This window comes from Rhodoferax sp. RT5P35 (assembly GCF_056521385.1).
Genome location: NZ_JBWMAX010000004.1, coordinates 339,453 through 395,619, shown reverse-complemented (window position 1 = coordinate 395,619; position 56,167 = coordinate 339,453). Strand labels below are relative to the sequence as shown.

The window sequence follows — 56,167 nt, the reverse complement described above, 5'->3', positions numbered from 1 at the left end:
TGGAAGATATGGCCGTGATGGCGAAAATTTTTGCCACCAACAACACCGGTATGGCAGCAACTTTCCACCCTTTCCTACAGGCCATGGTGCAGCGGGGGAGTGGGGCTTTGGTGGGAATTGGCAGCGTGGCAGGTATCCGCGGTCTCCCTGGCCATGGGGCTTACTGTGGGAGCAAGGCTGCGGTGATTGCTTATTGTGAAAGTTTGCGCGGTGAGCTGCGACCCAGCGGGGTCAAGGTGGTGACAATTTGCCCTGGTTATATCAATACGCCCTTGACACAAAAAAACGGCTATAGCCTGCCGTTTTTAATGCAACCAGAAGCCTTTGCCAATAAGGCTTTTGCGGCCATAGAGGCGGGTGTCAGCTACCGGGTCATTCCGTGGCAGATGGGTATCGTGGCCAAGTTAATGCGCTTATTGCCCAATGCCCTGTTTGACAAGTTATTGGTGGGCCGGGCCCGCAAACCCCGGCAGTCTGTCAATTCTGAAACCCATTGAATACAGCGCGTAGAAACAAAAAAGGCTCCTAAGAGCCTTTTTGAGTGTGATGAAATCCCGGTTAACGCATTAGTAACCGCCACGGCCACCGCCGCCGCCATTACCACCGCCACCGCCTCGGGGGCCGGAACCGTAGGGGCTACGAAAACCACCGTCGCCGCCGCCGCCACCACTGCGACCACCGCCGCCGCCGTAACCGCCACCACCACCTTCGCCACGGCCACCACCACCGCCGTAACCGCCGCCGCCACTGCGACCACCGCCGCCGCCGTAACCGCCGCCACCTTCGCCACCGCCGCTACGGCCACCACCACCACCATAACCGCCGCCGCCACCACCACCGCCGTATCCACCACCGCCGTATCCACCACCGCCGCCAGTGCGGGGGGGACGCGCCTCCATGGGGCGGGCTTCGTTGACAACGCAACTACGGCCGCCTAGGGGCTGGCCATTCATGCCGTTGATAGCCGCTTGTGCTTCGGCATCGCTACCCATTTCGACAAAACCAAAGCCTTTGGAGCGGCCGGTGTCGCGCTCCATCATGACTTTGGCGCTGGTGACGCTACCGAACTGGCCAAAAGATTGTTCCAGATCGCTGTCGCGCACGGAGTAAGGCAGATTGCCGACGTACAGTTTGTTGCCCATCAAGGGACTCCTCAAAAACACATTAATAAAGCGATGGAATCCCGAAAACGCAATCTGAAAACTTAGGACGCGAAACCGATCGACACCGCAAACGCGTATGGAAAAGTAAACCACACTTTTATATTATGCGGCGACTTCGGTGGAATTCAAATAAAAAATGCGCCTGTCCATGAGCCTGTAAATTCCGGACAACAAAAAAGGGCCATGATGACCCTTTTTTATTTTGTGGCAGAGGCGCAAGCCCCAAGCGAACAAATTTTAGTAGCTGTTGCGGCCACCGCCGTAGCCGCCGCCACCATTGCCGCCGCCGCCGTAGCCGCCGCCATTGCCACCACCGTAGCCACCGCCGCCGCCACCGGAGCGGGGAGGACGTGCTTCCATCGGACGTGCTTCGTTGACAACCAGATTACGGCCGCCCATAGCTTGACCGTTCATGCCCTTGATAGCAGCTTGTGCTTCTGCATCGCTGCCCATTTCGACAAAGCCGAAACCCTTGGAGCGGCCGGTGTCACGTTCCATCATGACCTTGGCGCTGGAGATGGAGCCGAACTGGCTGAAAGCCTGTTGCATGTCTTCATCGCGGAAAGAATAAGGCAGGTTGCCTACGTAAAGTTTGTTGCCCATGAAAGGACTCCTCTAAAAAACGCAAAACGCGATGGAGTCCGATAACCGCAATCAACAAACCATTGAAGACTAAAGCAGACGCGAAACTGACCAATCACCGCAAACTCGTACTGCCACTTAATGACAGAACCTCGTGATTATGCCTGCATCTGGCCAAGAAGCCACAAAAACTTGCGATCTTGTTGCTTTACAGCCCGTTCTCTTCACTATCTTTAGCGCCGTAGTGGCGCCATTGCCGCATGGCGTGGCGCATGGTGAGCAGCTGGCGTTCAAACCGGGGGCAGGCTTTGCAGGCCATCAAATGCAGGCGCAGCGCCACCGCGTCGGACAGCGCAATACGGCGGTCTTCGCGGGCCACCATGAGGGCGGCAGCTTGTTTACAGGTCCGTCGTAGCGGGATCACACGGTCTCCTTCGATGTGCCAAACCAGTTGAGTTCCAGGCATTCGCGCAGCCGCAGTCGGGCGCGGTGCAATTGGACATAGAGGTTGGTCGGCGTTAAACCCAGTTCCTTACAAATATCGTCGCTGGACAGCTCCAGCCATTCGCGCATCAAAAACACCCGGCCCAGCATGGCGGGCAGTTTTTCGGTGCAGACCTCCATGACCTGGAAAAACTGGCGTGAGCTCAAATCCTGCTCGGGGTTGCCCCACTCGGCGGTGGTCTGCGCGAAATGGCCGTCGGTCTTGAACACCAGGTTGTCCAGCTCGTCGGCCCATTCGCTATCAGTGTCCAGACACACTTCGCGGGCGTTGTGCCGAAACACATCCAGCACCTTGTGTTTGAGGATGCCCACCAGCCAGGTCTTGAGCTGCGAACGGCTGCCAAACGACTGCGGCTTGCTCAAAGCGGCCAGCAAGGTCTCGGACACCGCATCTTCGGCCCAGGCATCGTTGCGCAATTGCAGGCGGGCAAAGCGCAGCAAATAGCTGCGGTGTGTCGCCAGTTCGTTTTGGAAATCCATGGGGCCGAAGTATCACCGATAGGTTTTTCAGCGGTGCAGCACAACGCACAGGCCTGCTTTGCGTTACCTGCCGATGGCGGTTGATGCCGGTCCGGCGTAGTGCCGTTTAGGGGCCGAGCACCAAGGCGGGTGTTTTCACTCCACCCCGGATGTTGCCCTCGCAAACCGCACCGCCACCCGTATGCCCGGCGTCGCCGCATCTGCGCGGGCATCTTCCAGCGTTACTTCTGCGCTGTGCTGGCGCGCGATTTCCTGGACGATGGACAGGCCCAGGCCGGAGCCGTCGGCTTCAGTGCCCAGGGCGCGGTAGAAGGGCTGGAACACCAGCGGGCGCTCAGCCTCGGGGATGCCGGGGCCGGTGTCTTCGACCTGCAGCAGCACACTGGCCGTGGCGCGGCCAATCGGGCTGATGGGGCCGATGGGAGTGGCCGTATCGGCCAACACGCGGGCGGTAATGATGCCGCCCGAGGGGGTGTAGTTGATGGCGTTGTCCACCAGGTTGCGCACCAGCTCCTTGATGAGTGTAGGGTTGCCGTTGAGCTGCACGTCGGGGCTGCCGGGCTCGGCACCGTCATAACCCAGGTCGATGCGTTTTTCCAGCGCGCGGGGCACGGAGTCGCGCACCACGTCCATGGTCAGGCGGGCCAGGTCGCAGAGCTGCAGGCTCAGGCTGACGCTGCCGTTTTCGGCCCTAGCCAAGGCCAGCAGTTGGTTGACGGTGTGGGTGGCGCGCACGCTAGAGCGGCCAATTTGCTGCAACGAGCGTTTGAGTTCGGCCGTGCTGGTGCCTTCGCGCTGGGCCAGGTCGGCCTGCATGCGCAGCCCCGCCAGCGGGGTTTTGAGCTGGTGGGCGGCATCGGCCAGAAAGCGTTTTTGGGTGGCGATGGAGTCTTTGAGACGGTTGAGCAGGTCGTTGACGGACGAGACCAGCGGCGCAACCTCCAGCGGCACGGTTTTTTCGTCCAACGGGCTCAGGTCGTCCGAGGTGCGGGCGCGGATGCGCTCTTCCAGGCTCTTCAGTGGCTGGATGCCGCGCGCCAGTGCCAGCCATACCAGCAGCACCGCCAGCGGCAGAATGACGAACTGCGGCAGCATCACGCCCTTGATAATTTCGGTCGCCAGTACCGAGCGCTTTTCGCGCGTTTCTGCTACTTGCACCAGGGCCAGCGGGCTGCCGGGCAGGTCCAGCGTGACCCACAGGTAGGCCACGCGCACGTCGAGGCCGCGCATTTCGTCGTCGCGCAGGTGCACCGGGCCTTCAGCGGGCTTTTCGGTAGTGGGCGGCGCAGGGAAGTCGTGCTCACCGCTGAGGTACTCGCCACGCCCGCCCAACACCTGGTAGTAAACCTGGTCGGAGTCGTCGGCGCGCATGAATTCGCGGGCGGGTAGGGGCAGATTGAACTGCGCCTGGTGCGGCTGCGACACCACCAGCAATTGCGACAGGGCCTGTACGTTGTATTCCAGCGCCCGGTCAAACGGCTTGCCCGCAATGCCCTGCGCCACCAGCCAGGTCAAAGCCAGGCTGATCGGCCATAGCAGCAGCAGGGGCGTGAGCATCCAGTCCAGGATTTCGCCGAACAGGGACCGTTGCTCGCGCTGGAAGATTTTCACTGGGTGGAGGTGGAGGTGGCGGTGGGGGTGGAGGTGGAGGTGTGGAATTTGCCCGCAGCTGCCATTGGCACCAGAGAAAAGGGCCGTTCAATGAGCAGAAAAAGCACTGCAGCCCCCAACATGGTCAGCAAAAACAAGGGCACCAGCATGCCCCAGAACAAGATTGGCCCGTACATGCTGTGGGGCAGGCGCGGGGCCAAAAGCAAGAAATAGATTTGCAGCACCAGCCCGTGTACCAGATAGTAGGAGTAGCTCATATTGCCCAACCAGCGCAACGGTGTCCATGAAAATGCACGCGGTAGCCTGGCCTGCGGCACCACGAAACACAGCCAGCAAAGGGTAAAGAAGGAGGCGAACAGCACGGTGATTTTGTAGACGTAGCCTACCGAGCCCACGGTGGGCAGCAGGGTGTTAAGCAGCCCGACCAGCAGGGCCACAAGGGCTACACGGCTGGTGATGTAAGGCATGCGCAGGCCGCTGCGCACAGCTTCTTGCAACAAGATGCCCGCAATAAACATGGTTAGCCGGACCGGCCCCGTGAAGAGGGCGCAGTACACGGCGATTCCGATGGCGATGGCGGCAAAAAACACCACCCGCCAGGATGCTGACCGGCTACGCAGCCGGAAAACCCAGATGAGCAAGGGCAACGCCAGGTAGTAAAAAATTTCATAACTCAACGACCAAGCTACCGTGATTAAAGGCTGGATCGGAAACAGGCCAGGCAGCAACAGAAAGTTCGCCAACCAATACACCACAGCGTGCACGGGGGCACTCGGTATCTTGCTGCCACTCGGCAGTGCCAGAGACATCACGGTGTAGACCAGCAATACGACCCCAAAAGTGGGATAGATGCGTTGAACACGGCGGCCCATAAAGCGTAAAAACGGCTGCGGCCGCGCCATCAAGGACGCGTAAATCAAATACCCGCTGAGCACAAAAAACAAATCCACGCCCACATTGCCGATGGTGTGCAGCCCGTCGGTGAACCGGATTAGCTCACTATTGGTTTCAATCCAGGGTTGCGCCAAGCTCACATAGTGGACGATAAAAACCAGGAACACGGCAAAGCCGCGCAAGCCCTCCATGGGCCACACGTTGTGCCCGGAGCCGCCCCGCGACAATTCAAATCTTTGCTCCAGCCAATGCACAGGACGCCTTTTTACCGTTGAGGGGTGTGGGTGGCAATAGTCTGCCGTGGTGGTATTCGCCACCGCCGATCTTAGAACGTTCTTAGCGGGATATATGCGTTGGCTGAAGCTGACTCAGGCGTTAGCGCGCCGCTTGAACCAGCGCATCAGCCCGCCCACCAAAGGCAGCTTTTCGTACAGCTCCTCGGCCGCGTCCCAGTAGTCGCGGTGCAGGGTGATGCGGCCCTCTGCGTCCAGCTGCAGGTGGCTACCGCCGTGGATAGTCTGGTCGGTGCCAGTGGCGAAGTTTTTGAAACGAAAGTGGAAGTCCCAGGTCAAAAAACACTGGTTGCCACTGGCGATGCGCTCCACCACTTTGAAGCGCGGGGCTTCCAGGGCGGTGAACATGTGCGCGTAGATGCCCTGGATGGCGGCCACGCCCTGCACGTCCTTGAACGGGTCTTTGAAGCGGGCGTTGGGCGCATAGAAGTCGCCGCAACGGGCTACCGACTGCGGGGTCAGCGTTTCGAAAAATTCGACGATGCCGTCGATGGGTTGGTTCATAGCCCGGTCATCCGGCGGATGGCGGGAAAGTAAGCCCAGTAGGGCAGCAGGCGCAACGTTTTCATCCAGCGGGTAAAGCGCTTGGGGAAATGGATTTCAAACTGGCCCCGCGCCCAGCCGCGCAATATCTCGTGGGCTGCCTGCTCGGGGGTGATGAGGGCGGGCATCTGGAACTCGTTTTGGGCGGTCAGCGGGGTTTGCACGAAGCCGGGACAAATCAGGCTCACGCCGATGCCGCGCTCAACCAGGTCCAGGTACAGGGTTTCGGCGAGGTTGATGAGCGCGGCCTTGGTGGGGCCGTAGGCCAGGCTTTGCGGCAGGCCGCTGTACCCGGCCACGCTGGCCACCAGGCTGATGTGACCATGGCCCTGGCGCAGCAGGGTAGGCAGCACGGCATCCAGCATGTGCAGTGCGCCCACGTAGTTGACCTGCAGGTGCTGCTGCATCTCGGCCAGGCTGTAGGCCGTGGCGCGCTGGGGGCGGTAGTAGCCCGCGCAGTACACCACCGCGTCGATGCGGTCCAGAGAGTCTGCGGCGGCGCGCACGGCGGCCGGGTCGGCAGCGTCCAGCGGCAAGGCCTGCGCGCCGGGGTGTTCGGCCACAAAGGCATCGAGCGCGGCGGCCTGGCGGGCCGACACCACCACCTGCGCGCCCTGGCCGTGCAGCAGCCCGGCGGTGGCTCGGCCAATGCCGCTGGACGCGCCGATCAGCCACACGGTTTTGCCGCGCCAGTCGGTGAGGGGGGGATTCAGTGCCATGGTGGGTACTATGTTTTTTATAGCTGCTAGCGAAGATGCTATATGCGCTAGAAGCCGATTTGGCTTAGCGTTTGGTGAAAGACAAGGTGACCTCGCCCAGTTTGATGCCCAGCTTGCTCATGGTGGCTTTGTTGAGCATGACCTTGTCGGTCATGAGGTACATCCAGTCGTCAAACTGCACGTTGTAGACCGAGCCATCCACCGGCAGGGCCAGGGTGTATTGCCAGTGGAAGGCGTTGCCGCTTTCCGCGCCCAGGGCGGCACCCACCACGTCGTCTGCGCGGCCGGTGTAGCGGCCATCGGCCTCGCGGTGCAGGCGCCAAACGCGCTTTTGTAGCGTGCCATCCGAGTAGGTAAATGACTCGTCAAGCACGCCATCGTCGCCGGTCCAGCTGCAGACCATCAGCACGGTGAAGCGCTTGACCACCTTGCCCGAGCGGTCGGTGAACACGCCGTAGGCATCCAGCGTGCCGTTGAAGTAGGTGCGCAGGTCCAGCTTGGGGGTTTGGCCTGCGTAATCGGCGACTTGGGGGCCCGCGCAACCGGCCAGAGCGGCGCTGGTGGCCAAAAGTAAGAGACGGCGTTTCATAGGGAGTCCTTGGAGCGAATGATGAGCAAATAAAGCGCCGCCGCCGCTGCCAGCTTCAGGGCGCAGGGCAGCAGGCAGTAGGTGGCGGTGAGGGCGTTGAGTGCGGCGGCATCCTGCGCGCCGGGGGTGTAGCCAAAGTGGGCCAGCAGCGGCAGGGCCAGCCCGGCGGCCAGGGCCAGGTTCAGCTTGGTGGCGAAGTTCCACCAGCCGAAGTACAGGCCGGCGAAGCCTTGTCCATCAGTACCTTGTTTTTGCACGATGCCCGCCAGCAGCGCGCTGGGCAGGGCCAGGTCGGTGCCCAGGGCGATGCCAGAGGCGGCGCAGACGATGAGAAACGCCGTGCTGTCGCCCGCACCCAGCAGGGACGCACCCACAAACGCCGCCACCGCCACGCCCATGCCCACGCCCCAGGTGCGCGCCAGCCCCAGCCGGGGCACCAGGCGCAGCCACAGCGGAATCGACAGGGCGGCGCACACAAAGTAGGTAGCCAGGAACAGCGGCTGCAATGCCTGCGGGGCCAGCAACCGGTCTTGCACAAAGAACAGCACCAAGGTGGCGGGCACGGCGCTGGCGATGCCGTTGAGCACGAACACGCCCAGCAGGCGGCGAAACGGGGGGTTGCGCAGCGGCAGCCACAACGCAGCGTGGGTCTTGGACGGGCCTTGCGGGGCGGGCGCGATGGCGCGGGTCCAGGCCAGCCAGCCCAGGGCCAGGGCCAGCGCCAGCAGTACCACCGTGGTGGGCAGGCCCAACAGCACCGGGGCCACACTGGCCGTCACCACGCCCACCAGGCCCAGACCTTCGCGCCAGGCGACGATGCGGCTGCGCTCGGCCTCGTTACCGCCCAGCAGCCCGGCCCAGGACTGGTGCAGCACGCCCAGGGTGCTGTAGGCGGTGTAGGTGACGACCAGCAGTGCCGCGGCCCACAGCAGTACGTGGTCTTGGGTGGCGGGAAAGAACAGGCCCCAGAAGCCCAGCGCCATCACCACCGCCGCCCCTGACGCTACGCCAAGCACGGCGCGGCTGGAGCGTGCAAACAACGCATCGCCCCAACGGCCCAGCAGCGGGTCGATGATGCCGTCGAACAGGCGCGCGCCTAGCAAGATCTGCCCCAGTACCGCCAGCGGCACGCCCAGCGTGGTGGCGTAGTGGTTGGGCAGCACAACGTACAACGGCAGCGCCACAAAGGCCAGCGGCAGGCCCATCAGGCCGTACAAAAAGCCATTGCGGGGGCTGAATGCCGCGGCAGAGGTCATGGGTTGCCCGCCAGCAGCGCCTTGCGCATTGCGGGCTCGGAGGTTTGGGGCGACAGCCAGATGCCGAAGAACAGGCGTGCAAAGTCGCCGTCGCTGACCTCGCCGGTGGGCTGGCCATTGGTGAAGAAGCGGGCGGTACGGGTCTGCGGAAGGTAGATGCCCAGGATGCGGTCGGTTTTCTTCACGTCGGGAATGGCCGATTCCAGCTTCTGCTGCCAGGCCTTGGCCTGTGCGTCGGAAATAGTCGCACTGCGGCGCATCTCGTCCAGCGAGCGGCGGGCAATGTCGGCGCGCGTGAAGTCGCGCAGGTAAGTCAGCTCCAGCGCCAACGCGGTATCGGCATAGCGCGCGGCCTGGAAGCCGGGGGCCACCCACAGCTGCGCGTCGTAGATGTCAAAGCCCCAGACCTTCAGCCGGGTGCTGCCCGCCAGGCTGGCCTGTGGCACGGTAGAGGCCACGTCGGTAGGTACGTCCGCCGCCCACACATTTAAGCAAAATAGGCCGCTAGCGCAGATAGCACCTGCGCAAGTAGCTATTTTTTTAATAGCGTGTACTGGACGAGGTTGATGTTGCCCTTGTCGAAGGCGGCTTCGCAGTAGGCCAGGTAGAACTCCCATAAGCGCATGAACCTTTCGTCGAAACCGAGTTGCAGCACCTCTGTGCGGGCAGCCAAAAACTTGTCGCGCCAGCGGCGCAGGGTTTCGGCGTAGTCGGGGCCGAAGGCGAATTCGTCCACCACCTCCAGCCCGGCCGCCAAGGCTTCGCGCCGGAATTCACGCGGGCAGGGCAGGCAACCGCCGGGGAAGATGTACTGCTGGATGAAGTCGGTGCTGCTGATGTAGCGCTCGAACAGGCTGTCGTCGATGACGATGCTCTGCACGCAGGCGCGGCCACCGGACTTGAGCAGGCGGGCCACCGTCTGGAAGTAGGTGGGCCAGTATTCGCGGCCCACGGCTTCAACCATCTCGACGGAGCAGATCGCGTCGAAAGGCGCATCGGCAATGTCGCGATAGTCTTGCAGGCGCAGGTCTGCGCGGCTGTCCACGCCCAGGCGCTGCACGCGCTGGTTGGCAAAGGCCAGTTGTTCTGTGCTCAGGGTCACACCGGTGACGTGGGCGTTGAATTCGACGGTGCCCATTTCGGCCAGTGCACCCCAGCCGCAGCCAATCTCCAGCACCCGGTCGCCGGGCTGTACCTGGGCCATGGCCAGGGCGCGGCGAACCTTAGCGTTTTGCGCCTCGCGCAGCGGTTTGTCCAGATCGCCTTCGAACCAGGCGGACGAGTAGTTCATGCTGTCGTCCAGCCACAGGCTGTAGAAAGCGTTGCCCAGGTCGTAGTGGGCGTGGATGTTCTTCTGGCTATTGGCCTTGGTGTTGCGGTTCAGCAGGTGCTTCATGCGGTACCACAGGCGGCCCACCCAGTTGCCGTAGATCACGTCTTCGATTTCTTGCCGGTTGCATATGAAGACGGTGAGCAGATCGGTCAGGTTGGGCGTGGTCCAGTCGCCGTCGATATAGGTTTCGGCCACGCCGATGTCGCCGGATTTGAGGGCTGCCGAACACACATTCCAGTTCTTCAGCGTCATGGCCGCCGTGGGAGCGTCGCCGTGCTGCTGGTGGTTGCCAAACACGTGCATGCTGCCGTCGGGCAACTGCATGGTGATGCTGCCGTGGCGCAGGCGTTGCAGCAGCTTCAGGGCGGTACGGGCGGCGGCCGGGGCATCGCTGGGCACGGAAAAGCGGGGGGCGGTGGTGGTGTTCATGGCTTCTTTTAATCGTCAGAACTATCGCGTCACAAAATCTTTGGGCGGCAGGGGTTTGCTGAAAAAACGCACGCGTTTGCGCCACAGGCGGAAGGCCTGCCAGTGGATGCGCGCCACCACGCCCAGCGTCATGGCCGGGTAACGCCAGAGTGCGTGGCGGATGCTGGCGGGGGTAATGGGCTGCAAAGTGCCGCTGACGCTGGTCTCGATCAACGCGCCTTGGCTGTCGTCATAGTCCACGCGGGCCACGGTTTTGTCGCCACTGCGCATGAAGCGGAAGCGGTAGCCGCCCTCCACCGGGCAAAACGGCGATACGTGGAACACCTTGGCCGCCGTCAGCTCGACGCCATAGCGGGGCTGGTCCAGCACGTAGCAGTGGCGTTCGCCAAAGGTGTTGTTGACCTCGACCACGATGGCCCGCAGGCTGCCGTTCGGGCGGTGGCAGTACCAGAAGCTGACGGGTTTGAAGGTGTGGCCGAAGACGCGCGGATAGCAGTGCAACCAGATTTCGCCGTCGGCATCGGTGATGCCTTCGCGTTGCAGCAGGGCCTCCATCCAGGCCAGCGCGCTGCCTTGGCCATCGCCGTGGTCGCAGTCGTAAAAGCTCAAAGGGGCGCGGCGGTTGATGGCCAGCGGTGTACTGCCCAGGTTGCGCATCGGCAGCATCAAAAAATACGTGGGGTAGGCGAACGCATGCCGCACCGGGCGCAGCCGGGTGTGGCGGACTTGGCCAAAGCCGATCTGTGCCTGGTGGGGGGCTTGGTTCATGGCCCGGCTTTCAACAGCTCGGCCACCGCCAGCCCGGCTTTCAGGCCGTCTTCGTGGAAGCCATAGCCCATCCACGCGCCACAGAAATAGGTGTTTTGCTGGCCTTGCAACGCGGGCATGCGCTGCTGCGCGGCGATGGCGGCGAGATCGAGAACCGGGTGTGCGTAGTCAAAAGTGCCCATGACATGGGTACGCGCAATTTCGCGGGTTGGATTCAGCGACACCACGACCGGCTGCGCCCAGGGCAGGGGCTGCAGTTTGTTGAGCCAGTAATGCAAGCACACGCGGGCCGATTCGGTGGCGGTGGCTGGGGCACGCTCGTAGTTCCAGGCGGCCCAGGCTGTAGGGTTGCGCGGCAGCACCGAGGCATCGGTGTGCAGCACGGCACGGTTGGCGTGGTAGTGGATAGCGCCCAGCGTAGCCTGCTCAGCTTGGGTGGGCGCGGCCAGCAGGGCCAGGGCCTGGTCGGAATGGGTGGCCAGCACCACTTTGTCGAAGCGCTCGGTGCGGGCAAAGCCGTGGTGCTGGCTGGTAATGAACACGCCCTCTGCCTTGCGCTCGATGCGCATCACCGGGCTGTTCAGGCGCTTGTCGGCAATATTGGCGGTGATCTTGTCCACGTAATGCCGCGCGCCGCCAGTTACCGTCCACCACTGCGGGCGATTCAGCACCTGCAGCAGGCCGTGGTTGTGGCAAAAGCGCACCATGGTGGCCACCGGGAACAACAGCATCTGTGCCGTGGGGCAGCTCCAGATGCAGCCCATCATGGGCAAAAAATACCAGTCGCGAAAGGCGGTGCCAAAGCGGTGCTGGTCCAGAAATTCGCCCAAGGGCTGGGCCAGGGCGGCATCGTTTCCCTCCAGCGCGAGCTGGGTGGTGATCTTGTTGAAGCGCAGCAGGTCGCGCAGCATGCCCCAAAAGCGCGGGCTCCACAGGTTGCTGCGCTGGGCAAACACGCTGGCCAGGGTGCTGCCGCTCCATTCCACATAGCGTTCGCCTGCCACATTCGAAGGGATCTGGGCCGAGAACGACATATCCGTTTTGGATGTGGCTACGTTCAACTCGGCCAACAGGGCGATGAGCTGCGGGTAGGTGCGTTCGTTGAAGACCAGGAAACCGGTGTCCACACCGTGGGTGACCAAGCCGTCGGGGGTGGGCAAGGTCAGATCAACAGTATGGGTATGGCCACCAAAGTAGCTGCCCGCCTCGAACAGCGTGGTGTGGGCTTGGCCCTGCAGGCTGTGCGCCACGGCCAGCCCGGAGATACCGGAGCCGACGATGGCCAGCTTCATGCGGTTTGGCATTGCGCTGAAAGGAAAGTGGCTGCGAAGCACCCCAAGGCGAACGAGGGAGTGAGGGAGGAGGAGAACCGCCCCGGGATTGCGTTCCGACACACAGAGTGCGGACGGCTTCGCTGCCAGAAAAAGGTGTGCGTCCCATCGGCCGCAATGCCGGTACAGACAGGCCCTGACCGCCATAAGTTCCTAGCCCGCGCCGCAAGACGCGGGTAAAGGAATGTGAAGCACGGGGTGGATGGAAAACACATGTAGCGATAATATACCAATCAGTCGCTTTGCGACTAACAAGTTTTATTTTATGTGGCCTACAGCCTGGATGCCATGTCTCTGACATAAAGCAATGCATGGACCGCCTAAAATGGAGTGTCACGACTTACATAGCGCTGGACACAAAGGGCCTGAATCCAGTCCGCCCGGTGCTGCGTATAGTCTTAGGTGTTATGAAGGATTGCAATGCTCTACCCTGAACTTTTCAAACAATTAGAAGCCGTGCGCTGGAACATGGACAAAGACGTTCCATGGGACGCGTTTGACCTGGCCTTGCTCTCTGACGAGCAGGCGCAAACCATCAAGATGAATGCCATCACCGAGTGGGCGGCCCTGCCCGCCACCGAGATGTTTTTGCGCGACAACCAGGACGACAGCGACTTCTCCGCCTTCATGTCGATCTGGTTTTTTGAAGAGCAAAAGCATTCGCTGGTGCTGATGGAGTACCTGCGCCGCTTCCGCCCCGAGCTGGTGCCCACCGAGCAAGAGCTGCACGATGTGCGTTTCGAGTTTGACCGGGCCCCGCCGCTGGAGACTCTGATGCTGCATTTCTGCGGCGAAATCCGCCTGAACCACTGGTACCGCCGCGCCAGCGAATGGCATTCCGAGCCGGTGATCAAGAACATTTACACCAAGCTCAGCCAGGACGAAGCACGCCATGGCGGTGCCTACTTGCGCTACATGAAACGCGCCATCGCCAACGTGGGCAATGAAGCCCGTACCGCCTTCACCAAGGTCGGCGTGCTGATGGCCAGCGCCCGCCGCACGGCCCAGGCGTTGCACCCCACCAACCTGCACGTGAACGAGAGCCTGTTTCCGCGCGACACCATCCAGAGCCGCCTGCCCGACCCAGCGTGGCTGGAGCACTGGCTGGATACGCAGATCAAGTTCGATGCGGTGTGGGAGGGCAAGGTGGTCGATCGCATCCTGCACAACCTCAGTCTGCTGATGGACCGCAGCTTCAAGACCGTGCAAGAGCTGAACCGCTACCGCAAGGAAGTCAGCAGGGAGCTGGCCGCCGAAGTGGAACCCGCAGTCCCCGCCGCCACCTAGACTAAATCAGCGCCAGCAGGCGTTCTAGCTGCACCTGAACCTTGACTTCGCGGTGCGGCACGTGGGCGATGATTTTGGTGGTGGGCATATTGGTTTCGCGCACGATCATCTCGCCCATGGGCATGCCGTCGCGGTTGATGATCACCGCCACGCGCGGGGCCGTGGTGTTGGCACTGCGGCGAATCACCATCGCCACCTCGCCATTTGCCAGCCGCACATACACCCCCGGTGAATACACGCCCACGGCCTTGATCAGGGCCGCACCGGCTTGGTCCACATGCTGTTTTTCGTCGAAATAGCAGGCCTGCATGGCGGCGTTGGGCGGCATGGACAAACGGCCTGTCCGCGGGGACAGCCGGGCGATGAAGGTGTCTGCCCGCTGCAGCAACCGGGCCAACCGCATGGCCACGGTTTTGTCCGCTAGCGGGCCTGGTGCACGGTCGTGGTGGTGGCGCACCGCCAGCAGCCAGTCTTCGTTGTCCACCCCCATGGCCACCAGCATGCTGAAGGCCCGCTGTGCGTGCTGTTCCACCTGGTCGATTTGCTTGGTGGTCAGGGCATGGTTTTGTACCGCCAATTCGTCCTGTAGTGCGGTCATGGCGATGTTCATGGTCAGCGCGGCCTTGCCCAGCGTGGCATCCTGGTCCGACGGCCAGTTCAGCACCTCGCGCGCAGCCAGGCTGCACACCACATAGACCAGCATGGCGTGGGTGGCGCTGTACATCTGCACTTCGGTGGCCGACAAATGCATCAGCGCGCACAGCGTGGCATCGGGGTGGTGCTGCACCAAGGTGTGCAGCTCGGCATAGAGCTTTTCCAGCCGCGGCAGGAACTGCTCCCCCTGCGGGTCGCGTAGCAGGCCGTTGGCGCGGATTTGCAGGGCCGTCCAGTCGGGAATGCGAGCCGCTTCGGTGGCGGTTCCCTTAACCAGGTCGGATACCCCCAGCTGCATTTCGGCAATGTCGCCCAGTGAAGTCTCCGTGCGCACCATGTCGTACAGCTTACCGACGTAGGCGCGGTGGTTGTCGGCCGCATCCACGTCCACACACAGGGTCATGCCGCGCGAGGTCCAGTAAGTGATCTCTTCGCGCTCGGTGATGATGTAGCCTTTGTGCGCCAGCAGCACGCCCTGTTCGTTGCGCAAAGCAAACGGCAGCGGTTGCCCGAGGCGCAGCGTGGAGGTGTTGACGGCTATGAGGTTCATGGTGGGCAAGAGTATCAGTTCCATCATCGGCAAAGCAACACGGTTCTTGAGGGCTGCTAGCATTTGCGCATGACCGACACCTTCGCTCCTCCCGCCTTTCTGGCCAAAATCTGCAGCCGCGCCGACGCACCGGCCCGGCTGGTCCATTTGCCTCGCCCCTGGGTGTTTACCAACGGCGTGTTCGACATCCTGCACCGCGGCCACGCCAGCTATTTGGCGCAAGCCCGGTCGCTGGGCGGCAGCCTCATCGTGGCGCTGAACAGCGATGCCTCGGCCCGCCGCCTGGGCAAGGGCCCAGACCGCCCGCTGAACGCCGAGGCCGACCGCGCCGTGCTGATGGCCGCGCTGGAGTCGGTGAGCCTGGTCACCTGGTTTGACGAGAACACGCCGCTGGAGCTCATCACCGAACTGCGCCCCGACATCCTGGTCAAGGGTGGCGACTACGACATGCAAAAACTGGCCGAGACGGCGGTGGTGCAGGCTTACGGCGGCACGGCGCGGGCGATTCCGTTTCTGGACGGCTATTCCACCACCGCGTTGGTCCGCAAAATCAAGCAGCCTAGCGGTGTTTGAGTCGCTGCGCAAAGACAGGTTTCTGCACATCCTGCTGCTGGGTCTGGTGGGCCTGAGCTTTGCCACCCACACGCCGCTGGCCGCCTACCCCGGCCTGGTGGACTGGCCCACCATCGCCGCCCTCACCGGCCTGCTGGCACTGACCAAGGCTGTAGAGGCCAGTGGTGCACTGCACCGCCTGGGCCACTGGCTGGTGGGCTACATGACCAGCGAGCGCGCGGCCGCCCTCTGCCTGGTGGGCGCCGCCGCTGTGTTGTCCACCGTGCTGACCAACGACGTGGCGCTGTTCGTCGTCGTGCCGCTCACCTTAGGCATCTGCCGCATCACCCCGCTGCCGACCACCCGGCTGGTGGTGTTCGAGGCGCTGGCGGTGAATGCGGGTTCGGCCCTCACGCCCATTGGCAATCCGCAAAACCTGTTCCTGTGGCAGCTGTCGGGCAGTTCGTTTGGCGGCTTTGTGCTGCACATGCTGCCGCTGGTGGCGGTGCTGATGGTGTTGCTGCTGGCTGTGACGGCCCTGGCCTTCTCCGCCCGCGCCTTGCAGGCGACCGACCCCGATACGGAATACCCGCTGGACCGCCGGCTGCTGGGTGCGTCGCTGCTGCTGTACCCCGTGTTTCTGTTGCTGACCGACCTGCACTACGCGCCCTGGGCCTTGGTGGCCGTGCTGCTGTGCCTGGGGGTGCTGCATTGGCGCGTGCTGGCGCAGATCGACTGGGGACTGCTGCTGGTGTTTGTGCTGATGTTCATCGACCTGCGCCTGCTGGTCGGGCTGGATGCGGTGCAGCACGCGCTGGCAGGTTGGGCACTGGCCCAGCCGCTGCACCTGTTCTGGGCTGGCATTGCCAGTTCGCAAATTATCAGCAACGTACCCGCTGCGATTGCACTGGCCGAGTTTTCCAAAGACTGGAAAGTGCTGGCCTACGCCGTCAACATCGGCGGCTTCGGCCTGATGGTCGGCTCACTGGCCAACCTGATCGCCCTGCGCATGGCCCCCGACACACGTGCCTGGATCAGCTTCCACGTGTGGTCGCTGCCGTTTTTGGTGGCCGGGGCGGTGCTGGGGTGGCTGCTGCTGTTTGCTATGTAATAAGTAGCTACTGGCGTAGATGCTGTATGCGCCAGAGCCATTATTTTAATAAATTTTGCATTAGAACGGGTAGTGCCGTGGGGTGGTTTGCACGGTGATCCAGCGCAGGTCCGTAAACGCCTCGATGCCCGCACGGCCGCCAAAGCTGCCGATGCCGCTGCCTTTGACACCGCCAAACGGCATTTGCGGTTCGTCGTGCACCGTGGGGCCGTTGATGTGGCAAATGCCGGACTGGATGCGTCCGGCCACCTGCAGCGCGCGGGCGATGTCGCGGCCAAACACCGCGCTCGACAGGCCGTAGGCGTTGTCATTCGCGCAGGCCACGGCTTCGTCCACACCATTCACCCGCACGATGCCTTTGACCGGGCCGAAGGATTCATCGCTGTAGATGCGCATGGCGGGCGTAACGTGGTCCAGCAGGGTGGCGGGCATCAGCGTGCTGTCGGCCTTGCCGCCGCACAGCAGGGTGGCACCTTGGGCTAGTGCGTCGTCGATCAACGCGTTGCAGCGGTGCACCGTGGCCATGTCTACCACCGAGCCCAGCACCACGGGGCCCTGGCGGGGGTCGCCCAGGGGCAGGCTGGCGGCCTTGGCGGCGAGCTGGCCGACAAAGGCATCGGCCACGCTGGCATCCACGATGATGCGTTCGGTGGACATGCAGATCTGGCCGGAATTGGCAAAGGCCCCGAAGGCGGCGGCGTTCACGGCGGCCTCCAGATCGGCATCGTCCAGCACCAGCAGCGGGGCCTTGCCGCCCAGCTCCAGCACCACCGGCTTGAGGTATTTGGCGCAGGTGGCGGCCATGATCTTGCCCACATGGGTGGAGCCTGTGAAGTTAACGCGGCGCACTGCCGGGTGCGCCACCATGGCCTCGACCACGGCGGCGGCATCGGCGGGGGCGTTGGTGATGAAGTTGACCACGCCCGGCGGTAGCCCGGCCTCTTGCAGGGCTTCGATGATCAGGCCGTGGGTGGCAGGGCACAGCTCCGAGCCTTTGAGCACCACGGTGTTGCCACAGGCCAGCGGCACGGCGATGGCGCGCACGCCCAAAATCACCGGCGCATTCCACGGGGCCATGCCCAGCACCACGCCCGCCGCTTGGCGCACCCCCATGGACAGGTTGCCGGGCACGTCGGATGGAATCACCTCGCCGCTGATTTGCGTGGTCAACGATGCGGCCTCCAGCAGCGTGCCTGCGGCCAGGTGCACGTTGAACCCGGCCCACATCGCTGAAGCCCCGGTTTCTGCGGCCATGGCGGCGATGAAGGCGGGGGCTTTGGCTTCCAGCGCGTGGGCGGCCTTGGTTAGCAGGGCGCGGCGCTGGCCCGGACCGGTGGCCGACCAGGCGGGGAAGGCGGCTGCCGCGGCTTCTACGGCGGCAATGGCATCCTGCACCGTGGCGGCTGGGGCGGTGGTGGCCACCGTGCCGTCCAGCGGGTTGCGCCGCTCGAAGGTGGCGCCATTGGAGGCGCAAACGGCCTGGCCGTGGATGAGAAGGGAAATGCTGGGCATGAAGTGTCTCCTGGTTTTTTTGCTATGCATAGAGTAGCTGCTCACGCTTGTCCTATCGGCGTAAGGGGGCTATTTCGTCTAAATGCTCCATGGCAGTGGCAGCCGCTGTGCCAGACAACCCACCCTAATTCTGAATTAGATTTTCTTATAACCAATAGCTTAATAAATTAGACCAACTTATATTGCAGTTTGTTACGGCTTTTGAGTCAGGGAGTGGCGCATGAAAGTATTGATCTTGGGCAGCGGGGTGATTGGCACCTGCACGGCGTATTACCTGGCCAAGGCGGGCCACCAGGTGACGGTCATCGACCGCCAGCCCGGCCCCGCGCTGGAAACCAGCTTTGGCAATGCGGGCGAGGTGTCGCCCGGCTACTCGTCGCCCTGGGCCGGGCCGGGCGTGCCGTTGAAGGCCATCCAGTGGATGCTGATGCAGCACAGCCCGCTGGTCATCCGCCCGCTGCTCGACCCCGCCATGTGGCGCTGGGGCGCGCAGATGCTGCGCAACTGCACCGAGACGCGCTACCAGACCAACAAGGGCCGCATGGTGCGGCTGGCCGAATACAGCCGCGACTGCATGGTGCAACTGCGCGCCGACACGGGCATTGCCTATGACGACCGCAGCCAGGGCACGCTACAGCTCTTTCGTACCCAGAAGCAGCTGGACGGCACCGCCAAAGACATCGACATCCTGAAGCAGTACAAAGTGCCATTCCAGTTGCTGGACCGCGAGGCCTACCTGCAGTACGAGCCCGCGCTGGCGCTGGTGAAAGAGAAGTTTGTGGGTGCGCTGCGCCTGCCGGGCGATGAAACCGGCGACTGCTTCAAGTTCACCAACGCACTGGCCAAAATGGCCGAGGCGCTGGGTGTGGAGTTTCGCTACGGCGTGCAGATTGAGCGCATTGCCGCCGACGGCAAACAAATCACCGGTGTGCACACCAGTGCGGGCCTGCTCACCGCTGACACCTATCTGGTCGCGCTGGGCAGCTATTCGCCCATCCTGCTCAAACCGCTGGGCTTCAACCTGCCGGTGTACCCGGTCAAGGGCTACTCGATCACAGTGCCCATCACCAACGCCGCCTGCGCACCCGAATCCACCGTGATGGACGAAACCCACAAGGTGGCCGTCACCCGCCTGGGCGACCGCATCCGCGTGGGCGGCACGGCCGAGCTGGCGGGCTACAGCCTGGAGTTGCACGAGGAACGCCGCAACACTTTGAACCACGTGGTCACCGACCTGTTCCCCCAGGGCGGCGACACCTCCAAAGCTACGTTCTGGACCGGCCTGCGCCCCATGACCCCCGACGGCACGCCCGTGCTGGGCGGCACGCCGTACCCCAACCTGCACCTGTCCACCGGCCACGGCACGCTGGGCTGGACCATGGCCGCCGGGACCGGGCGGGTGATGGCCGATGTGCTGTCCAAACGCACGCCGGAGATCAGTATGGAGGGCCTGACTTTGGCCCGTTATGGCAACGGATTTAGCGGATTGAAGAACACCGGTTAGATAGTCACACCCCCAGGCTGCAGTGCTACGCATCTTTCGCCACCCCCCTTGCAGGGGGCAACACCAGCAGCCTGGCAGAGCCAGTTCTGCGGTGTTTCTGGTGGGCGTAGGTTCAGGTTGAAGCTAGGTAGTGAGTATTCACAAACCGGGTAAATTCGAGGGTATGAGCACCTTTGATCCCGACGCCCTTGAATGCCTGGCCGCCATCGTCGAAGAGGGCGGTTTCGAGCGGGCCGCGCAGCGGCTCAACATCACCCAGTCGGCGGTGTCGCAGCGGCTGCGCTCGCTAGAGGCGCAGGCGGGCACGGTGCTGGTGGTACGCAGCCGCCCGCTCAAGCCCACGGCGGCGGGGCATTTGCTGATCAAACACACCAAGCAGTTGCGCCTGCTGCGCGCCGACCTGGAGCGCGACATGCAGGAGCTGGCCCCCAGCGCCATGGGCGGCGCGCGCGACGAAGAGCGGGTGTCGATTGCCATCAACGCCGACAGCATCGCCACCTGGGCCATGGGCGCGCTGCAGGCCGTGGTAGCCCAGGGCCTGCCGTTGGAAATCATCACCGACGACCAGGACTTTACCCAGGAATGGCTGCGCGAGGGCCAGGTGATGGGCTGCGTGACCACTCTGCGCCAGGCCCTGCGCGGCTGCAAGGTGGTGCCGCTGGGCGCTATGCGTTATGTAGCAGTGGCCCAGGCCGCCTATGCCCGCCAGCACCTGCCCAACGGCCTGACGGCGCACAACTTTCGCAGCGTGCCGTTTGTGGCCTTCAACCGCAAGGACGACATGCAGCGCGAATTCGTCAGCCAGGCGTTTGGCCTGAAGCGGGTGTCGTTGCGCCAGTTGTTTGTGCCCAGCTCCGAAGGCCAGGTGCGCGCGGTGCTGGCCGGGTGGGGCGTGAGCGTGGTGCCCGAGCTGCTGGCCCGCAGCCTGATCGATAGCGGTGCCTTGGTGCATCTGGCCCCCAGCCAGGGATTGCACATCCAGCTGTTCTGGCATTGCTGGAATCTGCAGTCCGAGGTGCTGGATGCCTTGAGCACCGCCCTGACCCAGACGGCGGCAGACACGCTGGTGCAGCCGCTGAGCTAGGCTACAACAGGCACCACACCGGTCACCAGAAAGACAGGGTTTTGGCCAGGATCTTCTGGATCCAGGTGCGCGATGCCGCTTCCGACATATCGCCCTTGCCCACCAGCTCCAGCCGGGCATCCACCACGTCCCCCGAGGCCACCAGATTGCCCGCGGTGATGTCGTTCGGATTCACCACACCCGAGAAGCGCAGCGTGTTGACACCGTTGTTGAAAGCAATGCTGCGTTCGCCGGCCACCACCAGGTAGCCATTCGACATCACATTGATCACCGAGGCCGCCAGGCGGCCGGAGAATTTGTTGGTGTTGCTGGCCGTGCCCGTGCCTTTGAAAGAATCGCTGCCGGATGCGGTGGCATCGATATTGGCGATACCGCGCAGGATGCCGCCCAGCGAGTTGGAGTTCGAGCCCGGTCCCTTGTTGGCCAGCTTGGTTTCACGGCTGGTGTCGGTTGTGAGGTCGCTGCTGGCACTGATGGTTTCTGAAATATCGATCTTCAGCGCATCGCCGATCTTGCGCGGTTTGCGGCGGTCAGAGAACAGCGAAGCGCTTGTCATGTTCTGCCGAAAAATCGCCCCGGTGACTCCGGGCTCAATGTCCGTAGGTACGGGCAGGGGATTGGCCCGTACCGGTGGCGGCACAATGCTGTCCGAACCGGCGCAGCCGACCAGTCCGCACATGGCTGAGACCGAAAATGCCAGATAAGAAATATATCGGCGTGCAATGCGATGTTTCATGGAAAACCTTTGGTAGAGAACAAGATGCGAGCCGGTTTAACTTTCAAATCCGGTTACCAGGGCATTCACCACCGGTGCTATTTTGCTGCGGGTGGATGACCATTTACCCATTCCATAGGTTGGGTCCAACTCATAACTGCTGCGCGATAAAACTTTGCCGTTGGAGTCACGCAAAGTCAGGGTGGCAGTGGTTAAATAGGTTTTATAGTCATTGGTATAGGGTGCAATAGCCCATTCAATATATGCCGCGTAATTCAGCCATATATCGCAGGCATTTTTACCTGTGCCTAACTCGTATATTCGACTTTCAATTTGGTGCAGATGCAACTCGGATTGCAAGGCGGGCAGTATTTCCACCGCCTGCGATTCCGGGTTGAATTCGATGCAGACTTTATTGAACCTGGGATGGATGTGGTAGACCGTATTTTTGGCCGAGCTCGGTCCCACGGCAATCAAGCCGCTGGCGGCAACGCCGGTGGCTTTGACCAATTCGTAGAGGGGTACCGGCGAAAAAATAGAACATCCGGTTTGCAGCGCAGAACCAGCTACCGTGCACAGCATGAGGCAGATTGATTTGTACACCTTGTTTTCCTCGGACTTATGCTGTGTCACCGGCACTAAACCAGAGCGATAACGGCCTGCACACCCGCGGTAAGCCCTTTGTCTGCATAGCCCGCGACGGTGCTGGCGGCGGTGCCGATACCGCTGGCCACTGTGCCCACGCCGCTGGCGACCTTGTTGTAGCCCGCTTTCACTTCGCTGGCCGCGTCACTGGCTAACGACACCGTGCTGTTGGTGGCTTCCTTGATCGTGTTTTCCACGCTATTGACGGCTTTGCTGACCGTGCTGCCGGCTTGTAATGCGACATCGGCAGCGGTGGCGACAGTTGCGGCAATTGCACAAAAATCCTGGGCCGTTTTATCGCTAGTGCTGGGTGCCGCTTTTTTGGCCAACGCAAGAGTTTGTTGGGCTGCAGTGGATGGACTAATAACTTTCATAAAAATCCTTAACTTTGGTTAAATGGGCAATTAAATTCTGCCTGTTTGGATTTTGTTTCTATTTTGAATAAGCGGTTGAAATACCCACCTGTTTACACGGAGGTACATTAATGTACTATGTTGTTACAAACTGTATATATATCAAAACATAAACGCGCATTTTGGTTTTATTAACCAATATTTATGCCGTATGATTAATAGCCAGTGATTATGGTTATGGGTATTATTTTTATATATTGCGAGACCTGAAGCGTGGTGCGTCAATGTGCATACGGCTCTTGTGTTTTGTGACTTTGCGGTATCTAAATAGCCTTGGTATCTTTTTGAAGACGTGCCGGGCTAAAATTACGCCATGAAACCTACTGTGATGCCCAAGATTTCCTTCAAGCAGCAGATGCTGGCCGCGCGCGAAGAAGCCATCGTGCAAACCGTCAACCGCTTGCTGGCCGAAAAAGGCTTTGAAGCCATGACAGTGGACGAGGTGGCCCAGGGCGTGGGCATTGCCAAGGCCAGCCTGTACAAGCACTTTCCCAGCAAGGAAGACCTGGCCGCCGCCGCCATGGTGCGCGTGCTGCACCGCACCCAGGCCCATCTGGACAGCCTGCCCGCAGACGCCCCACCGCTGGATAATCTCAAGGCCATGGTGCGCTGGGCGATGGAGGTGCAATTGGCGGGCGAAATGCCCTCGCTGCCCAGCCAAAACTCCACCTTGCGGGCCAATCTGATGGGCAATGGGGCTTATCTGGATGCGCTGGTGGGCGTGAGCGACCAGCTGGGCGGCTGGATCCAGGCCGCGCAAAAGCTTGGCCAGATCAACCCGCAGATCCCGGCGATTGCCGTGCTCTACACCCTGTTTGCCCGCGCCTGCGACCCGGTGCTGGGCTTTTTGCAAGCCAGCGGCCAGTACAGCGATGCCCAGGTGGTGGAGTGGGTGCTGGGTACCTGTTTTGAGGGCCTAAATGCCCGATAGCGCAAGTAGAATCTACACCAGTAGCTATTAATAATTTAGCTTAAAAGGTCTGCAGCCAGACCGCGGTGTCGGCCGGCACCCGGCCTTGCGCGTCCAACGTGCCGCTCTTGAGCAGCATTTTCGCCCCCGCAGGCAAGGCCAGCGGTTCGGCCGACACATTCACCATGCACACAAAGCCCGAGCCGCGGGTGAATACCAGCGCGCCCTCGGGCGACGGCAGCCACTGCAGGCCGTAGCCGCCCAGGCCGATGTCGCTGCGGCGCAGCTGCAGGGCCTGGCGGTACAGGTTCAGCGTCGAGCCCTCGACGCCGCTTTGTGCCGACACGCTCAACGCCGCCCAGTGGGCGGGCTGGGGTAGCCAGGGTGGCGCACTGGTGGGCGGGCTAAAGCCGAAATGCGGTTGCGCACCCTCCCACGGAATCGGCACGCGGCAGCCGTCGCGGCCCCGGCTTGTGCGGCCTGTCTGCTCGAACATCGGGTCTTGCAGTACGGCATCGGGCAGGTCTTCCACTTCGGGCAGACCGAGTTCTTCACCCTGGTAGATGTAGGCCCCACCGGGCAGCGCCAGCATCAACAGCGCGGCGGCGCGGGCGCGCTGCAGGCCCAGGGCAAAGTCAGCAGGCTGGGCTAGCAGGTCGTCCAGCCAGCGCAGCGGGGCGGCGGTTTGGGGCCGGGCGTAGCGCGACACTTCGCGGGCCACGTCGTGGTTGCTCAGCACCCAGGTGGGTGGCGCGCCGACTTCCGCATGGGCCGCCAGCGTGCCGGTGATGCTGGCGCGCAACTGCTCGGCGCGCCACGGGGCCACCAGGTAGTCGAAATTGAAGGCGGTGTGCAGCTCGTCGTTACGTACGTAGCGCGCCAGCCGGTCGCCGGGATGCACCCAGGCCTCGGCCACAAAAATGCGCGGGTCGGCATAGCTGTCGGCCACCTTGCGCCAGGCCTGGTAGATGGCGTGTACGCCGGGCAGGTCCCAGTGCGGGTGGTTGGCATCTTCGTGGGCGGGCAGGGTCCGTTGCCCTACGTCCGGCAGGCCGGGGGCTTTCACCATGCCATGCGCCACGTCGATGCGGAAGCCGTCCACACCGCGGTCAAACCAGAAGCGCAGCGTCGTTTCAAACTCGGCCAGCACGTCCGGGTTGTCCCAGTTGAAGTCGGGCTGCTCGGGGGCAAAGATGCGCAGATACCAGTCGCCGGGCTGGCCGTTGGGGTTCGTTGTGCGGGTCCAGGCCGGGCCGCCGAATTCGCTGACCCAGTCGTTGGGCGGGGTGTCGCCATGCACACCTTTGCCGGGGCGGAAGATGAAACGGTCGCGCTCGGGCGAGCCGGGGGCGGCTTGCAGGGCCTGCTGGAACCACACATGCTGGTCGGAGCAGTGGTTGGGCACGATGTCGAGCAGCACTTTCAGCCCTAGCGCGTGGGCTTCCTGCAGCAGCGCCTCGGCCTCGGCCAGGGTGCCAAACAGCGGCTCGATGTCGCGGTAGTCAGCCACGTCGTAGCCCGCGTCCTTCATGGGCGAGGGGTACCAGGGGTTGATCCACACCGCGTCGATGCCCAGGTCCGCCAGGTAGGGGAGGCGCGCACGTATCCCCGCGATATCGCCAATCCCGTCGCCATTGCCATCGGCAAAGCTGCGCGGATAGACCTGGTAGACCACGGCGCTGCGCCACCAGGGGGAAGGGGTGTGGGGGGCTGTCATGGGCGGGCTCCTGGTGTGCGAAAGGCGATGCGCTGTTTTAAATTTTGCCACCCGGTGACGGGTACAGGACGGTTACAACGCGCTGTATTTGATCCAGCGCAAATACCCACGGATTTATCCTAATTTGATAGCTACTTGCGTAGGCAGAATATGCGCTAGAGGGCGATTTGGCTTAAATTTTGAGTTTCGGCCAAGGTAATGCATTGGCTGGCCAGAAACCCCGCCTGCTCGTTCTTGCGTGCATAGCCCAGCGGGTTGGCCACCACGCGGCAGCCCTGGTGGGTGTAGTCGCTGGGGGCGTGCAGGTGGCCGTGCAGCCAGAGCTGGGCGTGGGGGAGCAGCTCGTCCAGCGCGTTGCAGAACCCGGCGGTGCCGGGGGTGCGGCCATAGCGTGGGTCGGCGCTGTGCAGGCTGGGGGCGAAGTGGGTGACCACCACCGTGTTGCCATCGAACGGCACAGCCAGGGCGCTGCGCAGCCACTCTTGGCACACCAGGGCCTGCGCGCGGATGCCATCGGCCAGCATGGGCAGGCCCTGGCGGGTGGCGCTGTTCTTCTTCAAATAGTAGTTGGCGGCGCGAAAGGCCTTGTCGCGCGCCTTGAGCTGCTGGCCCAGGGTGGCAGCACTGTCGTTGGCTGGCGGGCCGAGCGCATCGAAGTCGCTCCATAGCGTGGTGCCGATGAAGCGCGTGCCGCACAGCTGCACCACCTCGCGCTCCAACCAGATGAGGCCCAGGCGCTCGCAGGTGGCGCGCAGGCGGGTATCGGCCTCTTCGAAATCCTGCCCGTCGTATTCGTGGTTGCCGGGCACAAACAGCACCGGCGTGGGCCAGCCTGCACCGCCTGCGGAGGGCGGCAGGGGCGAGAAGCGGGCCAGGCCAAAGTCGGTATCGCCCGCAGAGGCCAGCTGCGAACCCGCCTGGTAGGAGCCGATATCGCCCGCCAGCACCAGCACGTCAGCCCCTGGCGCGGGGGTGGGTACGAAGTGCGGGTGCACTTCCAGGTGCAGGTCAGAGAGGAGTTGGATTCGCATGGCGTGCACAGTTTAGAACGTGTCCAAGGTCTTTTTGGCGGCCTTAAAAAGACCTTGAACACGTTCTTCGGATCGAAAACGCCCCATTTTGGGCAGCAATGCACGAACTTATGCATGACCGGCATAGGCCAGGGCTTGAAGAACTAGGGAAAACCCTTATGCTAACCCTATTGCAACTTTTCACCGTTCACACGGTGGTGCCACCATGTTTACCTTGCTTGCCCAATACATCTTGTTCCCTAAAGCCAAATCCAGCGCTGTGGTGGTTGAAAACGCCAGTGTCGCCCACGGTTTGATGGAAACCGCCGATGCCCAGGCCGGTCGCGATCCGCACCATGCCGCCGAACTGCGGACTGCAGCCTTGGCGGCGCTCAGCGCCATCCGCTAACTGCCCGCTAGCTATCAGACGCGTAGGCCTTTGCGGCCACGCGCGCCACGGCCTGCCGCAGCCACAGGTGGGCCGGGCTGGATTCCATGCGGCGGTGCCATAGGGCATCGACATGCACCGCAGGCACTTCAAAGGGCAGCGGGCGCTGCGCCAGCACATCGGTGCTGCCGATGGCATGCGCAAAGTGCTGCGGCAAAACGGTCAGCAGATCGGTCTGGGCGGCGATATGGCCCGCCGTAAAAAACTGGTTCACGGTCAAGGCCACCTGGCGTTTGCGCTGGATCAGGGCCAGCGCCTCGTCGATAAACCCAAACGAACGCCCCGAAAAGCTGACCAGCATGTGCCGCGCCGCACAAAACTGGTCCAGCGTCAGCGTGCCTGCCGCCAGCGGATGGTCGCGCCGCATGGCGCAGACGTAGTGGCCGTCATACAGGCGCAGGTGCGCATACGGGTTGCCCTTGCCCACCTGGGCGCGGGCGGCCAGATCGGCCAGCACGGCCGGAAAAAATCCCACTGCCAGATCCAGCGTCTCGTCTTCCAGCAGCTTGCGCGGGTCGCGCGAGGCCAGCGGCAGCACGTGCAGCGACACGTGGTGCGCTTCGGCTTCCAGGATGCGCATCAGGCCGGGCAACAGCTCGGCGGCGGTGGCATCGGCCATGGCCAGTACAAAGCTGTCGTCGGCCTCGGCCGGGGCAAAGGTGCTGGGGGCCAACGAGCCCTGCAACTGCCGCAGTGATTCGCGCACCGTGGGCCACAGGGACAGCGCGCGGGGCGTGGGTTCCATGCTGGAGCCATTGCGGCGCACCAGCTCGTCGCCCAGGCTGTCGCGCAGGCGGCGCAAGGCGTTGCTGACGGCGGGCTGGGTGAGGGATAGATTCTGCGCAGCCCGGGTCAGGCTGCGTTCGGCCATGATTTCGTCAAACACGCGCAGCAGATTCAGGTCGAAAGTGCGAAAGTTGGGTGGGTTCATGGCGGTGTGGGCCAGTTTTTGCGGATGTAAAACCCGCATTGTTGCAAAAAACATACGTAGAGACCGTCCTCTAAACCCGAAATCTGCGCCAAATCAGAGCCATCCCGCATCTTTTGTAAACCAAAACTGTCCACACATTTTGCCAACTAGTTCCGCTATGTTTTAAATAGCTAACTGCGTAGATTTCAATTGCGCTAGAAGCCGATTCTTCACTTATTTATCGGCAAAAAAGAGATTTTTCGAAGGGTGCACGGTCGTGCTATTCCTGGGCTTTAGGTAAACCATCTATCACGGTAGTGAATGTAGATCATCACAAAGATAAATTTAGAAAATACTAGTGTTAACCCTAAGATTCGTTTGCGTTCAAGGCGATCCAGTCCAAAACGCTTTGTTACCAAGGAACACACCATGACCCGCTTTACCAACCCCAGCTTCTCTACCGAGCATTCCGGCTTAGCACGCGCTGACTCGGTTGCCACTACAGCACGTGGTTTCCAGCCAAATTTCGACTCCCCCCGTGGTCTGGCCGCCGTGCTGCTCGCCGCCGTGGTGTCTGCCCTGGTGGTGGCCGCCGACCAATTGGTGGACAGCTGGGCCGAAGGCCATTTGCTGATGGCCTGGGTGGTCGTCTGGGCCGTGGGCTTTGCCGCGATGGCCTTGTTTGCCGGCAGCGCCCGCAGCCTGGCTGGCCGTGTGGTCAACGCACTTGATGCCTGGTCGCTGCGCGAAGCCCGCGCCCGTGCCGACAAGCGCCTGTGGGCCACGGCCCTGAGCGACCCCCGCATCATGGCTGATCTGCAAGTCGCCATGGGCCGCGCCGATCAGGCCGACATTGCCGCTGCCGCCGTGGCTGAAAAGCCAAAGTCCAACCGTCTGGGCCGCGCCATGCTGCGGGCTTTTGACCTGCTGGATGCGCAGGCTTACAGCGCTGCCAGCTACCGAGTCAGCTCGCACATCTAAATCTGGCGCCATCGGCTAAAAGCCCCGCCCATCGTCAAGATGGGCGGGGCTTTTTCGTGCGTCCGACAAAGCCCATCCGTCGCGGACCCAAGGCATCGGGTCTATTAGAAGATGTGATGTGGCAAGACCAGTGGCGGCCGATAGCTCCTATGGGTGGCACAACAGCGCAATACTGTCTAGCCGTGTACTGGGCATCACGTACTTTGATCTACAGGGTGCTACCCAACATTCAGCCCATCCCTGAGACCGCGAAGACGTTCTAAAAGCATGGATTTCGGGAAAACCCCTAACCAACAATAGTCCAAAAGTTGTATGATAACCATATCAATTAAAGAAAAAGTGTTGACCCTAACATGACGGAAATAACTGTGAATCGCACCAAACTTGGCCCGCAAGCCGCGTTCGGCTGGACGCCTATATGGAGCCTGCTCCGCACCAAGGAGGCCAGTGTTCTGCTGGCACTGTTGATCGTCAGTACGGGCATCGCATTGGCGACGCCCTATTTTTTGACGACAGACAACTTGATGGGTGTCTTCCGGTCATTCTCGACAACCGCCATCATGTCGATCGGCATGGTGATGGTGATCGTTACTGGAGGAATCGATCTGTCCGTTGGCTCGGTCATGGGTCTGGCGGGCCTGGTGACCGCATTGGCTTTCGAGCACGGCCTACCCACCGTGGTAAGTGTGGGTTGTGGACTGGGGGTGGGTTTTTTGTTTGGTCTGACAAATGGCCTGCTTGTCACGGTAGGCCGATTGCCCCCGTTTATCGCAACGCTGGGTACTTTGAGCATTGGTCGCGGCCTGATGTACATAGTCACCAAAGGGGTACCGGTTACGCCCAACACCCCAGAAGCGTTCAATGCCATAGGCCAGGGCTACATGGGTTATGTACCGGCGCCAGTGGTGATCATGGTGGTGCTGGCCGTGGCTTTCTCGCTGATGATGGCCTACACGACATTTGGCCGCCATGTGTATGCCACGGGGGGGAATGAACATGCTGCCTGGATCAGTGGTGTGAACACCGCCAAGGTGAAGTTGGTGGTGTTTACCTTGTCGGGTGTGATTTCAGCTCTGGCGGGTGTGATTGCGTTCTCCAGATTCTCTTCTGCGGAGCCTGCTTCGGGCTTCGGTATCGAGCTCGACGTGATTGCAGCCGCTGCAATTGGTGGGGCGAGCCTGGCGGGTGGTGTGGGCAGCGTGCAGGGTGCCATTCTGGGCGCAGCACTCACCGGAATTATCGCCAATGGCGTGGTGCTCATGAATATCAACACCTATGCACAGCAAGCCATTACGGGTGCTGTCATTTTGATTGCGGTCAGCATAGATGTTTGGCGCAATGCCAAAAAGGATCGGTAGCGTTAAAAAGTATGGGTGCTTTTTGACCCCGTTGGCGCAAGTCCATTTGCGTCGGAATTTGAAAGTTATCCACCTCAAGTAAAGAAAGAGACATCATGAAAAAATTCTTCCCTTTGGTTAAGTTTTCCCTTTTGGCTATTCCGTTTGCGCTGTCGATTCAAATGGGTGCTTTGGCCAAAGATATGAAAGATATTCGTATCGCTGTGATTCCCAAGGTTGCGGTTCCGTTTTTTGACGATTGCAATAACGGAGCCAAAGAAGCTGCTGCAAAGCTAGGGGTGAATTACCAGTGGGTTGTGCCACAAAACACGCAAGGATCTACACAGGTCCGCATACTGGAAGACCTGATCTCGAAGAAAGTGGATGGCATTGCCATCTCTGTGAACGAGCCTAAGTCGGTTGAAGCGGTCATCAAAAAAGCTATTGCCAGCGGCATCAAGGTGCTGACTTTTGACTCCGACTCCAGCAATAGCGGTCGGTCGATGTATATCGGCACTATTAATTCTGCAGCCGGTGAAACCATGGGTGAAGCTATGGCCAAAGAGTTGAATGAGGAAGGCGAGGTGGCTATTTTGACCGGGCAGCTTGGCGCAGCAAATTTGAACGAGCGCATCAGCGGTATCAAAATGGCGTTGGCCAAGCACCCCAAGATCAAGCTGGTGGCCACCGAAGGTACAGAAGATGATCTTGCGCGTGCGGTATCCACGACTGAATCCATTTTCCGCGCCAACCCCAATTTGAAGGGCATTTTTGGGGTGAGCCAAGTGGGGGGGCCTGCTGTGTCCAAGGTCATGGCAACCAAGGAGTTCAGCAGCAAGAAATCTTCTGTGAAGGTTCTGGCGTTTGACGATCTTCCGGACACGGTCAAGGGCGTGAAAGAAGGTTATATCCAGGGCATCATGGTTCAGCGCCCAGTGACTATGGGGCGGCTTGCGGTCGAGCATCTGGTAGACCAGATCAATGGCAAGGAAACCAATCCTAGCAACGTGGACACAGGTGTGAACGTGGTGACTAGCCAGAACCTGGGTTCTTACACCAAGTAAGTCGCATCAACAAGTGGGATCCGCTTGCGTGCGCAAGGGGTCCTGCTTTTACTGGAGCTGTATGTGATGCCTTATCTTGAAGTCAAGAAAATTTCAAAAACATTTGCCGGCGTAAAGGCTTTGAACCAGGTCAGCCTGGGTGTTGCACGTGGCGAGGTGCTTGCGATTGCGGGAGAAAATGGCGCGGGCAAAAGCACTTTGATGAAAATTCTGACGGGTGTATACCACCCCGATACGGGTGGCGAGATATGGATTGACGGCAAGCATATTCCGCACCTAGCGGGTACGGCCGATGCCCGTGCCCACGGCGTGTGCATCATCTACCAGGAGCTATCGGTTGTTGACAACCTGACCATTACCGAAAACATATTTCTGAGCAAAGAGCTGTCGAATTGGATGGGGGTGCTCAACACCCGCGCAATGCGAGCCGAAGCCGCCTTGTTGTTGCGCCAACTCAATATCAATCTGGATCCATCGACGCGTGTATCGGATCTGAGCATTGGACAAAAGCAGATGGTTGAAATTGCCAAGGCTCTTTCGAACAACTCCAAGATTGTCATCATGGATGAACCGACTGCATCACTCAGTCACCATGAGGCCAGCGTACTAAAAAATACCATCACCAAATTGCGAGCGGATGGGATTGGCATTATTTATATCACCCACCGATTGGAAGAAATATTCGATATCGCAGACCGCGTAACGGTTTTGAGGGATGGCCAATGTATCGACACCCAGCCGGTGAAAGACGTGAACCGTGCACAGCTGGTAAAGATGATGGTTGCCAGAGAGTCTGCAGAGCTATATGGGGAGTACAAGTGCCATGCCACCACAAAGGTCGTGCTAGAGGCCAAGAACCTGAGCATGCAGACTAAATCGCACCGCAGAACTGCGGTACGCAACTGTAGTTTCAAGTTGCATGAGGGTGAGATCCTGGGTTTCTTCGGACTCATAGGCGCGGGGCGCACCGAGCTGATGGAAATGCTCTTTGGTTTGCGCGCCTACACCGGCAGCATAGAAATGGATGGCAAGGCGGTCACCATCAAGAATCCCCGCGAGGCCATCCATAGGGGCTTAGGTTTTGTAACGGAGGACCGCAAGTCAGCAGGCTTGGTTCTGGGCATGAAAGTACGTGAAAACTTCAGCCTGACCCATCTCGGCCAATACGCAAAAATGGGTGTGGTGAACCGTTCATCCGAGACCATTGCCTGCGATACCTTCATCCAAAAACTCGGTATCAAAGCCCGCTCGCCAGAGACCACCGTTAAGGACCTGAGCGGAGGCAATCAGCAAAAGATCGTTATTTCAAAATGGGTGGCGCGTTCGCCCAGGGTCTTGATTGTGGACGAGCCCACGCGCGGTATCGATATCGCAGCGAAAGCGGATGTGCATCGCTTGTTGCAAGAGCTGGCCCAGCGGGGTATTTCCATCATTGTGGTTTCATCCGATTTGCCGGAGGTTTTGGCCATCAGTGACCGCATTGTGGTGGTCCGCGAAGGAGTGATCGCAACAGAACTAAGTCGATCAGAAGCAAACCAAAACGCCATCATGGATGCCGCGTCTGCTTGATATATTTTTAACCAGGAGTAATACGTGAGAACAGTCGTAGTAATTCATACCGGACCGGCCACAGTGCAACCGATCAAGCAGCAGTTTCAAGAGATATTGCCGGACGTGCGTGTGGTCAACATCATGGACGATAGCCTGCTCAATGACGTGATGGCTGCTGGCCATTTGACAGAGGCCGTATCGGGACGCATTTTGTCGTACATGCAACAAGGTGAAAAAATGGGTGCGGTAGCCTTGCTCAACGCCTGCTCTTCTGTCGGTGAAGCTGCAAGTGCAGCCCGCCCTGTCATTGGTGTACCCATTATCAAAATTGACGACACGATGGCCGAAAAAGCTGTTAATTTGGGCCGCACGATCGGTGTTGTGGCGACTGTTCAAACCACCCTGGCGCCCACTGTTCGTTTAATACACACAAAAGCTCTCGCGGTCGGTAAAAAGATCGAAATCACAGAAGCCTTAGCCGAAGGCGCATTTCAGTCGCTGTTGGACGGCAAGCCAGAGCAGCACGATGAGATTGTGAAACGTACCATTGAATCTTTGGCTGACAAAGTCGATGTGATTGTGCTTGCACAAGTTTCCATGGCGCGTTTGGTTCCCCAACTGGCTGCGATGAAGGTGCCTGTACTGTCTTCACCGCAAAGTGGCGTGCAAGCTGTGTCTGATGCATTGCTGAATCGGTAATCCAAGTAAATATCCTCCATTTTTTAAACCAAGTAATTTCATAGGAAAACCATGAAAAAAAATATTATCGTCACCGGCGGCAGCGGTATGGCTGGTAAATGGGTCGTCAAGGATCTATTGGAAAAAGGGCACCAGGTCATGAATCTGGATCGGACCGTATTGCAAGGTTCTGAAGCACGCACACTGGTTACCGATTTGACGGACTCTGGGCAGGTTTTCAATGCACTTTGCAGTACCACGGTGCGCCATGAATTCAGCGAAACCATTCGACCTGCACCTATTGATGCCATTATCCATTTTGCGGCTATTCCCCGTATCATGACACATCCGGATAACGAAGTTTTCCGTATCAATGTAATGAGTACTTACAACGTACTGGACGCAGCATCCAAATATGGAATCAAGAAAATTATTATTGCATCGAGCGAAACAACTTATGGGCTGGTATTTGCAAACGAATATCGTATGCCAGAGTATTTTCCTTTGGATGAAGAGTATCCGTGCAATCCGATGGACAGCTATGCCATGTCTAAAATAATCAATGAGAATACTGCTAAAGCATTTCACGCGCGAACAGGTTCCGATATTTACTGCCTGCGGATTGGCAACGTGATTGATCCAATCGATTACTCCAAATTTCCGGAATACTTCAAGGATCCAGGCTTTCGGCGCCGTATTGCGTGGAGCTACATCGATGCGCGCGATCTGGCGACTGCAGCACGCCTGGGCGTAGAAAAAGATGGCCTGGGATTCCAGATCATGAATGTGGCTGCGGATGACGTTTCGTCCGACCTGCCGACGGCTGAATTGCTGAAGCGCTTTTATCCCAATGTACCTTTAAAGAAACCATTGGGTGAATTCGAAACTTTGTTGAGCAATGAAAAAATTAAGCGATTGTTGGGATTCCAACAACAGTACAAATGGAAAGACCACCTCAAGTGATGGAATCTGGCTTTCGCTCAGATGGTCCAAAAGACCTCGCGTGTTTGCAATCTTAGTGAATGAAGAACGGATTGAAATATACGGCTTTTAAAATCTTTCACAGTGGGCAGCAGGCGCGATACCCTACACCGTATTTTTGCAGTGCCTAGGATTCGGCCTGAGTAGGAATAGTCCTTTAGGCCATGGGCAATGGGTTAAAGTTCTAAGTTTGAATTAAAGCCAAGAATGATTTCTCCGTTCAAGTCTGTCACACCTGGCACATCTCTGTCAGACCAAGTTGCAGAAGCCATCGCATTGGAGATCCGATCTGGTCGCCTGCCTGTTGAGAAAAAGCTTCCGACCGAGGCAGCGTTGTGCGTGCAGTTTTCTGTTAGTCGCACCGTGGTCCGCGAGGCTGTTTCGCGCTTGAAGTCATTGGGATTGGTGGACTCAAGGCAGGGAAGTGGAATCTTTGTCAAAAGTGTGGGGTTCGCGCCTCTTAACTTTGATGCCAAGTACGCTGCTTCCAAGCAGGCTGTTATACAAATGGTCGAGGTTCGCAGGGCGCTAGAAGCGGAAGTTGCTGGATTGGCGGCCAGCCTGCGTACACAGGTGGATATCAAGCAAATAAGACAGGCCATCACCGCTTTGCAAAAGGCGGTGCAATCGGGGGGTGACGGGGTTGATGAAGATGTGAGGTTCCACCGCGCAATTGCAGATGCTGCACGCAATCCGTTTCTTATTGGAACATTGGAATATCTTGGGCAGTTCATGCGTGGCGTGACGCGAGTAACGCGCGCCAACGAAGCCAGGCGCACCGATTTCGCGCGCCAAGTTCAGGAGGAGCATGGCATGATCTTTAGAGCTATTGAGGCGGGTGATGCTGCTGCGGCGCGCAAGGCTGCAGCCTCGCATATGGACAACGCGATCAAGCGGATCGAACTAGCTGATCCTGCGTTTTGGCAGCAGTCTGGCGTGCAGCTGGCTCAGCCTTTGGTCTCTGGGCTTAAGTAGCCCTTTTATGGCTGGATAGTTAGCAATTTTTTAGCTGTAGTTGTATGATGATATTATCAATTCAGGGGTTTTAAATGTATCCACCTATACCAATAATCAGGAGTTTTCCATGACCATGAATGTGGGCGTGATTGGCTTAGGTGCCATGGGGTCAGGAATGGCCAAGTCCTTGCGTCGCAAAGGCTTTAATTTGCATGTGTTTGATGTTCGCTCCAGTGTTGCCGAGGCTTTTGTGCAAGAGGGCGGTAAGCAATGTGCGACACCGGCCGAGCTGGCGGCCAACTGCGATGTGGTGGTGTCGGTCGTGGTGAATGCTGTGCAGACCGAACAGGTGCTATTTGGTGATCAAGGATGTTTTAACGCCATGCGATCAGGCAGTGTCTTTGTGATGTGTTCCACCGTAGATCCAGGATGGTCGCAGCGTATGGAAGAGCGGTTGGCTGAAAGAGACTTGCATTACCTTGATGCCCCCATATCGGGCGGTGCTGCAAAAGCCGAGTCAGGCCAGATGACCATGATGACTTCGGCCAAGCCCCAGGCTTATGTGTTGGCGCAGCCGGTACTGGATGCCATGGCCTCAAACGTCTACCAACTGGGTGATCGTGCGGGCGCAGGCAGCAAGGTCAAAATAATCAACCAGTTGTTGGCCGGTGTGCATATTGCGGCGGCTGCCGAGGCTATGGCGCTTGGCCTGCGAGAAGGCGTGGACCCCAAAAAGCTCTATGAGGTAATTACCCACAGCGCAGGCAATAGCTGGATGTTTGAAAACCGTATGGCGCATGTGCTTGCTGCGGACTACACGCCGTTATCGGCAGTGGATATTTTTGTCAAGGATTTGGGGTTAGTGCTGGATTTGGCGCGCTCCAGCAAGTTCCCTCTGCCGCTCTCAAGCACGGCACACCAAATGTTCATGCAGGCATCCACTGGTGGATTTTCCGCAGAGGACGATAGTGCAGTCATCAAGATATTTCCAGGCATTGAATTGCCATCGGTCAAATGAAGAAGCCTGTACTTGGTTGTATTGCCGATGACTTTACCGGTGCAACCGACCTCGCCAACAATCTCGTACGCTCCGGCATGCAAGTGGTACAGGCTATCGGTGTACCAGATGGTCCGTTGAATACGGGTGCCGACGCGGTGGTCGTTGCTCTCAAGTCAAGGACAATTCCCAAGGTCGAAGCAATTCGGCAGTCATTGGATGCGCTACGGTGGCTTCAAAAGCAGGGTGTGCAACAGATTTATTTCAAATACTGCTCTACGTTTGACAGCACAGCCGAGGGCAATATTGGTCCTGTCACCGAAGCACTAATGGACGCACTGGCTGGCACACCGCATAGCGACTTCACTATCGCCACACCTGCGTTTCCAGATAACCAGCGCTCAGTGTTTAACGGCCACCTTTTCGTTGGCAAGGTACTGCTCAACGAAAGTGGTATGCAAAACCACCCGTTGACACCCATGACCGATCCCAATTTGGTACGCGTACTGCAGTCGCAATGCCAGCGCAAGGTGGGCTTGATTGACTACAAGACCGTGGCGCAAGGTGCAATGGCCATACGTGCCAAGGTGTCCGAGTTACGCAGTGAAGGCTTTGGTTTGGCCGTGGTGGATGCCCTGACCAATGAAGACCTTTTGCGCATCGCTCCAGCGCTGAAGGATATGCCACTGATTACAGCCGGGTCGGGTATAGCTATCGGTCTGGCGGCCAACTTCGGTCTGTCCCCTTCGTCTGCCTCTAGCCATTTACCGGCTGCAAAGGGGTTTAAAGCGGTGGTCTCCGGTAGCTGTTCTGTGGCGACCAACCGGCAAGTAGCGCACTTCATGCAAAGCGGCATGCCGACGTTGGCGATCGATACCGAGAGATTGGCCCAGGATGTTGAAAGCTGGGGTGGTGTCGTCGAGCATGCTTTGGTATGGGCTCAGAGCCGCATTGCCCTTGGTCCGGTACTGGTGTATTCCACCGCAGAAACGCAAGCGGTGAAGGCCGCACAAGCCACACTGGGCGTTGGTGAGACAGGTGAACTGGTTGAAAAGACTTTGTCGCACATCGCGGCGGGACTGGTTCATCTGGGAGTGCGCCAACTCGTGGTCGCGGGCGGCGAGACATCCGGTGCATGCGTCCAGGCGCTGCACATCAGCCAGCTGGCCATTGGCCCACAAATCGATCCTGGGGTCCCTTGGTGCCATGCTGTACCTGACCTCGCGCCCGATGGTCTGCACATCACGTTGAAGTCCGGCAACTTTGGCACCAAAGATTTCTTTACCAAAGCGTTTGAGGTGCTTGCATGACGGAAGCGGCGCTAAGAGATGAAATGTGCCGCATTGGTAAAAGTCTGTTCGAGCGCGGTTATGTGCATGCTACTGCGGGCAACATCAGTATTCGGCTGGACGATGGATTTTTGATGACCCCTACCGATGCGTGCCTTGGCGCGCTCGATCCCGCGCGCCTGGCCAGAATGGACCATAACGGTGTACAGCGCAGTGGCGACAAAGCCAGCAAAAGCTTTTTGTTGCACACACATATTTACAAGGCGGCAACTACATACCAAGCCGATACCCGTTGCGTGATCCATACCCACAGCACCCATTGCGTAGCGTTGACATTGCACCCGACAAACCAGTGTGCTTTGCCCGAAACGCTCTTGGGTACAGAGCTGTTGCGCGCTGTAACGCCTTACTTTGCCATGAAGGTCGGGCACGTACCCTTGATTCCCTACTACCGTCCTGGTGCTGTAGAGGCTGCAGATGCCGTGGCCGAAGCAATCCACCGCTATGGGCAGGCGCAGTTACCCATACGCGCCGTCATGCTTTCGCGCCTGGGCCCTAATGTCTGGCACGACGCTCCTTCTGCCGCTATGGCTACGCTGGAAGAATTGGAAGAGACAGCCAAGCTGGTGTCGAAAAATCCCTTGCAGGTGGATGCCTTAACAGAACCTCAACTTCATGAATTACGCCAAGTATTTGGCGTGAAATGGTAAAAACATGCTTCAATTTGCAGCCAATCTATCCATGCTCTACCAGGAACTTGACTTCCTGGACAGATTCAAGGCGGCGGCTGACGATGGCTTTAAGGCCGTGGAATATTTATTCCCCTACGAATTCAAGCCTCTTGATATTGCGGACCGGTTGAATGCCTACGGGCTTCAACAAGTACTTTTCAATGCGCCTCCAGGCAATTGGACTGCCGGTGAACGCGGACTTGCTTGCTTGCCCGGTCGAGAAGATGAGTTTTGCCAAGGTATCGATCTGGCTTTGGAATATGCGGTGGCATTGAACTGTCCGCGCATCCATGCCATGGCCGGCATACAAGCAGGAGGCCATCGCTACGAGGCCTTGGTGGAGCTGTACGTGCAGCGCCTGCGATGGGCCTGCGAGCGGGCGGCAAAAAAAGAGGTGGATATATTGATTGAGCCTATCAACACCCGTGACATGCCAGGATTTTTCCTGCATCGTCAGGACCAGGCCCATGCAGCGGTAGCCGCCGTGGATATGCCAAATTTGAAGGTCCAGATGGACCTCTACCACTGCCAGGTTGCCGAAGGCGATGTGGCGATGAAGATCCGCAAATACCTACCCACTGGAGATGTGGGCCACATCCAAATTGCCGGAGTCCCCACCCGCCACGAGCCCGATCTGGGCGAGCTCCACTATCCTTTTTTGTTCCAAGTACTGGAAGAGTTAGGCTATACCGGTTGGATCGGTTGTGAGTACCGCCCCCTGCGTGGTGCAGTGCCTGGCGGCACCAGCGCCGGCCTGCAGTGGCTTAAACCCTTAATCTGATGGAGAGTTGTACTTCTATGGCACATCCTGCGTTATTTGCTGGGTCCGTGGCTGTGATTACCGGCGGTGCAGCGGGCATTGGCTTGGCCGTAGCGAAACGGTGGGCCGCTATGGGCTTACGTGTTTGCATTGCGGACCTCGGTGCAGAACGCATCGAAAATGCGGTGAACGCAGTGGCCGCTTTCGCTCCCCATGGTCTTGAAAGCGTGGTCGGTTTGGAGGCCGATGTGAGCCAAAGGGACGATCTGCAGCGCCTGCAGCAATACGTGCAGCAGCGCTTTGGTAGCGTCAGCGTGTTGATGAATAACGCGGGTATCCAACCGGGAAGCTCTGTCTTTGATACGCAAAACACTTGGGAGCGCATTCTGTCTGTGAATCTTGGTGGTGCGGTCCTAGGCTCACAGTTGTTTGTGCCGTTGATGGTGGCTTCGGGTGTACCGGGGCTGGTCATCAACACGGGCTCCAAGCAGGGGATCACAACCCCTCCGGGAGATCCCGCTTACAACGTCTCTAAGGCGGGACTCAAGGTGTTCACAGAAGCGCTTGCCCATGAACTGCGCAACACGGTGGGTTGCCAAGTCACGGCGCATTTACTCGTTCCCGGCTTTGTTTTTACCGGCCTTACTGCGCAGGGGCGCACCGAGAAGCCTGCTGGCGCGTGGACACCAGAGCAGACCGTGGATTTCATGATGGAGCGGCTGAACGGGGGTGACTTCTACATTCTGTGCCCTGACAACGACGTATCGCGCACACTGGACGAAAGCCGTATTCTTTGGGCTGCCGATGACATCGTGAAAAACCGGCCCGCCCTGTCGCGCTGGCATGCCGACTACACCTCTGAGTTCGCCCAATTCGTAAAACACAACCACACCACAAAAGCTTGATGGCAGGCTTTCATTGAAAAGCCTGCGTAGCGTCTTTTGAGTGCCTTGTTAGGCTGCAATCGGTAGTGCCCCAAGCCAATAGGGCACGCAAGCGCCCTACATCGCCAGGCGCTTTTCAAGCGCGTTCTTGGTGTCGACCAAGGCCTGGGGCAGGTGGTGCGCCAGCTGGGTGAACAGCTCGGTGTGCAGCACCAGTTCCTGTTGCCAAGCGCCGGTGTCGATATGGGTCACGGTATCGAACTGGGCAGGCGTGAAGTCCAGCCCGGTCCAGTTCAGCTCGCCGTAGGTGGGGCTGATGCCGAAGATGTTTTCCTGGCCCGCGGCTTCGCCTTCCAGGCGGTCGATCATCCACTTCAGCACGCGCATGTTTTCGCCGTAGCCGGGCCAAACGAATTGGCCATCCGCGCCCTTGCGGAACCAGTTGGTGCAGAAAATGGCGGGTGGGCGGGTACCCGAGTGGGCCATCTTGTCGCCCATGTCTAGCCAGTGCTGGAAGTAGTCGCTCATGTTGTAGCCCATGAAGGGCAGCATGGCGAAGGGGTCACGGCGCACTACGCCCATCTGGCCTGCGGCGGCGGCGGTGGTTTCACTGCCCATGGTGGCGGCCATGTACACGCCCTCGGTCCAGTTGCGGGCTTCGGTGACCAGGGGCACGGTGGTGGAACGGCGGCCGCCGAAGATGAAGGCATCAATCGGCACACCGGCAGCATCGTCCCAGGCATCGTCCAGCGCCGGGTTGTTGGTGGCGGCCACGGTAAAACGGGAATTGGGGTGGGCGGCTTTGGCACCGGTGGCACGGGCGATGGCCGGGGTCCAGTCCTTGCCTTGCCAGTCGATCAGGTGGTCGGGCAGGCTGCCGGTGTCTTTTTCCATGCCTTCCCACCACACGTCGCCGTCGTCAGTCAGGGCCACGTTGGTGAAGATCACGTCCTTGTCCAGGCTGGCCATGCAGTTCGGATTGGTGTGGTAATTGGTGCCAGGGGCCACGCCAAAGTAACCGGCTTCGGGGTTGATGGCGTACAGCCGGCCATCGGAGCCGGGCTTGATCCAGGCGATGTCGTCGCCGATGGTGGTGACCTTCCAGCCGTGGAAGCCTGCGGGCGGCACCAGCATGGAGAAGTTGGTCTTGCCACAGGCGCTGGGGAAGGCTGCGGCCACATGGTATTTTTTGCCTTGCGGATTCGTCACGCCCAGGATCAGCATGTGCTCGGCCAGCCAACCTTCGTCGCGTCCCATGTTGGAAGCGATGCGCAGCGCAAAGCACTTCTTGCCCAACAGCGCGTTGCCGCCATAGCCAGAGCCATACGACCAGATTTCGCGGGTCTTGGGAAAGTGCACGATGTACTTGGTCTTGTTGCACGGCCATTTCACATCGGCCTGGCCTGCCGCCAAAGGCATGCCCACGGTGTGCACGCAGGGCACAAAGGCACCGTCGGTGTCCAGCAGCTCCACCACAGCGCGGCCCATGCGGGTCATGGTGCGCATGTTGACGGCCACGTACGGGCTGTCGGACAGCTCGACACCGATGTGGGCGATGGGCGAACCCAGCGGGCCCATGCTGAACGGCACCACGTACATGGTGCGCCCGCGCATGCAACCGGCGAACAACGGGTTCAGGGTGGCGCGCATCTCGGCAGGTTCCATCCAGTTGTTGGTGGGGCCAGCGTCTTCTTTTTTGTCGGAGCAGATGTAGGTGCGGTCTTCCACGCGGGCTACGTCGCTCGGGTCGCTGCAGGCCAGGAAGGAATTGGGGCGCTTGGCCGGGTTGAGCTGCTTGAAGGTGCCTGCCGCCACCAGTTGCTGGCACAGCTGGGCGTATTCGTCCTGGCTGCCGTCACACCAGTAGATGACATCGGGCTGGGTGAGTGCGGCCATGTCGGCCACCCAGGCCAGCAGCCGGGTATTTTTGACATAGGCGGGCGCGGTGTGGGCCAGGCCTTGCAGAGTGCGTGCGTTCATCGGGGGAGCTCCTAAGTTGAAAATCGTTTTTTCAAAAGAGGGCTTCGTGCGCTGGGCACTGCGAGCGGCCTTTTCAGAAAACGGCTTTGCAACCTCGGGGGCTGAGATGCCGATTCTAGAGATGCGCAGGCTAGTTACATAGCGATTACATTCAAATGATATGCAAACGTTGCATAGGTTTATGCATAACTACGTGAAAAGATGGATTGCCCATCGCGGCTTAAAAATAAAAATAAATAAGCTGCTATCGCCCATGGATAGTGCATAACAAGCTATTGAAAACATAGCTTCGCGAAATGAAGACGGGGAGTGGGATAAAGACAGGTTCTGCGTTGCACAGAACCTGGGCACCCGCCCTGCAAAGGGGCATGGTGCTATTCGATCAATAGCGGCCAGTCCATGCGGGACCAGCGCCAGGGGCCTTTAGGCCATGGAAACGGCGATAAAAGCCAGCAAGAAAATCAACACACCACCCACGATCGGCAACACCATGGGGATCAAGGGCACGATGGATTCCGCGGCATCGGCCGGGGCGCGTGCGGGAGTGCTGTGGTCGTCGGTGGGCTGGGACATAGGGTTTCCTTGCATTTTGGTTCTCGACGATTCTAAGCGGATAGGCGCGCCTGCACCGTACAAGTGCGAAGCATTGAGAGGTATTCGCGTTCTGCGGATATTCGGAGGCCAGGTCTTCCCATGCCCGATGCGCTGCGTTATGGTGCGGCAACGACACTGTTTGCGTTGCTAGGAGCCTGCCCATGGTGAAGCGTCTGGTTTTTGACCCTGCGAATGCGCAGTTGGTGCCCTCACCCGGCCTCAAGACCGCGCCCGTGCTGGATTTGATGTGTTCGCACTTTGTGCTGACCCTGGTGGCCCGACAAGGCCCCAAATTCAATGTGCGGCGCGACCTCAACAGCCTGCTGGCCATGGCCGGGCGGCACCTGGTGTGGCCCCAGCCGGTGCTGCTGCGGCTGCGCGAATTCCTCACCCGCCGCTGCAAAGACAACGAATTCTGGCGCGGCCACGCCGCCCTGGGCACCACCGAGTTTCTGGAGCGCCACGGCGTGTGGCGCGGCCCCTACGAAGAAGGCACGCTGTTTTTCTACCTGGACGAGTACGCCAAAGACCAGCCCAAGGATTTGCTGTCCGCCCTAGCCGTCACCGGCGAATGGCTGACCCACGCGCTCAAAAAACAGTCCACCCTGGTGGAGAAGAACATCGACGCGCTGTCCGGCTTGCTGCAACTCAACAAGGCCGAACGCGCCCTGCTGCTGTACGGCACCCTGGCCCGCTACCAGCGCGACCTGCGCACCATCCTGGTCGAGGTCAAGGTCAACAACGCGCCCGAGGCCTATGCCGCGATTGCCGAGGTCGCCGGGGTCAGCCCGTCCGAGGTGGGCGAGGCCCTGCGCGCCGGTTCGCGGCTGGAGCGCATCGGCCTGGTGGAAAACCTGATCTCCGAGCACAACATCACCGACCTGGCCGACCTGATGAAGGTCAGCGAAAAGCTGCCCCCGGTGCTGATGCGGGAGTACCGCGACCAGAGCGAGCTGATGGCCGTGTTCACCCGCCCGGCCACCAAGAGCACCCTGGCCTTGAACGACTTCACCTATGTGCTGGACGACGCGCAGGTGCTTGTCAGCCTGCTGCGCAACGCCGTGGCGCGCAAGGAGCCGGGCGTGAACGTGCTGCTGTACGGCCCGCCCGGCACCGGCAAGACCGAGCTGGCCCGGGTGGTAGCCCAGGCCGCCGGGCTGGACCTGTTCGAGGTGGAATACGCCGACCGCGACGGCAATTCGCTGTCTGGCCGCGACCGCTACCGTTCGCTTCAGATCGCCCAGGTGTTCCTCAAGGGCAGCGTGCAGGCCGCGCTGCTGTTTGACGAGGTGGAAGACGTGTTTCCGCCCATCAGCACCGAGGCCGCCCAGCTCATGGCCCGGGCCGAGCAGGTGGCGGCACCCGGCACCGCGTCGGTCAGCGGCAAGGCCTGGGTCAACCAGATCCTGGAATCCAACAACGTGCCCACGCTGTGGGTGACCAACCGCATCGAGCAGATCGACCCGGCTTTCCGCCGCCGCTTTGCCTACCACCTGGAGCTCAAATCTCCCCCGCCCGGTGCCCGCGAAGGCCTGGTGCGCAAGACGCTGGAAGGCGTGGCCGTGAGCGATGCCTTTGTGGCCAAGCTCACCGAGCGCAAAGGCCTGACCCCGGCGCAGATCCGCACGGCAGTGCGCTTTGCCGGACTGGTCACCCCGGCCCTGGACAGCACATTCGAAACCCTGATCGACCGCCAGCTCCAAAACGCCGATAGGGCCTTGGGCAACAGCGCCAACGACCACGCCCCGCGCCCCAGCGCCACCACCTACAGCCTGGACATGCTGAATGTGGAAAGCCGCTTTGAAATTCCCCGCATCGTGCAGGCCTTGAAGGCCCGCGGCCACGGCACACTGTGCTTTTACGGCGCACCCGGCACCGGCAAAACCGCCCTGGCCGAGCACATCGCCAAGGCCCTAGACAAACCGCTCATCGTCAAGCAGGCCAGCGACTTGATGAGCAAATACGTGGGCGAAACCGAGCAGAAAATGGCCGCCATGTTCCGCGAGGCCGAGGCCGAAAAAGCCGTGCTGCTGCTGGACGAGGCCGACAGCTTTCTGCAAGACCGGCGCGGTGCCCAGCGCACCTACGAGGTCACCGAGGTGAACGAAATGCTGCAAGGCATGGAGCGCTACCGGGGCATCTTTGTGTGCACCACCAATTTGCTGGACCGCATCGACCAGGCGGCGCTGCGCCGGTTTACCTTCAAGATCCAGTTCAAGCCCCTGCTGCGCCTCCAGCGCGAAACCATGTTTGTGCTGGAGGCGCTGGGTGGCGATGCGGCGCTGTTCAGCACAGCGCTGCAGACCCGTCTGGCCCGGCTGGAGCAGCTCTGCCCCGGCGACTTTGCGGCGGTGAAGCGGCAAGGCGAAATCCTTGACACTGCGCTGGGTGCCGACGAGTTCATGGACCAGCTGGAAGCCGAACACCGCATCAAACCCGAAGTGCGCGAAGCCCGGGGCATGGGCTTCATGCACTAGCCCCAGCCCAACCGATGGGCAGCATGCCAAAACCCACTCTTCGGCGCAGCGCCCCGAGCGCCAAGCACACCTTGCGCATGCGCCGAACCGTGCTGGTGTGGTGCGCGGCAACCGGTCTGGGGGGCTCCTATTGGGCGGTGTACTTTGGCATGCGCAGCAACTGGATGCTGGCGGGCTTTGAGATCGTGGTGGCATCTGTGGCCGTGGTCGCCGCTTGGTTGGTGCGCCAGGGCCGCATCCGTGCGGCGGCGCTGGTGCTGGTGGGCTGCCTGAGTATCTGGCTCAGCATCTTGTGCCTGGTGTTGGACGTACCCTCTGCCCTAGCACCGCGTTCCTCGCACCATTACTTTTTGGTCATGGGCATGGGGACGTTTTTAATTTTCAAGGGCGAGTCTGTCTGGCTGCGCCACGGCATACCGCTGGCCTGCTTTGCCGCCTATTTTGGTTTTGCCAGCTCCACCTGGGGCTGGGTGACACCTTACATGCTGCCAGACGAGGTGCGGATACCCGGCACCTGGGTCACGAATGCACTGGCTTTGGCCGTGGTTTACGCTTTGCTGCAGGTGATGCAGTCCGACCTGAGAGAGCGGCACGCGTTGGAGGTCGATCTGCGCAAAGCCCTGCCGGGCAACCAGTTTGTGCTGCACTACCAGCCCCAAATAGGGGCCGATGGGCGCATCGTCGGGGCCGAGGCCCTGCTGCGCTGGGAGCATCCAGAACGGGGCCGTGTCTCGCCCGCAGATTTCATCCCGGTGGCCGAGCAGACCGGCTTGATCTTGGCCTTGGGCCACTGGGTGCTGGGCTCCGCCTGCGCCCAGCTGGTGGCGTGGTCGGCGCGCCCCGAGACTGCGGGGCTGACGCTGGCGGTCAACGTCAGTGCCCAGCAATTTCGCCAAGCCGACTATGTCGCGCAGGTGCTGTCGGTGCTGCAGCGCTCGGGTGCCCGCCCGTCGCAGCTGAAGCTGGAGCTGACCGAAAGCATGCTGGTCAACGATGTGGACGACACCATTGCCAAAATGACCCAGCTCAAAGCCCAGGGAGTGCGCCTGTCGCTGGACGACTTTGGCACCGGCTACTCGTCGCTTAGTTACCTGAAAAAGCTGCCCCTGGACCAGCTCAAAATTGACCAGTCGTTTGTGCGGGATGTGCTGACCAACCCGCAGGACGCGGCCATCGTGCGCACCGTGGTGGACCTGGCCCACAGCATGGGGCTGGACGTGATGGCCGAGGGCGTGGAAACCGAGGGCCAGCGCGCGTTTCTGGCCGCCATTGGCTGCCGCGCGTACCAAGGTTATCTGGTCAGCCAGGCCCTGCCGATTGGCCCGTTCAACGCCTTCGCGGCCCAATACACATTGGTCACACCAGTCACATCGGTGGTGAGCGCCTAGCCGACCCGTCCAGTAGATTTTAAGGAAAATAGGCCTCCAGCGTATATTCTGCATACGCTAGTAGCTATTTTTTGTATAGCAATTATGCGGATAAGCCTGGGAGCCGGTTTTTACGCCGTTTCTCCGCATACCCGCAGCACCTCGCCTCCATAGGCTTCCAGCTTTTTCGCCCCAATCCCGCTCACGCCCTCCAGGTCGGCCAGGCTGCGCGGATCGATGGCGGCAATCGCGGCCAGGGTGGCATCGTGGAAAATCACGTAGGCGGGCAGATTGTGTTCGCGGGCGACTTCGGCGCGCCAGGCTTTCAGGGCGGCGAAGCGGGTTTGGGCACTGTCGTCCAGGGCTGCGGCCACGGCCGACTTGGCGGCGGACTTGGCGCTGGATTTCTCCCGCCGGGGTTTGCCCTGCGCCGGGCCGGACACCGATGCGCGCAGCATCAGCGGCACCTCGCCCTTGAGCACGGCGCGCGAGCCTTCGGTCAGGCCCAGGGTGTTGTATTCGCCCTGCACGGCCACCGCACCCGTGGCGATCAGCTGGCGCAGCACGCCGCGCAATTGCAGCTCGCTGTAGTCCGTGCCCAGGCCAAAGGTGCTGAGGCTGCTGTGGTTGAACTGGTTCACCTTGTCGGTGGTTTTGCCGCGCAAGATGTCCATGATGTGGCCCGCGCCAAAGGTGATGCCACTCATCTGCTGGATGCGGTAAATGGTGGACAGCAGCTTGCGCGCGGCCTCTGTGCCGTCCCAGATCGGCGGCGGCTCCAGGCAGTTGTCGCAGTTGCCACAGGGGGCGGATTTCTCGCCGAAGTACGCCAGCAGCCGCACCCGGCGGCAGTCGGTGGCCTCGGCCAGGCCCAGCAGCGCGTCCAGCTTGCCGCGCATCACCTGCTTGAATTCTTCGCTGGCCGGGCTTTCGTCGATCATGCGGCGCTGGTTCACCACGTCCTGCAGGCCGTAGACCATCCAGGCCTCGGCGGGTAGTCCGTCGCGCCCGGCGCGGCCCGTCTCCTGGTAATAGCCTTCGATGTTTTTCGGCATGTCCAGGTGCGCCACAAAACGCACGTCGGGCTTGTCGATGCCCATGCCAAAGGCGATGGTGGCCACCATCACAATGCCCTCTTCGCGCAGAAAGCGGTCCTGGTGCGTCTGGCGCAGTTTGGTGTCCAGCCCGGCGTGGTAGGGCAGGGCGTTGATGCCGTTCTCACACAGCGTCTGCGCCACTTCTTCCACCCGCTTGCGCGACTGGCAGTACACCACGCCGGCGTCCTGAAAGTCCGCCCCCGCGTGCTCGCGCTGGATGAAGCGCAGCAGTTGCTGGGTGGCATCTTTCTTCTCGACGATGGTGTAGCGGATGTTGGGCCGGTCAAAGCTGCTGACGAAATGCTGGGCATCTTCCAGTTGCAGTCGCTCGACAATGTCGGCCCGGGTCAGCGCGTCGGCCGTGGCGGTGAGCGCAATGCGCGGCACGGCCGCAAAACGTTGGTGCAGCACCGTCAGCGCCCGGTATTCGGGCCGGAAGTCGTGGCCCCACTGGCTCACGCAGTGCACTTCGTCGATCGCAAACAGGCTCAGCTGGCCGCGCGCCAGCAGCGCGTCCAGCTGGTCCAGAAAACGCGGCGTGTTGATGCGCTCGGGCGCGGCGTACAGCATGGTGATCTCGCCACGCATCAGGCGGCGCTCCACGTCCAGCGCCTCGGCAAAGCTCAGCGTGGAATTCAAAAACGCCGCCGACACCCCCGCCTCGTGCAGCGCGCCCACCTGGTCGTGCATCAGCGCAATCAGTGGCGAGATCACGATGGTCACCCCCTGCCCCGCCAACTGCCGCGCAATCGCTGGAATCTGGTAACACAGCGACTTGCCGCCGCCGGTAGGCATCAACACCAGCGCATCGCCCCCGGCCACTACATGCTCCACGATGGCTTGTTGCGGCCCACGAAACTGCTCGTAGCCAAAGGTTTCACGCAGGATGGCGAGGGGAGTCGAGGACAATGCTTTTGCTCTGCAATTTGTAGCTGCTTGCGCTGATGGAATGGGCGCTAGGGGCTGATTTTATGGGTAAACCAGTGGGGGGCTGGTGGGAGGCTCTATTGTGCCCGTCCGTATGGGAGCGACGGCTGCGCAACCGTATTCCACCCTGCCTTTTTTGCAGAACTGCAATTGCTCTGCAATTAATAGCTGCTCACGCTTGCCAGATCAGCACGGACAGCCTATTTTTCTTAGAACTTTCCATCCGTCGCCACCGACACCCCCCGCCAAGCCTCCAACTCCGCCCGCAACGCGTCAATCTTCGCCCCGATGATCTCCACCGCATCGCTCCCCGCCGCCAGGCGCAGCGGCGGCTTGGGGTGCGCGGCCAGTTGCAGCAGCACGGCGGCCAGCCGCGCCGGATCGCCGGGCTGCTGGTGGTTGCGGGCACCGAAGCCTTCGGCGACCTGGGCGGATTGCGCGGCGTAATCGGCGGAGGGGGCGGCCAGGGGCCGGCTGCCGGTGCGCATCGACTGGCCGTCCAGAAAGTCGGTGCGAAACGCGCCGGGTTGCACGATGGTTACAAAGATGCCGAAAGCGGCCACCTCCTGCGCCAGGGCTTCGGAAAATCCCTCCACCGCGAACTTGCTGGCGCTGTACAGGGCGGTGCCGGTGCGGCCCCGCATGCCAGCGATGGACGAAAGGTTCAGCACCCGGCCTGCGCGCTGCTGGCGCATCACTGGCAGCACGGCGCGCGTGACGTGGAACAGGCCGAACACATTGGTGTCGAACTGCGCCTGCGCATCGGCCGCCGTGCTCTCTTCAAACAGGCCGAGCTGGCCGTAGCCCGCGTTGTTGACCAGCACGTCGATGCGGCCAAAGCGGGCCACGGCGGCCTGCACGGCGGCGTGGGCTTGGGCTTCAACGGTCACGTCCAGGTCCAGCGCCAGCAGGCGGTCGTGGGCGGTGGCGATACTTTGGCGACTGCGGGCGGTGGCGACCACGTTGTGGCCTGCGGCAAGAGCGGCTTGCACCGTGTGCGCGCCGATGCCGCGCGCGGCACCGGTGATGAACCAGGTGGTGGGTTGGGGTGACATGGTGGGTTCCTTGGGAGTGAAGAGCTTGACTATCCCCGTGCTGGCCCCTGCGGCGGTAGCCCAATGTTGCGTAGCTCTTGCATAATCCTCGCATGTTGCCATCCATGCCCGCCGATCTTCAGCAGGAGCTTTGCGATGTGATTGCACGGCACTGGCATGGCAACCAAGCCGCCACGGCCCTCCCGCGGGTACGGCTGGTGCGGGCGGATGCGCCCACCTTGCCGGTGGCCGTGGTCTACCAGCCGATTCTGTACATCGTGGCCCAGGGGGCCAAGCGGGTGCTGCTGGGGGAGTCGGTGGTGGAGTACCGCGCCGGGCAGTGCCTGCTGGTGTCGGTAGACCTGCCGGTGACCGGGGCGGTGGTGCAGGCCAGCCCGGAGGAGCCCTATCTGGCCTTTGCCCTGGCTTTGGATACGGCGGTGCTGGCCGACATGCTGCTGGCCTTGCCCAGTCAACCTACAGGCACCCCATCGCCCGGCCTGGCCGTTAGCCCGGTCACGCCCGACCTGCTGGATGCCGCCCTGCGCCTGCTGCGGCTGCTGGACACCCCCGCCCACATCCCCACCCTGGCCCCGCTGGTGGAGCGCGAAATTCTGTACCGCCTGCTGACTGGCGCGCAGGCCCCCATGCTGCGCCAGATCGCCCTGGCCCACAGCCACCTGGCGCACATTGGCCGCGCCATTGGCTGGATTCGCAGCCATTTCGCCGAGCCGCTGCGCATAGACGCGGTGGCGCAGCAGGTGCACATGACGGCCTCCACCTTCCACCGCCATTTCAAGGCCGTCACCGCCATGAGCCCGCTGCAGTACCAAAAGCAGATCCGCCTGCAAGAAGCCCGCCGCCTGTTGCTGGCGGGCCAAGCCGACGCGGCCAGCATCGGCTTTGCCGTGGGCTACGAGAGCCCATCCCAGTTCAGCCGTGAATACGCCCGCCTGTTTGGCCAGCCGCCGCTGCGGGATGCCGTACGCCTACGCAGCCTGGGGCCGTTGCAGGAGGTGTGATTTTGGCGGGCATTGTAATAATGCATCTACAAAAATAGCACAGATGCAATTAATGCATCTACAATTAATCGTATGGATACCCGACTCACCTGGGACGAAGCCAAGCGGCAAAGCAATCTGCGCAAACATGGGTTTGATTTTGCCGACGCAGGCGAGGTGTAGGAGTCGCGGTTTCGGCTGGACATCCCGCAGCAGGATATTGGCGAAGTACGCACGCTGTCGATCTCTTATGTGTTGGGTTTTCTGGCCGTGCTGTCGGTGGTACACACCGAACGTAGTGGCTCTGCACGCGTGATCAGTTTTCGACGTGCGAGCCGTATAGAACGTGAGGTTTACGATGCCTGGCTCGAAAACGAATGTGATGAGTCGTAAGGAAACCCTGGCCGCCGTGCGAGCCAGCCTTCCATCCCAAGATTTTGTGTGGGACGGCACGGACCCAGACGACCGCCCTGCCAGCGCCGAGGAGCTGCAAGCAGGCGTGGCCGCCTGTCGCAAGAAGCGTGGTCGCCCCGCAGGCAGCGCCACCAAAGAGCAAGTGGCTATCCGTTTCGACCATGAGGTGCTGGAAGCCTTTCGCACCGCAGGTCCAGGCTGGCAAACCCGGATGAACGACGCGCTCAAAGACTGGCTGCGCACGCATTCTGCGGTGTAGCAATCCCCCAATGGACCCCCAAGTGCCCTTGGCGTGCCAGGTCTTGGCTGTGTTTCCTACAATCGACCCCTCATGAAAACGCCTACCTACACCCGCGCCCAGCAACTCCCCGCCATCCTGGCGCAACGCATTGCCATCCTGGATGGCGCGATGGGCACCATGATCCAGCGCTTCAAGCTGACGGAAGCGCAGTACCGAGGTGAGCGCTTCAAGGACTTCCACAAGGACGTGAAGGGCAACAACGAGCTGCTCAGCCTGACGCGCCCGGACGTGATCCGCGACATCCACGAGGGCTATCTGGCCGCCGGGGCCGACCTGATCGAGACCAACACCTTTGGCGCGACCACGGTGGCGCAGGCCGACTACGACATGGCCGACCTGGCCGTCGAGATGAACTTCGAATCCGCCCGCATCGCCCGCGCCGCCTGCGACAAATACAGCACGCCCGACAAGCCACGGTTTGTGTGCGGCGCGCTCGGCCCCACGCCCAAAACCGCCAGCATCAGCCCCGACGTGAACGACCCCGGCGCGCGCAACGTGACCTTTGAAGAGCTGCGCGCCGCCTACTACGACCAGACGAAGGCGCTGGTCGAGGGCGGCAGCGACGTGATTTTGGTGGAAACGATTTTCGACACCCTGAACGCCAAGGCCGCGCTGTTTGCGGTGGACGAGTACTTTGCCGACTCGGGCCAGCGCCTGCCGCTGATCATCAGCGGCACGGTCACCGATGCCTCGGGCCGCATCCTCAGCGGCCAGACCGTCACCGCCTTCTGGCACAGCGTGCGCCACGCCCAGCCGCTGGCCGTGGGCCTGAACTGCGCCCTGGGCGCAGCGCTGATGCGCCCCTACATCCAGGAGCTGCACCGCGTGGCCCCGGACACCTTCATCAGCTGCTACCCCAATGCCGGTCTGCCCAACCCGATGAGCGACACTGGCTTTGACGAAACCCCGGATGTCACCTCGGCCCTGGTGCGCGAGTTCGCCGCCGAGGGGTTGGTCAACATCGTCGGCGGCTGCTGCGGCACCACGCCCGACCACATTGCCGCCATCCACGACGCGGTGACACCGCTGCCGGGGCGCGCGCTACGTTCGTATTTTTACAAAGAGGCAGCCTGATATGCAAAAAGTTCGCTGGGGTGTGTTGAGCACCGCCAAGATCGGTATGGAGAAGGTCACCCCCGCGCTGATGCGCAGCCAGTGGTGCGATGTGCAGGCGATTGCCTCGCGCGCCCTGCTGTCGGCCCGTGCGGCGGCCGACGCGCTGGGTATTCCCACCGCCTACGGCTCCTACGAAGAGCTGCTGGCCGACCCGAACATTGAGGCCATCTACAACCCCCTGCCCAACGACCTGCATGTGCCCATGACACTGGCCGCGGCGCGCGCGGGCAAGCATGTGCTGTGCGAAAAGCCCATGGCGCTGAACGCCAATGAAGCCGCGCAGCTGCGCGAAGTGGCGGGCCAAGTCCACATCATGGAAGCCTTCATGGTGCGCTTTCACCCGCAGTGGCTGCGCACCCGGGAGCTGGTGCAGAGCGGTGCTTTGGGCGAGCGGTGCTCGGTGCAGGTCTGGTTCTCGTACTTCAACCGCAACCCCGACAACATCCGCAACGATGCGAGCAAGGGCGGCGGCGCGCTGTTCGACATCGGCTGCTACCCCATCGTGGCGGGGCGCTTCTTGTTTGGTGCCGAGCCGCTTCGCGTGATGGCGCTGGCCGACATGGATCCCACCTTCAAAGTGGACCGCATGTTCAGCGCGCTGCTGGACTTTGGCGGTGGCCGCCAGCTGAATTTCACCGTGTCCACCCAGTCTACGTCTTACCAGCGCGTGCAGGTGGTGGGCACGCAGCAGCGGGTGGAGATCGAGATCCCGTTCAACGCGCCCCAGGGTGAGGCCACCCGCATCTTTATCGACAACGGCCAGGCCCTGAATGGCAGCAGTGCCACGGTGGAAACCTTCGCGCCTTGCGACCAGTACAGCCTGGAAGGCGATGCGTTCTCACTGGCCATCCGGGGCGAAGCGCCGCTGCAGTACGGCGTGGAAGATGCCATCCAGAACATGCGCATCATCGACGCGCTGTTTGCATCGCAGCGCAGCGGCCAGTGGGAAGCGGTTTAAGAACCTATCAAAATTGATAGCTGCTAGCGCAGGTACCATCTGCGCTAGAGGTGCTTTTCTTATAAATCAAGGTAACAGGTCGGCTGCCTCGCGCAGACATAACGTACGCACGCCAGAAACACTGCAGAACTGGCTTTGTTAGGCTGCTGGTGTTGCCCCCCATCGCATCGGTTTTTCAAACTGATGCGATGGGGGGTTGGCGAAAGATGCGAAGCACTGCAGCCTGGTGGTGAGTCAATCCTGCGGTGGCTTGCTGCCAACCCGTCCGGCGCGGACCTCCTTAAAGCCCTCGCGCCCGTCCAGACTAAGTCACTCGAACACCAGTTTCAGGTTCGCCCCTCCTGCTTGCAGCATGTTGGTCTTGCGTGCGGCCAGCAGCGCTGGTCAAAGCCTGCACACCGCCCGCTACCCAGTGGCGTTTTTGTATGTTGATGGGTGTTTGACGGGCCGGCTCCCTGCTACTTGGTGGCTGTTGAGCGCAGTACATCCTACATTTTGATGATAGTAGCACCACCTCCAAAACGGCTTTGTGTGTAAATACATGTATATTTTGTAACGGTAAATGCGTTGCACTGTGTTGCAAATAGCCGGTTTGCACGAGGGAGTTTCAATTGGCAGCTTTCCGTTGTATTTCAGATAGCGTTGTAAGTGTGGCATTGGCCGTTTGTGGCGGCTGAGGCCTTGCTGCTGGCAAAGGCACTGTGACACCTACCGCATTGATATCAAGCTGTGCCAATGACGTGGCGCAGGGAGCATTTCAGAAACTTTGTGTGTGGCGTACTTAGCGATAAGGAGCGGAGCATGAATACCACCAAACCCCTCGTGCTTGAAGCCCGACGCAGGGCATACCGCCGCTGCCTGCACATCTTTTTGTTCGTTTGTAGCTTGCTTGGCAGCATGTCTGCCATGGCTTTTACCCGAACCTGGAGTCCCTTCGGGTACAGCACTTACGATATTTTCAATTACCACTTTACAACCGCACCTCCGCTGTATGGGTCTAGGCAGGCGGTATGCGAGGGGTATCCGTTGCTCCTCGGTTATGCCAGCAGTAATGCTTGCTTCCATCCGACCGTAGGAGATTATTGTGTTCCTAAAGGTCAGCCATGTGTATCGCCGGAAGGGTATGCAAATGCTTGGCCTTTTGACGATAGCGCGATTGGGTCAACCCCGATTTGCACCTATACCAACCTTGTCACCACCCCGCCCATTACAGATACGCGCGGACCCCGCCCTAGGAATGTGCACGGCTTGGTTGGCTGGAGCGGCAGTGCATCAACCTGCGGCTGCTTGGACTCTAACTATAGGTTGATGCCGGATGTTGTCCCAGACCTTAAAACGGGCTGGTGCTACGACCTCTCGGGCCTGAACTACGTCATCTCCAGCACCCGCTACACCCCCAGCACTGCGCAAATACCTGTGGCGCTGACGGTCATCGTTCAGCGTAGCGACGGCACACCCGCAGTCAACACCCCCGTCACCCTGCGCGTCACCACCAGCGACGGAACGCCCGGCACCATCACCCCCAACAGCGGCGTGACCGATGCCAACGGCGAACTCGCCACCAGCTACACCTTCCCGCAGTTCGACAAAAAGCAGGTCGATGTGATCGAAATCGGCTGCGACACTTGCATGTTCAGCCCCACGCTGGCCAACATCACCATGGCGCCTACCGTGGTGGGGTTCTTTAATGGGGTTTGGAATACGGAGGAGGATGCAAACACAGGGCTTAAATCACTGCGCGTAACTACTGATGCCGTTCGCAACAAAGCATCCGTTCGCTACGAACTGTTTTACAACCAAACTGGCTGCGGCAATTCCGGCACCACCTGCCTGCAAGACCTGGCCGAGACTTTTACCCAGCGCTCGCAACAGCTTGACGGCGTGCTTGCCAACCGCTGGGAGCATTTTTGGGATGTGGCCAGTGGCCACCACACCGCGCCCCAGTCCAGCACAGGGGGCTTGCTAGGCCTTTTGGGCAGTGCCGCCGCCGCCTTGGCCCAGTTACTGGATGCCACCTTTAACGCCATGATGGGCCAAATCTTTGCGGGCTATGCCCAAATGCTCAGCTCGCCCCCTACCGGGGCCGACATAGCTAACCACATCAGCAAGCTGCAAGCCTATGCCGACCAGGACTACAGCTTTGTGCTGATTGCCCATTCGCAGGGCAATTTGTTTGTGAATACCGCCTACGACAGCCTGCGCAGCACCCGTCCTAGTAGCACAGCCAAGGTGGTGCACATTGCGCCCGCATCCCCCACCACCCGCGGTGACTATGTGCTGGCCGATATTGACCTGGTGATCAACGGCCTGCGCGGACAGGGCGTCACCAGCGTGCCGTCTGCCAACATCAGCTTGCCCACAAGCCAGGCAGATGCCAGTGGTCATACACTGGTAAGCACGTATCTGGATGCCAGCCGCGCCGCCCTGGTGCGGGTGCAAAGCATGATCAAGGCAGCGCTTACCGCGCTTTGAATAGCACTTACAAAGGATTCACCATGCCCGCTTCTTGCCACTCCAATATGTGCCCCCGCGCTGCATGGCAGGCCGCACACTGGGCCGCCTGCAGCCTGCTGGCCCTCAGCCTCGCTGCCTGCGGCGGTGGAAGCGGTAGCAGTGCCAACGTCGGCGGGCCCTCGACAGATATCTCTGCACCCCCCATCACTTCCACAACGCCCACCACCCTCAAGGTGCAAATTGCACAGCTTGAGTCCAGCGGTGCCCTGCCTGCACTGGACCGCTCCAGCAGCATTGCCGGGCCCGATGCCAACGGCAACGGGGTGCGCGACGACATTGAAGCCTATATCACCCGCCTGCCACTTACAGCTGCACAGCAACGCGCTGCTTTGCAGAAAGCAAAAACATTGCAAATGACGCTTGTGGTGGACTTGAGTGACAAGGTGGCCCTGCAGAAGGTGGGCGATGCACTTATGGCATCCACTAATTGTTTGGGTGATACCTCAGGAGATAGTTTTGCTGAATTGTCAAGTCGTATCCAAGCCATGACCGCCAATACCCGTGAGCGTGCCAAGCGTTATATGGAATACAACGCTGCACGCTCTGGCAGTTCTACAACAATGCCCAATGGTGACACCTGCGAATAAGTACCGGCATTGCATCTGCTGCAGCCTGCTGGCCCTCAGCCTCGCGGCCTGCGGCGGTGGAAGCGGTAGCAGT

54 protein-coding genes and 1 pseudogene (2 of these 55 only partly in view) are annotated in these 56,167 nt (G+C 60.5%); 29 read left to right on the top strand and 26 right to left on the bottom strand.

The window, feature by feature from the left end; translation table 11 throughout:
* Positions 1–497: the 3' portion of an SDR family oxidoreductase gene (locus AC097L_RS08405; RefSeq protein WP_479585879.1), read on the top strand. The gene continues 292 nt to the left of window position 1, outside the view; only the last 497 of its 789 coding nucleotides appear in the window; its start codon lies beyond the left edge, outside the window; its stop codon occupies positions 495–497.
* Between the two features lie 69 nt (positions 498–566).
* Here AC097L_RS08405 and AC097L_RS08400 read toward each other — a convergent pair whose 3' ends face one another.
* From AC097L_RS08400 to AC097L_RS08335, 14 genes are all read right to left on the bottom strand, one after another.
* Positions 567–1,142: an RNA recognition motif domain-containing protein gene (locus AC097L_RS08400; RefSeq protein WP_479585878.1), complete on the bottom strand. Its 576-nt coding sequence runs from the start codon at positions 1,140–1,142 to the stop codon at positions 567–569.
* 258 nt (positions 1,143–1,400) lie between these two features.
* Complete coding sequence (locus AC097L_RS08395; protein ID WP_479585877.1) at positions 1,401–1,766, bottom strand: RNA recognition motif domain-containing protein; 366 nt, start codon at positions 1,764–1,766, stop codon at positions 1,401–1,403.
* A 187-nt stretch (positions 1,767–1,953) separates the two neighbouring features.
* Positions 1,954–2,169 carry an anti-sigma factor family protein gene (locus AC097L_RS08390; protein ID WP_479585876.1) on the bottom strand — a complete coding sequence of 72 codons (216 nt, stop codon included), beginning with the start codon at positions 2,167–2,169 and terminating at the stop codon, positions 1,954–1,956.
* A complete protein-coding gene (locus AC097L_RS08385; protein WP_479585875.1) occupies positions 2,166–2,729 on the bottom strand; it encodes a sigma-70 family RNA polymerase sigma factor in 564 nt (187 codons plus the stop codon). Before AC097L_RS08385 ends, AC097L_RS08390 begins: the two co-directional genes overlap by 4 nt.
* A 135-nt stretch (positions 2,730–2,864) precedes the next feature.
* Positions 2,865–4,340 (bottom strand): sensor histidine kinase N-terminal domain-containing protein, encoded by a 1,476-nt coding sequence (locus AC097L_RS08380; protein WP_479585874.1) that lies wholly within the window; start codon positions 4,338–4,340, stop codon positions 2,865–2,867.
* Positions 4,337–5,425 (bottom strand): acyltransferase family protein, encoded by a 1,089-nt coding sequence (locus AC097L_RS08375; RefSeq protein ID WP_479585873.1) that lies wholly within the window; start codon positions 5,423–5,425, stop codon positions 4,337–4,339. Before AC097L_RS08375 ends, AC097L_RS08380 begins: the two co-directional genes overlap by 4 nt.
* A 177-nt stretch (positions 5,426–5,602) precedes the next feature.
* A complete protein-coding gene (locus AC097L_RS08370; RefSeq protein ID WP_479585872.1) occupies positions 5,603–6,031 on the bottom strand; it encodes a nuclear transport factor 2 family protein in 429 nt (142 codons plus the stop codon).
* On the bottom strand, positions 6,028–6,789 hold the full coding sequence (locus AC097L_RS08365; RefSeq protein ID WP_479585871.1) for an SDR family NAD(P)-dependent oxidoreductase: 762 nt from the start codon (positions 6,787–6,789) through the stop codon (positions 6,028–6,030). The genes AC097L_RS08370 and AC097L_RS08365 overlap by 4 nt, the downstream gene beginning before the upstream one ends.
* A gap of 64 nt (positions 6,790–6,853) precedes the next feature.
* Positions 6,854–7,378 carry a DUF3833 domain-containing protein gene (locus AC097L_RS08360; protein ID WP_479585870.1) on the bottom strand — a complete coding sequence of 175 codons (525 nt, stop codon included), beginning with the start codon at positions 7,376–7,378 and terminating at the stop codon, positions 6,854–6,856.
* Positions 7,375–8,634: an MFS transporter gene (locus AC097L_RS08355; protein WP_479585869.1), complete on the bottom strand. Its 1,260-nt coding sequence runs from the start codon at positions 8,632–8,634 to the stop codon at positions 7,375–7,377. The genes AC097L_RS08360 and AC097L_RS08355 overlap by 4 nt, the downstream gene beginning before the upstream one ends.
* On the bottom strand, positions 8,631–9,092 hold the full coding sequence (locus AC097L_RS08350) for a chalcone isomerase family protein (RefSeq protein WP_479585868.1): 462 nt from the start codon (positions 9,090–9,092) through the stop codon (positions 8,631–8,633). Before AC097L_RS08350 ends, AC097L_RS08355 begins: the two co-directional genes overlap by 4 nt.
* A gap of 74 nt (positions 9,093–9,166) precedes the next feature.
* Complete coding sequence (locus AC097L_RS08345) at positions 9,167–10,396, bottom strand: class I SAM-dependent methyltransferase (protein ID WP_479585867.1); 1,230 nt, start codon at positions 10,394–10,396, stop codon at positions 9,167–9,169.
* Positions 10,397–10,417: 21 nt separating this feature from the next.
* Positions 10,418–11,164, bottom strand: coding sequence for a DUF1365 domain-containing protein (locus AC097L_RS08340; RefSeq protein WP_479585866.1), 747 nt, complete (start codon positions 11,162–11,164; stop codon positions 10,418–10,420).
* Entirely contained in the window at positions 11,161–12,456 is a 1,296-nt protein-coding gene (locus AC097L_RS08335) for an NAD(P)/FAD-dependent oxidoreductase (RefSeq protein WP_479585865.1), read from the bottom strand. Before AC097L_RS08335 ends, AC097L_RS08340 begins: the two co-directional genes overlap by 4 nt.
* Positions 12,457–12,915: 459 nt before the next feature.
* Between AC097L_RS08335 and AC097L_RS08330 the strand changes: the two genes are divergently transcribed.
* Positions 12,916–13,782: a ferritin family protein gene (locus AC097L_RS08330; protein WP_479585864.1), complete on the top strand. Its 867-nt coding sequence runs from the start codon at positions 12,916–12,918 to the stop codon at positions 13,780–13,782.
* A 1-nt stretch (position 13,783) separates the two neighbouring features.
* Here AC097L_RS08330 and AC097L_RS08325 read toward each other — a convergent pair whose 3' ends face one another.
* Positions 13,784–14,986 carry an HD-GYP domain-containing protein gene (locus AC097L_RS08325; protein WP_479585863.1) on the bottom strand — a complete coding sequence of 401 codons (1,203 nt, stop codon included), beginning with the start codon at positions 14,984–14,986 and terminating at the stop codon, positions 13,784–13,786.
* Between the two features lie 69 nt (positions 14,987–15,055).
* Here AC097L_RS08325 and rfaE2 point away from each other — a divergent pair, with 69 nt between their 5' ends.
* The gene (rfaE2, locus tag AC097L_RS08320) at positions 15,056–15,559 is read left to right on the top strand and encodes a D-glycero-beta-D-manno-heptose 1-phosphate adenylyltransferase (RefSeq protein WP_479585862.1); all 504 of its coding nucleotides are present in this window, start codon (positions 15,056–15,058) and stop codon (positions 15,557–15,559) included.
* Positions 15,552–16,391 (top strand): annotated as a pseudogene (locus tag AC097L_RS08315) (SLC13 family permease); the annotation flags it as partial. The gene rfaE2 and the pseudogene AC097L_RS08315, both read left to right, overlap by 8 nt.
* Positions 16,392–16,709: 318 nt before the next feature.
* Here the strand turns inward: AC097L_RS08315 and AC097L_RS08310 are convergent.
* Positions 16,710–18,161 (bottom strand): aldehyde dehydrogenase, encoded by a 1,452-nt coding sequence (locus AC097L_RS08310; protein WP_479585861.1) that lies wholly within the window; start codon positions 18,159–18,161, stop codon positions 16,710–16,712.
* Positions 18,162–18,381: 220 nt separating this feature from the next.
* Here AC097L_RS08310 and AC097L_RS08305 point away from each other — a divergent pair, with 220 nt between their 5' ends.
* Positions 18,382–19,665 (top strand): D-amino acid dehydrogenase, encoded by a 1,284-nt coding sequence (locus AC097L_RS08305; protein WP_479585860.1) that lies wholly within the window; start codon positions 18,382–18,384, stop codon positions 19,663–19,665.
* A 163-nt stretch (positions 19,666–19,828) separates the two neighbouring features.
* Complete coding sequence (locus AC097L_RS08300) at positions 19,829–20,749, top strand: LysR family transcriptional regulator ArgP (protein WP_479585859.1); 921 nt, start codon at positions 19,829–19,831, stop codon at positions 20,747–20,749.
* A 22-nt stretch (positions 20,750–20,771) separates the two neighbouring features.
* Here AC097L_RS08300 and AC097L_RS08295 read toward each other — a convergent pair whose 3' ends face one another.
* The 3 genes from AC097L_RS08295 to AC097L_RS08285 are packed head-to-tail and all read right to left on the bottom strand — an operon-like array spanning position 20,772 to position 22,483.
* Positions 20,772–21,485 carry a flagellar basal body L-ring protein FlgH gene (locus AC097L_RS08295; RefSeq protein ID WP_479585858.1) on the bottom strand — a complete coding sequence of 238 codons (714 nt, stop codon included), beginning with the start codon at positions 21,483–21,485 and terminating at the stop codon, positions 20,772–20,774.
* A 36-nt stretch (positions 21,486–21,521) separates the two neighbouring features.
* Entirely contained in the window at positions 21,522–22,067 is a 546-nt protein-coding gene (locus AC097L_RS08290) for a cell division protein FtsI (RefSeq protein WP_479585857.1), read from the bottom strand.
* Between the two features lie 35 nt (positions 22,068–22,102).
* Entirely contained in the window at positions 22,103–22,483 is a 381-nt protein-coding gene (locus tag AC097L_RS08285; protein WP_479585856.1) for a hypothetical protein, read from the bottom strand.
* A gap of 352 nt (positions 22,484–22,835) precedes the next feature.
* On the opposite strand from AC097L_RS08285, the gene AC097L_RS08280 reads away from it, so the two are divergent.
* Positions 22,836–23,453, top strand: a complete 618-nt coding sequence (locus tag AC097L_RS08280) for a TetR/AcrR family transcriptional regulator (protein ID WP_479585855.1) — start codon at positions 22,836–22,838, stop codon at positions 23,451–23,453.
* 40 nt (positions 23,454–23,493) lie between these two features.
* On the opposite strand, the gene AC097L_RS08275 is transcribed toward AC097L_RS08280, so the two are convergent.
* Both AC097L_RS08275 and AC097L_RS08270 read right to left on the bottom strand, forming a co-directional pair.
* Complete coding sequence (locus AC097L_RS08275) at positions 23,494–25,149, bottom strand: glycoside hydrolase family 13 protein (RefSeq protein WP_479585854.1); 1,656 nt, start codon at positions 25,147–25,149, stop codon at positions 23,494–23,496.
* Positions 25,150–25,304: 155 nt separating this feature from the next.
* A complete protein-coding gene (locus AC097L_RS08270) occupies positions 25,305–26,180 on the bottom strand; it encodes a metallophosphoesterase (RefSeq protein WP_479585853.1) in 876 nt (291 codons plus the stop codon).
* Between the two features lie 205 nt (positions 26,181–26,385).
* Between AC097L_RS08270 and AC097L_RS08265 the strand changes: the two genes are divergently transcribed.
* Entirely contained in the window at positions 26,386–26,568 is a 183-nt protein-coding gene (locus AC097L_RS08265; protein WP_479585852.1) for a hypothetical protein, read from the top strand.
* Positions 26,569–26,575: 7 nt separating this feature from the next.
* Here AC097L_RS08265 and AC097L_RS08260 read toward each other — a convergent pair whose 3' ends face one another.
* Positions 26,576–27,538 carry a LysR family transcriptional regulator gene (locus tag AC097L_RS08260; RefSeq protein WP_479585851.1) on the bottom strand — a complete coding sequence of 321 codons (963 nt, stop codon included), beginning with the start codon at positions 27,536–27,538 and terminating at the stop codon, positions 26,576–26,578.
* 408 nt (positions 27,539–27,946) lie between these two features.
* On the opposite strand from AC097L_RS08260, the gene AC097L_RS08255 reads away from it, so the two are divergent.
* From AC097L_RS08255 to AC097L_RS08200, 12 genes are all read left to right on the top strand, one after another.
* Entirely contained in the window at positions 27,947–28,498 is a 552-nt protein-coding gene (locus AC097L_RS08255) for a hypothetical protein (protein WP_479585850.1), read from the top strand.
* Between the two features lie 362 nt (positions 28,499–28,860).
* Positions 28,861–29,856, top strand: coding sequence for an ABC transporter permease (locus AC097L_RS08250; RefSeq protein ID WP_479585905.1), 996 nt, complete (start codon positions 28,861–28,863; stop codon positions 29,854–29,856).
* Between the two features lie 161 nt (positions 29,857–30,017).
* Positions 30,018–30,899 carry a sugar-binding protein gene (locus AC097L_RS08245; protein ID WP_479585904.1) on the top strand — a complete coding sequence of 294 codons (882 nt, stop codon included), beginning with the start codon at positions 30,018–30,020 and terminating at the stop codon, positions 30,897–30,899.
* A 66-nt stretch (positions 30,900–30,965) separates the two neighbouring features.
* The gene (locus AC097L_RS08240) at positions 30,966–32,468 is read left to right on the top strand and encodes a sugar ABC transporter ATP-binding protein (protein WP_479585849.1); all 1,503 of its coding nucleotides are present in this window, start codon (positions 30,966–30,968) and stop codon (positions 32,466–32,468) included.
* 24 nt (positions 32,469–32,492) lie between these two features.
* Positions 32,493–33,149: an aspartate/glutamate racemase family protein gene (locus AC097L_RS08235; protein WP_479585848.1), complete on the top strand. Its 657-nt coding sequence runs from the start codon at positions 32,493–32,495 to the stop codon at positions 33,147–33,149.
* Between the two features lie 51 nt (positions 33,150–33,200).
* Entirely contained in the window at positions 33,201–34,091 is an 891-nt protein-coding gene (locus AC097L_RS08230; protein ID WP_479585847.1) for an NAD-dependent epimerase/dehydratase family protein, read from the top strand.
* A 225-nt stretch (positions 34,092–34,316) separates the two neighbouring features.
* Positions 34,317–35,084, top strand: a complete 768-nt coding sequence (locus AC097L_RS08225; protein WP_479585846.1) for a FadR/GntR family transcriptional regulator — start codon at positions 34,317–34,319, stop codon at positions 35,082–35,084.
* Between the two features lie 109 nt (positions 35,085–35,193).
* The gene (gene ltnD, locus AC097L_RS08220) at positions 35,194–36,084 is read left to right on the top strand and encodes an L-threonate dehydrogenase (RefSeq protein ID WP_479585845.1); all 891 of its coding nucleotides are present in this window, start codon (positions 35,194–35,196) and stop codon (positions 36,082–36,084) included.
* Positions 36,081–37,373 (top strand): 3-oxo-tetronate kinase, encoded by a 1,293-nt coding sequence (otnK, locus tag AC097L_RS08215; RefSeq protein WP_479585844.1) that lies wholly within the window; start codon positions 36,081–36,083, stop codon positions 37,371–37,373. The genes ltnD and otnK overlap by 4 nt, the downstream gene beginning before the upstream one ends.
* Entirely contained in the window at positions 37,370–38,062 is a 693-nt protein-coding gene (locus tag AC097L_RS08210; RefSeq protein ID WP_479585843.1) for a class II aldolase/adducin family protein, read from the top strand. Before otnK ends, AC097L_RS08210 begins: the two co-directional genes overlap by 4 nt.
* Before the next feature lie 4 nt (positions 38,063–38,066).
* Positions 38,067–38,864: a 2-oxo-tetronate isomerase gene (gene otnI / locus AC097L_RS08205; RefSeq protein WP_479585842.1), complete on the top strand. Its 798-nt coding sequence runs from the start codon at positions 38,067–38,069 to the stop codon at positions 38,862–38,864.
* Positions 38,865–38,911: 47 nt separating this feature from the next.
* Positions 38,912–39,748: an SDR family NAD(P)-dependent oxidoreductase gene (locus tag AC097L_RS08200; RefSeq protein WP_479585841.1), complete on the top strand. Its 837-nt coding sequence runs from the start codon at positions 38,912–38,914 to the stop codon at positions 39,746–39,748.
* Between the two features lie 96 nt (positions 39,749–39,844).
* Here the strand turns inward: AC097L_RS08200 and AC097L_RS08195 are convergent, their stop codons facing one another.
* Together AC097L_RS08195 and AC097L_RS08190 are read right to left on the bottom strand one after the other, a co-directional pair.
* Complete coding sequence (locus AC097L_RS08195) at positions 39,845–41,707, bottom strand: phosphoenolpyruvate carboxykinase (GTP) (RefSeq protein ID WP_479585840.1); 1,863 nt, start codon at positions 41,705–41,707, stop codon at positions 39,845–39,847.
* A gap of 423 nt (positions 41,708–42,130) precedes the next feature.
* Positions 42,131–42,280 (bottom strand): hypothetical protein, encoded by a 150-nt coding sequence (locus tag AC097L_RS08190; RefSeq protein WP_479585839.1) that lies wholly within the window; start codon positions 42,278–42,280, stop codon positions 42,131–42,133.
* Positions 42,281–42,462: 182 nt separating this feature from the next.
* Here AC097L_RS08190 and AC097L_RS08185 point away from each other — a divergent pair, with 182 nt between their 5' ends.
* Together AC097L_RS08185 and AC097L_RS08180 are read left to right on the top strand one after the other, a co-directional pair.
* Positions 42,463–44,778 carry an ATP-binding protein gene (locus AC097L_RS08185; protein ID WP_479585838.1) on the top strand — a complete coding sequence of 772 codons (2,316 nt, stop codon included), beginning with the start codon at positions 42,463–42,465 and terminating at the stop codon, positions 44,776–44,778.
* A 23-nt stretch (positions 44,779–44,801) separates the two neighbouring features.
* Positions 44,802–46,166, top strand: coding sequence for a putative bifunctional diguanylate cyclase/phosphodiesterase (locus tag AC097L_RS08180; RefSeq protein WP_479585837.1), 1,365 nt, complete (start codon positions 44,802–44,804; stop codon positions 46,164–46,166).
* Positions 46,167–46,276: 110 nt separating this feature from the next.
* Here AC097L_RS08180 and recQ read toward each other — a convergent pair whose 3' ends face one another.
* Positions 46,277–48,151: a DNA helicase RecQ gene (gene recQ / locus AC097L_RS08175; protein WP_479585836.1), complete on the bottom strand. Its 1,875-nt coding sequence runs from the start codon at positions 48,149–48,151 to the stop codon at positions 46,277–46,279.
* 227 nt (positions 48,152–48,378) lie between these two features.
* Positions 48,379–49,224 (bottom strand): SDR family NAD(P)-dependent oxidoreductase, encoded by an 846-nt coding sequence (locus tag AC097L_RS08170; protein WP_479585835.1) that lies wholly within the window; start codon positions 49,222–49,224, stop codon positions 48,379–48,381.
* A 104-nt stretch (positions 49,225–49,328) separates the two neighbouring features.
* Here AC097L_RS08170 and AC097L_RS08165 point away from each other — a divergent pair, with 104 nt between their 5' ends.
* The 7 genes from AC097L_RS08165 to AC097L_RS08135 all read left to right on the top strand — a co-directional run.
* Positions 49,329–50,225 (top strand): AraC family transcriptional regulator, encoded by an 897-nt coding sequence (locus tag AC097L_RS08165; protein WP_479585834.1) that lies wholly within the window; start codon positions 49,329–49,331, stop codon positions 50,223–50,225.
* Between the two features lie 361 nt (positions 50,226–50,586).
* Positions 50,587–50,877, top strand: coding sequence for a BrnA antitoxin family protein (locus AC097L_RS08160; RefSeq protein ID WP_479585833.1), 291 nt, complete (start codon positions 50,587–50,589; stop codon positions 50,875–50,877).
* A 72-nt stretch (positions 50,878–50,949) separates the two neighbouring features.
* Complete coding sequence (locus AC097L_RS08155; RefSeq protein WP_479585832.1) at positions 50,950–51,993, top strand: homocysteine S-methyltransferase family protein; 1,044 nt, start codon at positions 50,950–50,952, stop codon at positions 51,991–51,993.
* A gap of 1 nt (position 51,994) precedes the next feature.
* Positions 51,995–52,993 (top strand): Gfo/Idh/MocA family protein, encoded by a 999-nt coding sequence (locus AC097L_RS08150; protein WP_479585831.1) that lies wholly within the window; start codon positions 51,995–51,997, stop codon positions 52,991–52,993.
* A 1,308-nt stretch (positions 52,994–54,301) separates the two neighbouring features.
* A complete protein-coding gene (locus AC097L_RS08145) occupies positions 54,302–55,465 on the top strand; it encodes an Ig-like domain-containing protein (RefSeq protein WP_479585830.1) in 1,164 nt (387 codons plus the stop codon).
* Positions 55,462–56,094: a hypothetical protein gene (locus AC097L_RS08140; protein ID WP_479585829.1), complete on the top strand. Its 633-nt coding sequence runs from the start codon at positions 55,462–55,464 to the stop codon at positions 56,092–56,094. The genes AC097L_RS08145 and AC097L_RS08140 overlap by 4 nt, the downstream gene beginning before the upstream one ends.
* On the top strand, positions 56,009–56,167 hold the beginning of the coding sequence (locus AC097L_RS08135) for a hypothetical protein (RefSeq protein WP_479585828.1). The gene runs 474 nt beyond the window's last position; the window shows 159 of its 633 coding nt (coding positions 1–159); it begins with the start codon at positions 56,009–56,011; the stop codon falls past the right edge of the window. Before AC097L_RS08140 ends, AC097L_RS08135 begins: the two co-directional genes overlap by 86 nt.

Excerpts from the sequence above, each read along its gene's own strand:
- AC097L_RS08400 (WP_479585878.1), bottom strand. The coding sequence starts at position 1,142 with ATGGGCAACAAACTGTACGTCGGCAATCTGCCTTACTCCGTGCGCGAC.
- AC097L_RS08395 (WP_479585877.1), bottom strand. The coding sequence starts at position 1,766 with ATGGGCAACAAACTTTACGTAGGCAACCTGCCTTATTCTTTCCGCGAT.
- AC097L_RS08385 (WP_479585875.1), bottom strand. The coding sequence starts at position 2,729 with ATGGATTTCCAAAACGAACTGGCGACACACCGCAGCTATTTGCTGCGC.
- AC097L_RS08375 (WP_479585873.1), bottom strand. The coding sequence starts at position 5,425 with ATGGAGGGCTTGCGCGGCTTTGCCGTGTTCCTGGTTTTTATCGTCCAC.
- AC097L_RS08370 (WP_479585872.1), bottom strand. The coding sequence starts at position 6,031 with ATGAACCAACCCATCGACGGCATCGTCGAATTTTTCGAAACGCTGACC.
- AC097L_RS08365 (WP_479585871.1), bottom strand. The coding sequence starts at position 6,789 with ATGGCACTGAATCCCCCCCTCACCGACTGGCGCGGCAAAACCGTGTGG.
- AC097L_RS08360 (WP_479585870.1), bottom strand. The coding sequence starts at position 7,378 with ATGAAACGCCGTCTCTTACTTTTGGCCACCAGCGCCGCTCTGGCCGGT.
- AC097L_RS08355 (WP_479585869.1), bottom strand. The coding sequence starts at position 8,634 with ATGACCTCTGCCGCGGCATTCAGCCCCCGCAATGGCTTTTTGTACGGC.
- AC097L_RS08345 (WP_479585867.1), bottom strand. The coding sequence starts at position 10,396 with ATGAACACCACCACCGCCCCCCGCTTTTCCGTGCCCAGCGATGCCCCG.
- AC097L_RS08340 (WP_479585866.1), bottom strand. The coding sequence starts at position 11,164 with ATGAACCAAGCCCCCCACCAGGCACAGATCGGCTTTGGCCAAGTCCGC.
- AC097L_RS08335 (WP_479585865.1), bottom strand. The coding sequence starts at position 12,456 with ATGAAGCTGGCCATCGTCGGCTCCGGTATCTCCGGGCTGGCCGTGGCG.
- AC097L_RS08330 (WP_479585864.1), top strand. The coding sequence starts at position 12,916 with ATGCTCTACCCTGAACTTTTCAAACAATTAGAAGCCGTGCGCTGGAAC.
- AC097L_RS08325 (WP_479585863.1), bottom strand. The coding sequence starts at position 14,986 with ATGAACCTCATAGCCGTCAACACCTCCACGCTGCGCCTCGGGCAACCG.
- rfaE2 (WP_479585862.1), top strand. The coding sequence starts at position 15,056 with ATGACCGACACCTTCGCTCCTCCCGCCTTTCTGGCCAAAATCTGCAGC.
- AC097L_RS08310 (WP_479585861.1), bottom strand. The coding sequence starts at position 18,161 with ATGCCCAGCATTTCCCTTCTCATCCACGGCCAGGCCGTTTGCGCCTCC.
- AC097L_RS08305 (WP_479585860.1), top strand. The coding sequence starts at position 18,382 with ATGAAAGTATTGATCTTGGGCAGCGGGGTGATTGGCACCTGCACGGCG.
- AC097L_RS08300 (WP_479585859.1), top strand. The coding sequence starts at position 19,829 with ATGAGCACCTTTGATCCCGACGCCCTTGAATGCCTGGCCGCCATCGTC.
- AC097L_RS08295 (WP_479585858.1), bottom strand. The coding sequence starts at position 21,485 with ATGAAACATCGCATTGCACGCCGATATATTTCTTATCTGGCATTTTCG.
- AC097L_RS08285 (WP_479585856.1), bottom strand. The coding sequence starts at position 22,483 with ATGAAAGTTATTAGTCCATCCACTGCAGCCCAACAAACTCTTGCGTTG.
- AC097L_RS08280 (WP_479585855.1), top strand. The coding sequence starts at position 22,836 with ATGAAACCTACTGTGATGCCCAAGATTTCCTTCAAGCAGCAGATGCTG.
- AC097L_RS08275 (WP_479585854.1), bottom strand. The coding sequence starts at position 25,149 with ATGACAGCCCCCCACACCCCTTCCCCCTGGTGGCGCAGCGCCGTGGTC.
- AC097L_RS08270 (WP_479585853.1), bottom strand. The coding sequence starts at position 26,180 with ATGCGAATCCAACTCCTCTCTGACCTGCACCTGGAAGTGCACCCGCAC.
- AC097L_RS08265 (WP_479585852.1), top strand. The coding sequence starts at position 26,386 with ATGTTTACCTTGCTTGCCCAATACATCTTGTTCCCTAAAGCCAAATCC.
- AC097L_RS08260 (WP_479585851.1), bottom strand. The coding sequence starts at position 27,538 with ATGAACCCACCCAACTTTCGCACTTTCGACCTGAATCTGCTGCGCGTG.
- AC097L_RS08255 (WP_479585850.1), top strand. The coding sequence starts at position 27,947 with ATGACCCGCTTTACCAACCCCAGCTTCTCTACCGAGCATTCCGGCTTA.
- AC097L_RS08245 (WP_479585904.1), top strand. The coding sequence starts at position 30,018 with ATGGGTGCTTTGGCCAAAGATATGAAAGATATTCGTATCGCTGTGATT.
- AC097L_RS08240 (WP_479585849.1), top strand. The coding sequence starts at position 30,966 with ATGCCTTATCTTGAAGTCAAGAAAATTTCAAAAACATTTGCCGGCGTA.
- AC097L_RS08230 (WP_479585847.1), top strand. The coding sequence starts at position 33,201 with ATGAAAAAAAATATTATCGTCACCGGCGGCAGCGGTATGGCTGGTAAA.
- AC097L_RS08225 (WP_479585846.1), top strand. The coding sequence starts at position 34,317 with ATGATTTCTCCGTTCAAGTCTGTCACACCTGGCACATCTCTGTCAGAC.
- ltnD (WP_479585845.1), top strand. The coding sequence starts at position 35,194 with ATGACCATGAATGTGGGCGTGATTGGCTTAGGTGCCATGGGGTCAGGA.
- otnK (WP_479585844.1), top strand. The coding sequence starts at position 36,081 with ATGAAGAAGCCTGTACTTGGTTGTATTGCCGATGACTTTACCGGTGCA.
- AC097L_RS08210 (WP_479585843.1), top strand. The coding sequence starts at position 37,370 with ATGACGGAAGCGGCGCTAAGAGATGAAATGTGCCGCATTGGTAAAAGT.
- otnI (WP_479585842.1), top strand. The coding sequence starts at position 38,067 with ATGCTTCAATTTGCAGCCAATCTATCCATGCTCTACCAGGAACTTGAC.
- AC097L_RS08195 (WP_479585840.1), bottom strand. The coding sequence starts at position 41,707 with ATGAACGCACGCACTCTGCAAGGCCTGGCCCACACCGCGCCCGCCTAT.
- AC097L_RS08190 (WP_479585839.1), bottom strand. The coding sequence starts at position 42,280 with ATGTCCCAGCCCACCGACGACCACAGCACTCCCGCACGCGCCCCGGCC.
- AC097L_RS08185 (WP_479585838.1), top strand. The coding sequence starts at position 42,463 with ATGGTGAAGCGTCTGGTTTTTGACCCTGCGAATGCGCAGTTGGTGCCC.
- AC097L_RS08180 (WP_479585837.1), top strand. The coding sequence starts at position 44,802 with ATGCCAAAACCCACTCTTCGGCGCAGCGCCCCGAGCGCCAAGCACACC.
- AC097L_RS08170 (WP_479585835.1), bottom strand. The coding sequence starts at position 49,224 with ATGTCACCCCAACCCACCACCTGGTTCATCACCGGTGCCGCGCGCGGC.
- AC097L_RS08165 (WP_479585834.1), top strand. The coding sequence starts at position 49,329 with ATGCCCGCCGATCTTCAGCAGGAGCTTTGCGATGTGATTGCACGGCAC.
- AC097L_RS08160 (WP_479585833.1), top strand. The coding sequence starts at position 50,587 with ATGAGTCGTAAGGAAACCCTGGCCGCCGTGCGAGCCAGCCTTCCATCC.
- AC097L_RS08155 (WP_479585832.1), top strand. The coding sequence starts at position 50,950 with ATGAAAACGCCTACCTACACCCGCGCCCAGCAACTCCCCGCCATCCTG.
- AC097L_RS08150 (WP_479585831.1), top strand. The coding sequence starts at position 51,995 with ATGCAAAAAGTTCGCTGGGGTGTGTTGAGCACCGCCAAGATCGGTATG.
- AC097L_RS08145 (WP_479585830.1), top strand. The coding sequence starts at position 54,302 with ATGCCGGATGTTGTCCCAGACCTTAAAACGGGCTGGTGCTACGACCTC.